Here is a 57,671-nt window from a genome sequence, read left to right as displayed (position 1 = left end):
GTTGTTACCCAACTTGCTTTTGGTTTGGCCTTCAAACTGTGGTTCCTGAACTTTTACCGATATAATGGCAGTTAACCCCTCGCGGAAGTCATCGCCACTGATTTCTACCTTTACGTTTTTCAGCAAGCCTTCTTTATCGGCATAAGCTTTCAGCGTACGGGTTAAACCACGGCGGAAACCCGCTACGTGGGTACCACCTTCAATGGTATTGATATTATTTACGTACGAAAAAACGTTTTCGCTGTAAGTGTCGTTGTATTGCAGGGCCAGTTCAACCGGGATACCGCCTTTGTTACCATCCACATAAATCGGTTCGGGGATAATTGATGTACGGGTGCCATCCAAAAACTTAACAAATTCGCGCAAACCGCCTTCTGAGAAAAACACCTCGCTACGGAAAGTACCGTCTTCCTGGGTTTCGCGTTCATCGGTTAAGCTCAAACGGATACCTTTGTTCAAAAATGAAAGCTCGCGCAAACGGGCAGCCAGCGTATCATATTTATATTCGGTAGTGGTAGTAAAAATCTCCGGGTCGGGCTGGAAAGTTTGGATAGTACCTGTTTTATCAGATACCCCTATCTCCTTAACATCAAACATAGGTTTACCACGCTCATACTCCTGTGTAAAGATCTTACCTTCACGATGTACAAGGGTCCTGACATGGGTTGACAGCGCGTTAACGCAACTTACACCCACACCGTGCAAACCACCCGATACCTTGTAGGTATCCTTGTCAAATTTACCACCGGCGTGTAAAACGGTCATTACAATTTCAAGCGCCGATTTACCTTCTTTTGTATTAATACCCGTAGGGATACCACGGCCGTTATCTGAAACGGTTATGGAATTGCCAACATGTATGGTAACTTTAATATCATCACAGTAACCGGCAAGAGCTTCGTCGATAGAGTTATCAACTACTTCATATACAAGGTGGTGCAAACCTTTAACGCCCGTATCACCAATGTACATCGACGGACGCTTGCGCACCGCCTCTAAACCTTCTAAAACCTGTATATTATCTGCTGAATAATTGGATTTGTCCTGAATTTCTTCGCTCATATTTATTTAATGAAACAATCTTCAAAATTACAAAAAATACCCCGGATTAACGATTTTTTGTGGATAAAAGTACAGTTGTGGAAAGGATTTGGGAGTGATAAAAAACAATATTATCTGAATCAAAATCAACAGAATACTTGGTCTGAACCCGAATTTATGGAATTAATAGAACAGGCAGAATTTTAAGAAATTTTAATAATGCCAATGGTGCAAGTCTTGAGCGAAGGCCATGGGTGACGCACTTGTGGCTTCCCGGTTTGTTTGGGCTTATTTTTGTATTCAAATCAAGGAGCCCTTAAATCTATAAATCGCGGTTCAGAATATGGGCGTTCCCGTTAGTTAACGGGGCGGGCTATACGCTCATACGCCTGCAGGCATTGCGCTCGTTGGCCGGTATTCCGCTCTATCCCTTTGTACACCATAAAATCTTTGAAGTAAAACAAACCTTTGCGGCTTAGCGTCTTTGCGTGAAAAAAAATCTTCGCCTTCAAACAACGACCTGTCGCAAGAAACATCATCTGCACATTTGCACATCTGAAATCTGCACATCTTATTATCTGCACATCCGATTAGGATACTTGCAATGAAAGATTATCTTTGTCAAAATTTTATAATATTTTCAGATTAGTATAATGAAAACCAGTGCTTCAACTTTAACCAAGCTTACGTTAGGATTAGCCATTGCAGGCAGCATTGCCGCTTGCAGCCAAAATAAAACTGCCGATAAACCGGCTGCTGCAACCACAGCAACTCCCGATAAAGAAACCATTGTTTATGTAAACTCCGATTCTTTATTAAGCAAGTACGATTACTTTAAGGATATGTCAAAACGCCTTGAAGACAAAGGCAAAGCATCACAAACCGATCTGCAAAACCGCGGCCAGGCTTTTCAGCGCCAGGTTGCCGAGTACCAGAAAAACCAGGCTACTATGCCGGCCGATCAGCGCCAGGCTACCGAGCAACAGTTACAGCGTAAACAACAGGAATTACAAGGCTACTCTCAAAATGCAGGTGCCGAATTCCAAAACGAGCAAGCCTCTGAAAATGCTAAACTGTATGATAAAATTGCCGATTTTGTAAAAGGTTATGCTAAAGAAAAAGGCTACAAACTGGTGTTAACCTATTCAAAAGCCAATCCAACCGTATTATATGGTGATCCATCTTTAGATGTTACCGTTGACGTTGCCAAACGCCTTAACGAAGCCTACGCTAAAGACAAAAAATAACACTTGATTTGAAAATTTGATGATGAGGCAATTTGAAAATTACTTATCATCATCAAATTTTCAAATTGACACATTTTCAAATTGGAAATTCGATAATGAGGTAACTTGAAAATTACCGACCATTTTCAAATATTCAAATTGACACATTTTCAAATTAAAACCTCAACTTCGGTTGAGGTTTTTTAATTTAGGGCAATATGGAGAATACGGCACACGAAAAATTTATGCGCATAGCCATTGAGTTGGCTGAAGACAATGTAAAGCGCGGAATAGGCGGCCCTTTTGGGGCTGTAATTGTTAAGGATGGCATGATCGTAGCCCGCAGTGCCAACCGTGTTGTGCCCACGAATGACCCTACCGCACATGCCGAAGTTTCGGTGATCCGCCTGGCCTGCCAGGAGCTGGAAACCTATAATTTAGCGGGCTGTGAAATTTATACCAGCTGCGAGCCCTGCCCTATGTGCCTTGGCGCCATTTACTGGGCCCGGATTGATAAAATTTATTACGCCAATACCAAAGCCGATGCCGCCGCGATAGGTTTCGACGATCATTTTATTTATGATGAACTGGGCTGCACGATGGAAAAACGCAAACTCCCTTTTGTGCAGATCCTCCGTAATGAAGCGTTAACCGCCTTTAAACTTTGGGAAACAAATGAGCATAAGGAGCATTATTGACCGGGATTGGGGGGGATTTGCCGGATTTATGGGATTTCAAGGAAACCGCATAAGTATAAATTTTTTCAGGACGAGACAGTGAAGCAAATCCTATAATCCTCGAAATCCGTATAATCCTGGTTCAGACTAATCCTGGTTCTCTTCCTTTTCCTCAAAAAAATTATCTTTCAGGTCATCAATCTCGCGCCTGTCGGCCTTGGTGGGGCGGCCAGTCCCACGATCCCTCTTAAGTATCGGGGCATGGAACATTGATTTAAAGGCCTGGGTTTGTTCAACCGGGGTTATATCTTCATAAAAATTCACAGCAGTTTTGGCATCCACCCGGTTTTCGAGCAAGCCGGTTACCTTTACTACCTTGCGTTCAATGCCTTTTGCTACCTGGTAAACATCACCAATTTTCACCTCGTACGATGGTTTGATGTTTTTACCATCCAGCTTTATACGCCCGGCTTTGCAGGCATCAGAAGCCAGCGTACGTGTTTTAAAAGCGCGGATGGCCCACAGGTATTTATCTATTCTCAGTTTCTCTTTTTCGGCCATAACATTCAATTTCTTTCATACCGATAAGCCGGTCGGTCGGCTAATTTACCAATATCATTTTTACGTAGAAGCAAAAACATCCAGTTCAGGGATGCTTTTATAACCGAAACGCAAACCTGCCCCCGGTTACCCCAGCGGTGGTATCAGTATCAAGTCTCAAATTTACAGCTTTTAATACGACTTGCCATAGATTGAAAGTTGGCAATTCCCGGACTTTTTGCGGTTTACTTGGGCAGGTCTTTTTTAATGAACTTATGATAAAGGTATTCGGCATAACCAACGCTGACATAATCAGGGAATTTCCAGTGTGGGTAATAGCGCTTTTGGATGTATTTGAGTAAGCTAAAAAACAAAACGCCAAGGATAAGCAGCAATGCTACCGAAAGCAAAATAACTGCAAATAGTACTAAAGGGGTCATACTCGGGAATAATTGGGTAAACAGTAATAAATTAAAAGGCTAATACAATTATATCAATCTTCATAAAGCTAATAGATTGATATAAACACTTGTACGATAAATAAAGTGTTAATGTTTACTGTTTTATAAACTTATTTACCAGGAAATATAAACACATGTCAATAGATTGAACTACTCTTAAAATCCAGTTATCCTCCAAAAATCCTTTTATGCCAACCCTCGAATTATACATATAAACACTCGTTGAAATAAAAAAAGTAAGCCTCCCCGACACTCGCTGTCCGGAAGGCTTTTGACACCTAATTAGTTTAAACGTTGGTTTTCGTTTATGTAAAATTAAAGTTTCCTTAACGCTTTTTAAAGCATATTAACTGGTTGTTCGGATTTTGTATACATGTGTAATATTAAACACATAAAGGCCCAAATACTATACGCAATTTGTTATTATACTCAGAGGTTTCTTAAAGAACCCATAATACTTTGTCAAGGCCTTTCCTGCACTTAGTTGTAATTAATCTTTTAACCGCTTCGCTGCTGCATGATATACAATCTTTTAAATATATTTCCTTAAAAATCCTTTAATTTGCCAAAAGTTTAATTTCACCAATGCAAGATCTTAAAAAACTGATTGAAGAGGCCTGGGAAGACAGGAACCTGCTGAACTATAATGAATACACCAACGCCATTGAAACCGTTATTGACCGTTTGGACAAAGGCGAGATCCGTGTGGCCGAGCCCATTGGCTCACGCTGGCATGTAAATGAGTGGATTAAAAAGGCGGTTGTTTTGTATTTTCCTACCAGGCAGATGGAAGAAATTAAAACCGGTCCTTTTGTTTTTCATGACAAAATGAAGCTCAAAACCGATTACAAACAAACCGGCGTTCGTGTGGTGCCTCATGGTATTGCCCGTTATGGTGCCCACCTTGCCAAAGGCGTTATCATGATGCCATCGTATGTAAACATTGGTGCTTATGTTGATGAAGGCACCATGGTTGATACCTGGGCTACCGTAGGCTCATGTGCGCAGATAGGCAAACACGTACACTTAAGCGGTGGCGTTGGCATTGGCGGTGTGTTGGAGCCTCTGCAAGCAGCACCCGTTATTATTGAAGATAATTGCTTCATTGGCTCACGTGCCATTGTTGTTGAAGGCGTACATGTTGAGCATGAGGCCGTATTAGGTGCAAACGTGGTATTAACCGCATCAACTAAAATTATCGACGTTACGCATAGCACCCCTGTTGAATATAAAGGCCGTGTACCTGCCCGTTCGGTAGTAATTCCGGGTTCATATACCAAAAAATTTGCCGCCGGCGAATACCAGGTGCCTTGCGCCCTGATTATCGGTACCCGCAAGGAATCAACCGATAAAAAAACGTCATTGAATGACGCCCTGCGTGAAAACAACGTAGCGGTATAGCTTAGATTTGAGATGTTAGATATGAGATTTGAGATAGCACAAAACAGCTGCTCCTAATCTCATATCTCACGTCTCATATCTCATATCTAAAACATGAAGATAGGATACGATGCTAAACGGGCTTTTTACAATAATACCGGCTTAGGTAATTACAGCCGCTGGTTAATTAAAGGCATAGCGTCGCTCAATCCATCCCACATCCTTTATTTATATACGCCAAAGGCAAAAGCCAATCCCCGGCTTAATTTTGTTGGCGATTTTCCCAACATCCGCACTGTTGCCCCAAAAAGCAAATGGTTCACTTCCTGGTGGCGCAGTAAAGGAATTATTAAAGATCTAAAACGCGATGGCATTGAACTGTACCATGGTTTAAGCCACGAGCTGCCTTCGGGTATCGAACAAACCGGCATTAAGTCGGTTGTTACCGTGCATGACCTTATCTTTATGCGTTACCCAAAACATTTTGGTGCAGTTAACTACCGCATTTACCTTGCTAAGGTTAAACATGCCTGCCGCGTTGCGGATCAAATTATCGCTATAAGCCAAAAAACAAAAAACGATTTGGTTGAACTGCTCGGCATTAACCCCAAAAAAATCGAGGTTATTTACCAGGGATGCGACCCTTCGTTTGCTATTGAGCAAACCGCCGCGCAAAAATCGGCAGTAAAAGAAAAATACAATTTGCCTAACCGCTTTATATTAAGTGTTGGCACTATCGAAGAACGCAAAAACCTGCTGCTAACCGTTAAGGCTTTAAAAAATATCGATGATATAACATTAGTAGTAGTTGGCAAGGAAACCCAATACACAGAACAAGTTAAAGCTTATTTAACAGTCCACCATTTAAACCACCGGGTAATGTTTTTAAAAGATGTTACCTTTGCAGAGTTACCTGCTGTTTACCAACTGGCATCGGTATTTGTTTATCCATCACGGTACGAAGGCTTCGGCATTCCGGTATTGGAAGCCTTAAACTCCGGCACCCCGGTTATAGCGGCAACAGGCTCCTGCCTTGAAGAAGCCGGCGGCCCGGACAGCCTATATGTTAACCCCGATGATGATGCCGGTCTTGCCGAAAAACTAAACAGCGTGCTTAACGATGAGGGCTTAAGGCAAAACATGATAATTAAAGGCCGCGCTTATGCAGCCAATTTTACTGATGATAAACTAAGCGAGCAATTAATGCAGCTTTACCAAAATATTTTGAACCATGCTTAGAGACGAAGTAGCCAGGGCTTTTAAAATAGTACAAGAGGGTGGCATTATCCTTTACCCTACTGATACTATTTGGGGAATAGGCTGTGATGCCACCAATACCGAAGCCATTCAAAAGATCTATCGCCTGAAACAGCGCGATGAGGCCAAAAGCATGATCATTTTGCTGGATACCGAAAACAAGCTGGAAAGTTATATCAGCGAAGTAAACCCGCTGGCCTTTGAACTGATTGAATACGCAGAAAACCCTTTAACACTGGTAATGCCGGGCGCCAAAAACATTTCACCGGCATTAATTGCCGCCGATGGCAGTGTGGGGATCAGGGTTGTAAAAGACACCCTTTTTTGCCAACAACTTATCCAGCGTTTACGCAAACCCTTGGTTTCAACTTCGGCCAATATCAGCGGCAAGCCCTCGCCGCAATATTTTTCGCAGATAGACCAGGAAATTATTGATGGCGTTGATTATGTGGTTGACCTTGAACAGCACAGCAAAGAGATCAAAACTCCCTCAACTATTATGAGGCTGGCTCCTGATGGCAGGTTTGAGTTTTTGAGGCGTTAACGAGAGATTAGAGGTTGGGGATTAGTGATTAGCTAAAAAGGCATTTTTGAAAATATCTTTTGACAGAAACATTTTTGAAAAATCTTTGGCGTAACCCCTATATATATTTAATATGTTGATTATCAATTATTTAAATTAAAATAATTTGAATTGTGTTAACCCTGTTAACCCCCTGTCGTGCAGAAAGTCGGAAGTCTGAGGTCCAAAGTCTGAAGTCTGAAAGTTTTGTTTATTAAGTAGGAAAATACTTAGGACTTTTGACTTTACCGGGGCATTTTACCAATTAATCTTACCTTTGTACCCTTATTAGCGTTTTTAAGCATCAAACTATGCAGCAACACCTCAGGCATCCCGTATTTTCTGTTATATCCCGTTTAGCGGGCGAACAAAATGTACAGGCCTATGCCATAGGTGGTTTTGTGCGCGATATTTTCCTGAACCGCCCGTCCAAGGATATCGATATTGTAATTATTGGTAACGGTATTGCTTTTGCAGAAACAGTGGCAGCTAATCTTAAAGTTAAGCTGGCAGTTTATAAAAACTTCGGTACGGCATCACTTAAATATCATGACCTGGAAGTAGAGTTTGTTGGCGCCCGTAAGGAATCATACCGTCGTGATTCGCGCAAGCCAATTGTGGAAAACGGCACTCTGGAAGATGATCAGAAACGCCGCGATTTTACGATTAACGCGCTGGCCATCTCGCTCCACCCGGATACTTTTGGTGAACTGCTTGATCCTTTCAACGGCATAGCCGACCTGGAAAACAAGCTGATCCGCACGCCGCTTAATCCTAACGAAACGTTTTCTGACGATCCGCTGCGCATGATGCGCGCCATCCGTTTTGCCACTCAGCTCAATTTCAGGATTGATGATATCGCTGTTGAAGCTATTAAAACCACTGCCGACAGGATCAGTATTATATCGCAGGAGCGGATTACCGATGAGCTAAATAAGATCATCCTATCGCCGGTACCGTCCATCGGCTTTAATTATTTGTTTGATACCGGGCTGCTGCACAAGATCTTCCCGCAAATGGTAGCCCTTTACGGGGTCGACTATGTAGATGGCAAAGGTCATAAAGATAATTTTTACCATACCCTGCAGGTACTTGATAACATTTGCGAAACCACCGATGACCTTTGGTTACGCTGGGCTGCCATATTGCACGATATAGCCAAACCGGCCACCAAACGTTTTGAACCCGGCCACGGCTGGACCTTTCATGGCCATGAAGACCGTGGCGCACGCATGGTGCCCAAGATCTTCGCCCAGCTTAAACTGCCGCTCAATGAAAAAATGAAGCAGGTTCAAAAACTGGTGCAGCTGCATTTAAGGCCGATAGTGCTTTCCCAATCCGTAGTTACCGATTCGGCAGTGCGGCGTTTGCTTTTTGAGGCAGGAGATGATATTGAAGCACTCATGTTGTTGTGTAAAGCAGACATCACCACTAAAAATGAATATAAGGTTAAAAAGTATCGTAACAATTTTGAGCTTGTTCAACAAAAATTAAAAGATGTTGAGGAGCGCGATAGCATCCGTAACTGGCAGCCGCCGGTTACAGGCAATGATATTATGACCATGTTTGGTATAAAAGAAGGCCGGGAGGTAGGAATAATCAAAAATCAGATCAGGGAAGCTATATTAGAAGGCGAAATTCCCAACAATCGCGAGGCCGCATTAACCTTTACAATTAGCAAAGGCATGGAAATTGGCTTAAAAGTTGTGACTGACCCAAATTAAATTAAAACATTATTATTTTTGTCCAAAATCTACAATAAGCAATGGCAGTATACAGGTTCAGGGTTACTTTTGAAGACTACGATGACGTTACGAGAGAAATTGATGTAAAATCAAATCAAACTTTCGAAGATCTTCACCGCGCAATTCATCAGTCAACCGGGTACAATCCGGAATTTTCTTCATCATTTTATATCAGCAATGATCAATGGACAAAGGGTGAAGAAATAACTTACCTGCCTAACCAAAGGCGTATTGACCGTGGTGTGTCATTAATGAATAAAGTAAAGCTGTTAAGTTTTATCGATGATCCGCATCAAAAATTTTACTACACATTCAATTTCGATCGTCCGTTTGATTTCCATGTTGAACTGATGAAGATCATTTTAGATGAAACACCGGGTACCACTTACCCTTCTGTTGTAAAATCAGTTGGCGAAGCCCCAAAACAATTCGGCAACGCATTTAACCCAACCGTTTTACCGCCTGTTACCGAAGATTTCGACTTTTTGAACGAAATGGCTTTTAACCCGGAGGATGCCGAAGATTTTTCGGAAGTTACGGATACCGATGATCTGCCGGAAGAAAAACACACCGCCGGTGAAGAAGAAGAGGAAGAAGATGAATTCGGTAACGAGTTTAGTGATGATGAAGGCTTTGATGACGACGAAAGGCCGAGCCGCGGCGGTAGCGACGATTATTAAGCCCTACCCAACCCTCCCCTAAAGGGAGAGGGCTTTAAAAATATAAACCTGATAAAAGTCTCCCCTTTAGGGGAGATTTAGAGGGGCTAATCTATGAACTCTCATTCTCCAACCCTTATTGTAGTTGCCGGGCCTACCGCGGTGGGTAAAACGGCGGCGGCCATTAAGCTGGCACAACACTTCAATACGGCTGTAGCTTCGGCCGATTCAAGGCAGTTTTTCAGGGAGATGAGCATTGGCACCGCTAAACCCGATGCTGAAGAGTTAGCCGCAGCCCAACATTACTTTATCAATTCGCATTCCATAACCGAAAGCTTTTCTGTTGGCGACTTTGAAAAGCAGGGGCTTACACTGTTAAATGAGCTTTTTAAAACACACGATAAAGTGATCCTGGCCGGGGGATCGGGCCTGTATATTAAAGCTATTTGCGAAGGCTTTGATGATTTACCTGTTGCCGATATTGCTGTACGCGATAAACTAAACCGGCAACTTGAAGAAGAAGGGATCACCCCATTACAGGAAAAGCTAAAACAAGCCGACCCTGATTATTATGCCCAGGTTGATATAAACAACCCTCAGCGAATTATAAGGGCATTAGAGGTTTTTGAAACAACGGGCAAACCTTTTTCATCTTACCGCAACGCTACCATTAACAAACGGCCTTTCAACATCATAAAACTGGCGCTTGATATGCAGCGGGCTAACTTGTATGACCGAATTAATCTTAGAGTTGATCTGATGGTTAAACAGGGCCTCATAGACGAAGTAAAATCTCTTCTGCCCTTCCGTGATTTAAATGCGTTAAATACGGTTGGCTATTCGGAGCTGTTTGATTGCTTTGACGGCAAAATCACCCTTGATGAAGCACTTTTACTTATAAAACAAAATACCAGGCGCTTTGCTAAAAGACAACTCACCTGGTTCAGAAAAGATAAAAGTTTTATTTGGTTTGATGCCGGGGCTCCCGACGTTATTGACCAGATGATCAAAACCATTGAAACCCTGACATAATTATCTTATTACGGCAGCAGGCTTTGCAAGTATTTGCCGTAACCACTTTTGATATACTTATTAACTAATAACTTCAGCTGGTCATCATCGATAAAACCACGGCGGTAAGCAACCTCCTCAATACACCCGATTTTTGTTGACTGGCGTTTTTCAATTACACGTACATATTCGGTAGCATCGCTCAATGAATCAAATGTACCGGTATCCAACCAGGCTGTACCTTTATCCATAACGCCAACATGCAGGTTACCCTGTTCAAGGTAAAACTTATTGACATCGGTAATTTCATACTCACCGCGCGGTGATGGTTCAAGATCCTTAGCTATTTGAATTACCGAGTTATCATAAAAATAAAGGCCGGGCACTGCGAATTTCGATTTTGGCTGCAAAGGTTTTTCCTCAATTGATAAGGCCGTGAATTCAGCATCAAACTCAACCACACCGTAACGTTCAGGATCGGCCACATGATAAGCGAAAATAGCAGCGCCTTCAACATCGTTAAAACTGCGGATCAATTCGTTAAATCCGGTACCATAAAATATGTTATCTCCCAATATCAAAGCTACTTTATCATCGCCTATAAATTGCTCGCCAATAACAAAAGCCTGGGCAAGTCCGTTAGGTTTTTCCTGTATAGCATATTCAAATTTACAGCCCAGTTCGGAGCCATCGCCCAACAACCGTTTAAAACCGGGATTATCTTCGGCTGTGGTAATGATCAGAATTTCTTTGATATCCGCCTGCATCAAAACCGATAATGGGTAATATATCATTGGCTTATCGTAAATAGGCATTAGTTGCTTACTAATTGCCCTGGTTATAGGATAAAGCCGGGTACCTGACCCTCCTGCTAAAATAATGCCTTTCATATTTGATTATACTAATTTTTAAAGTAAATATCCTGAAGCCAGTATATAATAATGCTACCGTGATATCAAGGCCCATTATTATACCTTTAAACAACGCTGTCAGGTATAAAGTTGGTATTTATTGTTCAATATGCAAACTTATATTTTATCTGATTATTTTGAACATGAAACCATACACTAAGCAACAAGCCTTTTTCAAAAGCAAAATCCATTTAATACCCTCAACATTAGCATAAAATTGTTATTATTGCAGTTTGAACGTTAAAAACTACTATTTAGGTGGATTTAGCGGATTTTCATTGTTAACATGCATAAATATTATCTTACTCATCTGCAGGAATTAGAATCGGAGGCCATTTACGTTATCAGGGAAGTGGTTGCACAATTTGATCGTCCTGCCATCCTGTTTTCGGGCGGGAAAGACTCTATTGTTGTAACACACCTGGCAAAAAAGGCATTCTGGCCCGCTAAAATCCCAATGCCCCTAATCCATATTGATACCGGCCATAACTTTCCTGAAACTATGGAGTTCAGGGATAAGCTGGTTGAAAACCTTGGCGTACAGCTTATTGTAGGCTCGGTTCAGGAATCAATTAACAAAGGCCGTGCAGTTGAGGAAAGCGGTATCAACGCCAGCCGCAACGAGTTACAGATAGTAACCCTGCTTGATACCATTGAAAGCAATAAAATAGATGCTGCTATTGGCGGCGCACGCCGTGACGAGGAAAAAGCCCGTGCTAAAGAGCGTTTCTTCAGTCACCGCGACGAATTTGGGCAGTGGGACCCCAAAAACCAGCGCCCCGAGCTCTGGAACATCTTTAACGGCCGCAAGCGCATGGGCGAACACTTCCGCGTGTTCCCGATCAGTAACTGGACCGAAATGGATATCTGGAACTATATCTTGCAAGAAAACATAGCTATACCTTCATTATACTTTGCACACCAGCGTAACGCCGTTTACCGCGACAATACCTGGTTGCCGGCTTCTGAGTTTTTACAGCTTCGCGAGGGTGAAACTATAGAAAACAAGCTGATGCGTTTTCGTACCCTGGGCGATATCACCATCACCGGCGGTATCGAATCAGACGCCGATACGCTGGAGAAGATAGTTGCCGAAGTATCAGCCACCCGCAGCACCGAACGAGGCAACCGAAGCGATGATAAGCGCTCGGATACTTCAATGGAAGACAGGAAAAAACAAGGTTATTTTTAAAATTTGATTCAATGAGCCTTCAGGCAGTCAAGCCCGGAGCAAAATATACCACCACAATGGAATTATTACGTTTTACTACAGCAGGTAGTGTTGACGATGGGAAAAGCACCCTTATAGGGCGCTTACTATACGATTCAAAATCCATCTTTGAAGACCAGATGGAAGCTGTAAAACAATCGAGCGAACGAAAAGGACTTCAGCATGTTGATTTGTCGTTATTAACCGATGGCCTACGTTCAGAACGCGAGCAGGGTATCACCATTGATGTAGCCTATCGCTATTTTGCCACTCCCAAACGCAAATTTATCATTGCCGATACTCCTGGTCATATCCAGTATACCCGCAACATGGTTACCGGCGCTTCAACCGCCAATCTTGCCCTGGTGCTTATTGATGCCCGCAAAGGCGTGGTTGAGCAAACCTGCCGCCACTCGTTCATTGCATCGCTTTTAAAAATTCCGCACATTATTGTTTGTGTAAATAAAATGGATTTGGTTGATTACAGCGAAGAAGCATTTAACAAAGTAGTTGAGCAATACGAAGCATTTGCAGCCAAAATTGATGTTACCGATATCCGTTTTGTGCCGATCAGTGCCCTGGCCGGTGATAATGTGGTTAACGACTCGGAAAATATGTCATGGTACAAAGGTGAAAGCCTGCTGCATACATTGGAAACTATCCATATTGCCAGCGATGAAAACCATTCAGATGCGCGTTTCCCGGTACAAACGGTGATCCGTCCGCATGCCGATGAATATCATGATTACCGTGGTTATGCCGGCCGGATAGCAGGCGGCATTTTCAGGCCCGGCGATAAGATCACCGTATTGCCATCAGGATTAACATCGGCCATAAAATCTATCGACACCTATTCGGGGCCGGTTGAGGAAGCTTTTGCACCAATGTCAGTTTCCATTACTTTGGAGGATGATATTGATGTAAGCCGCGGCGATATGATTGTAAAAGATGACAGCGAACCGCAGGTAAGCCAGGACCTTGATGCGATGATTTGCTGGATGGCAACCCGCAGCCCGCGCCCTGGTGCTAAATATCATCTCAAAACCACCACCCGCGAGGTAATGTCGATCATTAAAGAAGTTTATTATAAACTGGATATCAATACGCTTGAAAAACAGGAAGAAAATACTGATATTAAGATGAACGAAATGGTGAAGATCCGTTTACGCACTACCCAACCCGTAGTGTTTGACGAGTATCGCAAAAACCGTATTACCGGCTCATTGATCCTGGTTGATGAATCAACTAATGAAACAGTAGCAGCAGGGACATTCTTGTAAGCTACCCGGAAAAAAGCATAATAAAATGCCAGGCTCGTAAGAAAGCCTGGCATTTTATTTTTCTCTAAAAACCAACTGCTTATTGTGCAGTGGCCAATTTCTTAATACAAACTTTTAAGCTGTCGCGCCAGTAAGGGATCTCTATATCAAACGTGGCCTTGATCTTAGCTTTATCCATTACCGAATATGCAGGTCGTTGTGCCTTTGTAGGAAATTCGGATGTGCGTATCGGAAAAACTTTAACACCGGTACCTGAAATATCAAAGATGCCTTTGGCAAAGTCATACCATGAGGTTACACCCTCATTACTGTAATGATAAATACCATATGCTTTTTTACCAGCTGTTATGATAGCTAAAATTGCTTCTGCCAGGTCAATGGCATATGTTGGTGTGCCAACCTGGTCTGCAATGATCTTAAGCTCATCGCGCTCGGCACCAAGTTTCAACATGGTTTTTACAAAATTGTTGCCATACTCGGAGTATAGCCAGCTTGTGCGGATTGTATAGTATTCATCAAGAATTTCTGCAATCGCCTGCTCGCCTTCCAGTTTGGTGACACCGTATACGCTGATAGGCTCGGCAATGGCTTCTTCTGTGAGTGGTGATGCCACATCTCCCTTAAAAATAAAATCAGTTGAGATTTGCACAAGGGTGGCACCGTATGCTTTGCATTGCTTAGCAAGATTTGCGGCGCCGGTTTTATTGATAGCCCGGGCCAGGTCAACGTCGTCTTCCGCTTTGTCAACAGCGGTATAAGCAGCACAATTGATAGCAAAGGCAGGTCTGTATTTTTCAAAAACAATATTGAGCAAATCATTCCGCAGAATGTCAGCCTCATCTTCAGGCAGGAAATGAATGTAACTTATTTCTCTATCGCCGGCTACTTTTTTTAGACAGTTACCCAATTGTCCCGATGCTCCAAATACGATGATATTTTGCATTTTTAACAAGTATTATTTGATTAAAACAGGAAAAAAATCAGAACCCAAAATCAGGGGCATCTTTTAAAAACGGGAGTTCAAGGTCTTTATCAGACACCAGCACATCGCCCCCGCTAAGCTGCCAATCAATATTTAAGTCCGGGTCGGCATAGTGCAAACCACCTTCCGACTCTTTGTTATAGTAATTGTCGCACTTATATTGAAATACGGCCTCGTCGCTCAATACGATAAAACCATGGGCAAATCCACGTGGAATAAAAAATTGCTCGTTATTTTCTTCGGTTAAAAGCTCACCATGATACTGTCCATAAGTTGCAGATCCTTTGCGCAGGTCGACAGCCACATCCAATACCTGGCCCTTGGTTACCCTAACCAGCTTAGCCTGCGAAAACGGGCCTTTTTGCAGGTGCAGGCCACGTAATACACCTTTGGTTGAGTATGATTGATTATCCTGTACAAAATTAACATTGAAGCCTGTGGCATCAGCAAATCGCTGTTGGTTAAACGATTCAAAAAAGTAACCACGATCATCATTAAAAATGCGGGGTTTTATTAGTAAACATCCCTCAAGCGGGGTTGGTATTATGGTCATAGAATATATAAAAATAGTTAAAAGCGGGGCGCATACCGATTTGCATTAACGAAGATAAGGCAAAATATGTTACAGGGACCGATGGCGTGTTTTAAAAAATATCTTTTTTTTAAACCCTATTAATAGGTAGCAATTACAAATCACTGAGTGTTAATCACATAGAATTTAGACATTGAGCAATTGGAAGGAACACCATGACCGAACCTGCAAAATAATTATCTGCAGCCCCAAAAACGCCAAAAGCCGGTATTAACCGGCTTTTGATTACAATGACATATACTTTTATCGTTGCGCAACCAATGCGCCTTACTTAAAAAATCAGCTTATGCTAATGCAACGCAGTCTTCAAGTCTGGTGTGATATCTCCAGCCGGCTTTGCAACATCCATCAACTTTCTTGGTGCACCATCTGTTTTTGATATATCAAAAACAATTTCGCCCTCATTACCAATTTTCTTAATTAACAGGGAAAGTTCTTTGATAATGACGCCCTCCCCAATGCCTATATTATTAGCAAAGCCCTTCTTTTCCGGCTTTCGGAGAATTGCTGAACCAACCATTCCCCCCGATGGCCTGCTATATATATTTTGGCATATTTTCCATAAGGAAGACTATTCAAATTGATTTTTGATAGCGTAACCTGAATCCTTAAGCAGTTTTTCTCTTCTAAATAAGTCAACATCAGCTGCTACCATCTCCTGAACTAAGCCTTGAAGGTCATATTTAGGTTCCCAGCCCAGTTTGGTTTTTGATTTTGTTGGATCACCGATCAATAGGTCAACCTCTGTAGGGCGGAAATATTTTTCGTCAACAGCTACAATTTCTTTACCTGTTTCTACCTGGAAATCGGGGTTTGAGCAGCTTACCACATATCCTTTTTCAGATGCGCCTTCGCCTTTAAATTCAACTACAATGCCTACTTCGGCAAATGCAAGTCTTACAAATTCCCTTACCCTTGTGGTTACACCCGTGGCAATAACAAAATCCTCAGGAGTGTCCTGCTGTAATATCAGGTACATGGCTTCTACATAATCCTTGGCATGGCCCCAGTCGCGTTGCGCGTCAAGGTTGCCCAAAAATAATTTATCCTGTAAGCCCATAGCTATTTTAGCTACAGCCCTGGTAATTTTTCTGGTTACAAAGGTTTCGCCACGCAGCGGACTCTCATGATTAAACAAAATACCATTACAAGCAAAAATACCATAAGCCTCACGGTAGTTAACGGTTATCCAGTAGGCATACATTTTTGCCACTGCATAAGGCGAACGCGGATAGAACGGCGTAGTTTCTGACTGTGGAACGGCCTGTACCAAACCATAAAGTTCAGATGTTGATGCCTGGTATATTTTTGTTTTTTTCTCTAAACCTAAAATGCGGATAGCTTCAAGCAAACGCAGGGTACCAATACCATCGGCATTAGCGGTGTACTCAGGTGTATCAAAACTAACCTTTACGTGCGACATGGCACCCAGGTTATAGATCTCATCTGGTTGTACCTGCTGAATGATGCGGATAAGGTTGGTTGAATCGCTCAGATCGCCGTAGTGCAGTATCAGTTTTACCTCGGTATCATGAGGATCCTGGTACAGGTGATCTATCCTATCTGTATTAAACAATGAGCTACGGCGTTTTATACCGTGAACTTCATATCCCTTTTTAAGCAGCAACTCGGTTAAGTAGGCTCCGTCCTGGCCGGTTATACCGGTAAGTAAGGCTTTTTTCTTCATAAAGTATGGGGGTATTTTTCTTAATTAAATATCAATTTATAACCAGCTACTAAATACTTGTACCGATAGACCAAACCTGGAAACCAATAGCCTCTAATTTTTGTGCATCAAGCAGGTTACGGCCGTCAAATACTTTAGCTGGTTTTAACATGCTATCGTAAATTTTTTGCCAATCGTAAGTTTTAAACTCATCCCACTCGGTTAAAACCGCAATGGCGTGCGCACCTTTACAAGCCTCGTAAGGGTCTATAGCTACAGTAACTCCTTTTTTGTTTTCTTCGGAGCCGCGGGTATGCAGGTAGTCCAGATCGCTGTAGATTTGTTTTTCAGGCACTTTAGGGTCAAACACTGCAATATCTGCCTGCTCATTCAGTAAGTGGTCTGCTACGTAGATAGATGCGGCTTCGCGGGTATCATTAGTATCTTTTTTAAAGGCCCAGCCCAGGAAAGTGATCTTTTTACCGTTAACGGTATTGTACAGATTTTTGATGATCCTGTTTGCAAAGCGCCTTTTCTGGTGATCATTCATGATGATTACCTGCTCCCAATAATCGGCAACCTCATCCAAACCATAGCTTTTGGCAATGTAAACAAGGTTTAAAATATCTTTCTGAAAACATGAACCGCCAAAACCTACAGATGCCTTAAGGAATTTAGGACCAATACGGCTATCAGTTCCAATGGCTTTTGCTACTTCGTTGATGTTAGCTTCGGTTTTTTCGCAAAGCTCAGTTAATGAGTTTATTGATGATACACGTTGTGCGAGGAACGCGTTAGCGGTAAGTTTTGATAACTCAGACGACCACACGTTTGTAGTAAGGATCCGCTCTTTTGGAATCCAGTTGGCGTAAACGTCAACCAGGGCCTGAACAGCATTCTGGCCTTCCGGTGTGCTGTCGCCGCCAATAAGTACACGATCCGGGGCATCCAGATCTTCCATAGCGGTACCTTCGGCCAAAAACTCAGGATTTGACAGTATCTGGAATTGTGAACCATTACCTGTATGGGTAAGGATATCTTTTATAGCGCTTGCGGTACGTACCGGTAAGGTTGATTTTTCAACGATGATCTTATTATCTTTTGCAACACGGGCAATTTGCCTTGCGCAAAGTTCAATCCATTTCAAATCTGCTGCCTGACCTTTACCTGCACCATATGTTTTGGTTGGGGTATTTACAGAGATGAAGATCATTTCGGCCTCATCAATAGCGGTTTCAACATCTGTAGAAAAAAACAGGTTACGTCCTCTGGCTTCGGCAACAACCTCGCCCAAACCTGGCTCATAAACCGGGATGTTTGCTACATCCGGATCGTTCCAGGCGTCGATACGCTGTACGTTAAGGTCAACAACTGTAACTTTAATGTGGGGGCATTTTTTTGCTATTACCGCCATTGTAGGACCACCTACATAACCTGCTCCTATACAGCAAATCTTAGTAATGTTTTTCATATATAAAATTGAAATAGTGTTTTGAATCTCTCCCTTTTGTTCAATTAATGTTTTTATTATATAAAGCCAATTTGTTTTACGCTGATAACATTTTACCTTTCATGGAGCACCTTGCTTTGATCAAGGAAATCATGATAAGCGGCGGTTATGCCATCCTTCAATGTGGTGTGGTGGTGCCAGCCAAAGCTATGCAATTTGCTCACATCCATTAATTTGCGCGGGGTTCCATCAGGTTTTGTGGTATCAAAGGTCAATTCGCCTTCAAAACCAACAATATCCTTTATTAATAAGGCCAGATCCTTTATGGACATATCTTCGCCGGTACCCACGTTTACAAGTCCCGGCTCATTATAATTTTGCATTAAGTAATAACAAGCTTCGGCAAGGTCATCGGCAAATAAAAATTCGCGTTTTGGACTGCCCGTTCCCCATATGTTAACTTCGGCGGCATTGCTTTCCTTAGCTTCATGAAACTTGCGGATAAGCGCCGGCAACACGTGCGAATTTTGCGCATGGTAATTATCATTAAGGCCATACAGGTTGGTAGGCATTACCGATATATAATTACAACCATACTGATCGCGGTAGGCATCGCACATTTTTATCCCTGCAATTTTTGCAATGGCATAAGGCTCATTAGTAGGCTCAAGCAAGCCGGTAAGCAAATACTCTTCCTTTAACGGCTGCGGGGCCATTTTAGGATAAATACAGCTCGATCCAAGGAACATCAGCTTTTTAACACCGTTAAGGTATGAGTTATGGATGATATTGTTTTGGATGGCGAGATTTTCATACAAAAAATCGGCCCTGTAAGTATTGTTGGCTATAATGCCACCAACCTTAGCAGCTGCAAGAAACACGTAGTCCGGTTTTTCTTCGGCAAAAAAATCGGTTACCATTTGCTGGTTGCGTAAATCAAGCTGGGCAGAAGTGCGGGTTATAATGTTGGTAAAACCTTCACTTTGCAATTTGCGGTAAATGGCAGATCCCACCATACCACGATGCCCTGCAATATATATTTTGGCGTTTTTATCCATAAACAATTATTCGAATTGATTTTTAATTTTATAGCCCGAATCTTTTAACAATTTTTCTCTTTCAAACAGCTCTACATCGGCAGCCACCATCTCCTTAATTAATCCCTGCAGATCATATTTAGGTTTCCAGTTTAGTTTTTGCTGGCATTTGGTTGGGTCGCCAATTAACAGCTCCACCTCGGTAGGGCGAAAGTATTTAGGATCAACCGCTACAACCTCGGTACCGGCAGCTAACTGATATAAGGGGTTATCGCAACTTACTACGTAGCCACGCTCGGCAACACCTTCGCCTTTAAACTCAATGTTTATACCCACTTCGGCAAAAGCCAAACGAATAAAATCGCGCACGTAGGTGGTAATACCTGTGGCAATAACAAAATCCTCGGGGGTTTCCTGCTGTAGTATAAGGTACATAGCCTCTACATAATCTTTGGCGTGGCCCCAATCACGTTGCGCATCAAGGTTGCCCAGGTAAAGTTTATCCTGCAGGCCCATAGCAATTTTGGCAACGCCGCGGGTAATTTTACGGGTAACAAAAGTTTCGCCGCGTAATGGGCTTTCGTGGTTAAATAAAATACCATTGCAGGCAAACATGCCATAGGCTTCGCGGTAGTTTACGGTTATCCAGTAGGCGTATAGTTTAGCAACCGCGTATGGCGAGCGTGGATAGAATGGTGTAGTTTCTGACTGCGGAACAGCCTGTACCAACCCATAAAGCTCTGACGTGGATGCCTGGTATATTTTTGTTTTTTTTGTGAGATTAAGTATCCTGATAGCTTCAAGGATACGCAGGGTTCCTATACCATCGGCATTGGCCGTATACTCCGGCGTATCAAAACTCACCTTTACGTGCGACATGGCGCCCAGGTTATAGATCTCATCGGGCTGTACCTGCTGAATAATGCGGATAAGGTTGGTAGAGTCGCTCAAATCGCCATAATGCAGGATCAGTTTTGGCGATGGATCATGCGGATCCTGGTACAGGTGATCTATCCTATCGGTATTAAATAACGAGCTCCTTCTTTTTACACCATGCACTTCGTAGCCTTTTTTTAGCAGTAGCTCGGTTAAATAAGCGCCATCCTGGCCGGTGATCCCTGTTATTAAAGCAACTTTTTTCATATTTAAAATGCGGTAAATTAGCTTATCCTATAAAATCGTTCACAAAGGCATTCATTATATTATCCAGGTTAAGATATTTAAGCGAATAGTTACGCGCGTTTTCGCGTTTCTGCTCCATTACTTTATCCTGTTTAATGCTTAATATCTTTTCGGCAAGTAAATCAATATTCCCCGGCTCGGTAATGTAACCCAGGTCGTAATCATGTATTACGTTATATAATGATGTACCGGGCGATGCTGTAATAATGCTTGCGCCGCCTACTGCCAGTATAGTTGTTAGTTTAGATGGCATTACCAGATCGCTGGCGTTGGCTTTTTGCAATATCATGTGCAAATCGGCCATGTTCAGGAACTCGTTAAACACTTCTTTATCCTGTACCGGTAAAAAGTTAATATTTGTGAGGCCTTTTTTACCTGCAATATCAATCAGGTTTTCCTTATAAGGACCTGATCCGCAGATGATAAATTTCACCTGTTTATTGTCCTGCAGTTTTTCGGCAACCAGTATAATATCTTCCAGCCCTTGTTTTTCGCCTATGGCGCCCGAATACAGGTAAACTATGTCATCTGCCGCGTAACCCCACTTAAGCTTTAATTGACCCCGGTTTGGTAATGGCGAAAAAAAAGCGGTATCGGCCCAGTTAGGAAAAAAGTAAACTTCTTTTTTTGCCTTTGCCTTTATCTTACTTATCATCCCATCAGAAATGCTGCTTATAAAATCAGCCTTCTGCAGTATATTATATTCAATTTTATATAGCCTATCAAACAGCTTTTGGTTTGATATCATGTTAAGGTCCTGTGCGGCCTCAATTTGCATATCCTGTATATGGTAAAGCAATTTACCACCGGTGCGCTTTTTAAGCATCAGGCCCAGCTTGGCTAAATGGAACGGCGGCGCTATGGTGATTATCAGATCGAACTTTGCTCCCGTAAGCATCAGTTTAAAAACCGTCCAGAACATAGATGACCAAAACGACAAATCCTGGATCATTCTTCTTGAGCCGGTTGGGTTTTGCGGAACGTAAGAGGGGCAGCGGTATACAGTCAAAGAACCATTATCAAAGGCCGAAACCTCCTTTTTATACCAGCGGTTTTTGTATGGTTCCTGAACCTTCCAGTATGGATAGTAGGGATAGGTGGTTACAACGGTACAATCGTAGCCATTTTTAGCCAACCACATCATCATTTCTCCGTTATACTTTCCTATACCGGTAGGCTCAGGAAAAAAATTATGACTGATCAGTAAAATCCGTTTTTTCATTTTTTATTATTGCAGGTGTGGGTTTTGCCCGGTATAATATGCTTTGCAAAACTCATCTTAACCGCTGCATTATGTTAAGGTAGATAGATTAAACTCTTTGCTTTTTAATTATAAATCGTAAAAATACAATAATTTCACTATTGATAAAAAAATAATGAAAAAAATTTTAAATAGTCAAAAATAAAAGTCATTAATTATCAGTTTATCAAATTAACATCAATGAATATAATTAGTTTTGATTTAGCAATAATTAAAATAATATTATCAATTAAAATTTGTTTGCTTGATTTTTACGCTGTACATAAAAGCTCAATGCATAAAAACATGCTTATTTTATAAATTGATAATCAAACTAATTAAGCCGGATAAGCGTTATGCTACAATGAATAAGCACTTTTTAAATTTTTAAGCCGAATGAAAGTTATAAGATTAGTTTTTTTTTTGATTGCGGGTGCAAGCTTCAATGCGTTTAGCCAAACTGCTTTATATGTTTCGCCAACAGGTAAGGGCGCTACTTTTAGTAGTGCAGCGCCGGGTAATATTTATCTTTTGCAGCAAAAGCTACAGGACTTAAAAGCTGCGAATACTAAAGATGTAACCGTTTACCTTAAAGGGGGTACGTATAACATGGTAAAATCATTAATATTTACCAACGCCGAACTTGGCGGCAGTGATTCAAAGCTACTGATAACCAATGCCCCCGGAGAAAAACCCATACTTTCGGGCGGAAAAAAAATAACCGGATGGACACCGTATAAGGATGGTATTTATCAAGCGCCTGTACCGGCAAATTTTAATACCAGGCAATTGTATATAAACGGCAAAATAGCCGTGAGGGCACGCTATCCCAACCGCGATAACGATGACGACTACGGCCCATACTTTCTGGTTAAATCATTTGATACCAGCAACAAAAAGGTAATCATTAACGCTTCTGAAGCGGGCAAGTGGGGCAACCTGGCCAATGTAGAAATGGTAATAAACCAGCACTGGTATCAAAGCAGGATGCTCATTAACTCCATAACCAAGCAGGGTTCAACCGCGGCCGTTTCACTTTCGGGGCCACAGGCTGCTACGTTTTTTTCAACCGCAGCGTTCAGGTTACTTGATCCTAACAAGAGCTACTACTTTGAAAACGCTATGGAGTTTTTGGATAGCGAAAATGAGTGGTACCTTGATAATACCAAAAACATCATCTACTACAAACCAAAAGCAGGCACTGATCTTAACAGCGCTGAGGTGATCGCCCCTTTATTAAGTAACATTATTAAAATAAATGGAGCGATAGACTCAAGGGTAAAAAACATACAGATAAGCAATATTGAATTTGCTTACACTACCTGGCTTTTACCGGGCACCAGCAGCTTAATTATCGATTTGGCCGTAACAGCACAAAGGAAAACTAAAAAATTCCTTGCCCCTGGATTGATAGAGGTTAACTATGCCGATAATTTTACGCTTAGTAATTGTACACTCCACAGTTCGGGTGCCAATGGTTTAATTTTTGGACAGGGTGTAAGCCATAGCCTCATCAGCAAAAACCACATTTACGATATGTGCGGTAACGGGATTGTAATTGATACGTACAACAAACCAAATCCGCCAGCTACGATACAGTGTATTAAAAACGTAATTAGCGGTAACCTTATTGAAAATGTTGGGTTGAATTACACTAATGGTATGGGTATTATAGCCAATTGCGTGGCAAACCACCTGTTTGAGAATAATGAGATCCGCGAGGGCCGCTATACCGGTATTGAAGTTGGTAACGAATACGGCGATAAGCTTAGCGGTACACAATACAACCTCATCAGGAAAAACAACATCCACCATGTAATGCTATTGCATGATGATGGCGCCGCCATTTATACCCTGAGCAACCAACCAGGTACGCAGATATACGAAAACTGGGTACATGACATGACTAAAAGCAAATGGGCAGATGCATTCCCGATAAATGGTATTTACCTTGACGACAACAGCGCGTTTATAAAAGTGCAGAACAACACTCTTGAGAATTTTAACAACGCCATTAAGCTTAAACAACACTTTGGCAACTCAAGGGTTAATACGCATGATAATATTATCATGAATAACGATAAATCAGATAATTCAATAAAGGCTGCCAGCGGCGTGGCCAAGCAGTAATAACATATACATCTTGCTGAAAATTAAAAAAGACCCTCTTAGTTTAAGTTTAAGAGGGTCTTTTTTATTGCAGCCGAAAGTTTTTCGGCAATTACGGTGTGCCCTGTGGGGCTCGGGTGCATCCCATCTTTATAAACCAAGCTTGCAACAGCCAGCGTACGCCCGGTGTTAGCTGTAAATGATCCGCCTAAATCTATAAATTCAGCATTGGCAATGCCACTCATGGCCGCCCGTATAGCGTCTTTATAAGCAGCGGGGTAAGTAGTTGCTTTGGGCCAAAAAGGAGACACCACGATAATCTCGCATTTGGGCAGGGCTTTTCTTATCTCATTAAAAAACAATGATGCTTCATCGCCCACTTGTTTGGCAGAGGCAATTTTAAGGTCGTTCAACCCACCTGCAATAACAACGGCATCTGGATTTGCGCTGATGATATCATTTACACGCTGGCGAAATGTTTTACGGTTATTGCCTGCATTTAAATAACCTGTACCGCCCACTCCGGAGATGATGGTGTTATTCCAGCCCATCATTTTACCCAGTTCATAGGCATAAAAGTTTACAAACTCGTTACTGGCACCGGTACCTGCTGTATAACTGTCGCCAAATACAACCACCTTCGATTTATTTTCGGTAACGTAAGGCGCAATTGTGGCACCTCGCTCAGTAAGCAGGCCACCAAATGAACGGAAGCCCGAAAATATCAGCTTAACATGCCTGTTGATGGCGTTGCTTGCAAAATTCACGTTAATGGTATGTTCCTTTGCACCGCCTGCTGAAGTGGCAAATCCATCGGCGCTGGTAAGCTTACCGTCAACCTCAACATACATATTGAGTTGGGTAACGCTTGATCCCGTATCATAAAGCAAAAAATCAAACTGTTTGCCCGAAAATATAAAATCAACAGAGAGCACATTTGCCTGTTCAATATTGCGTCCGCCATTGCCAAAATCTGTAGATAGGCCTTTTACATAACCGGGTATTGTAGCTTTTTCAACGCTATTTACATTTAAATAAGTAAGGCGCGAATCCAGTGCCGCTACTTTTACAGGTAATGAATTTGCGTTTGCTTCGGTTATAGTAATGGGATTTGTGTCCCATACTTCGGGTGTTTGCGCGTATTTAAGGGCTTTAACCAGTGCCTCTTTGCCAGTTGGCAGAGATTGGACCATTTTAACCCCACCCGTGCTGCTGCTATTATTGTAAGTGGCACACCCAATTAAAAGCATTAAAAAAAAACCTGCATTCATAATGTATATTCTAAATATCAACGAGTTAAACTTCATAGTGAAATGTAAACAAATTTTTCACCAAATTGATTTCAATATATACGTAACGATGCCGTTGGAGTATTATTGGAGGGCTATGATAATTGAGGCCAGCGGGGTTTTACATAAACCGGCGGATTGCCTTTATAAATACCATTATCGCCCAGGTTTGATGTAACAACCGAGCCAGCCGTTACAACCGTATCTGTGCCTATAGTTACGCCGGGGCCTACAAAAACGCCTGCTCCAACCCATGAACCATCGGCCAGGGTAATGGGCCCGTTACGATATGGCATTGATGGCGTACGGAAATCATGATTACCGCCGCATAAAAAAGCACGCTGCGATACGCACACGTTATTGCCTATGTTAATCTTTTCAAAATTCAATATAAAGGCTTCTTCGCCTATCCAAACATCGCTGCCAACTTCAAGCTTCCATGGCATGTGTATATTAACGCGGGGTTTAATGACCACGCCTGTACCAACCCTGGCTCCAAAGCTGCGCAGCAGAAAGCATTTCAGCGAATTGGGGAATGGAAACGCGTTGAGGAAGAATACCATTTTCACCAGGTACCAGGTTATGTTTTTTAATTTACCAGCTCCCCTATCAAGCCCTACGCTGTTATCGAAATCCTTAAGCCTTACTTTTGATATCATGGTTGTACTATTGATTTTGGCAGATCAGTTTTTAAACAGGTGCATTATATCTTCCAGCTCTTTTTTGCTGGTTAATTCGGCCTTGCGCTTCGTGTCTGCCAGTTTAGCTTTCAGGGTCTCGTAATAAGCCTCATCATCATAACCAGTTAAAATAACATTGGCCGCACCGGCTGTAAAATCATCGGGCGAAAAGGTAAAGGCCTTGTTATTGTACTCGGGAATACAGGCAATATTTGTAGTAAGCGGGATTACACCTAATAAAATAGCTTCTACTATTACCAGTGGAAAGGTCTCGTTTTTATAAACCGATGGAAATACAAAAAAGTCAAGTGCCCGGTACCAATCGTTTTTCTGCTCGCCATAAAGCGATCCCCTGTATATAAAGTTTGCAGGAAATTTGGCTTGCAGTTCTGTGATCCTTGATGTTATGGCAGCATCACCGGCCGGCCCGGCAAGTTCAAACCTGATGTTCTTCCCGGTTGAGGCAAGTTTTTCAACCAGATCGCAAAAAATATAGAAACCTTTTTCGGCCGATAAGTTTGACAAGTGCCCTATCGTCAGCATTTTTTCAGCAGACGCAACAGGTAAAACGCCGCCTGCTGCAGCCGCTGCTTCCAATGTCATTTCATTGCCAATAATGTATACGTTATCGCTATTAATGGCATAGTTTTTTTTAAATGCCTCATAATGGCAATGGCATAAAAAAACGTTGTAAGTGTTCTTTTGATTAAACTTTTGCATCATCCCCATCATAAAACTCCTTTTGTAGCAATACTGAAAAGAGTGATGGTGCATAATGCTTTTCTTAAAGCTCAAGCCCGAAAAGATCCAGGGAAGCGCTTCAAATATCATCCCTGCCCCGCCTGATACGGGCATATAAAATATATCGTCCCTGCTTGAAAACAGGTGCTTTAAAACCAAAAGTGTAGCATATACAGCTTTTAGTATTCTTTTTAAATAAAATATGGCCGTGTTCTTACTGCTGCTTACAAATGAAAATCTCTTTACCTCCAGGCCGCCGGTAATAAGTTTATTATAGATAAACTGGTTTACGTTACTAAAGCCATGTACAGGGGGCGGAAAGTGGGAGAAAAAATATATTTTCCTTTTCATGTGCAGCAATTACAAATACAATTAATCTACTTTAAGGTTTACATCCTTAAGGATGGCTTCCCATTTGGCAACCCTGTCGGTGAGTTTACCAACAACCACCGCCGGGTTACCCACAACAATGGAATCGGCCGGGATCTCGCCCCTTAATACCGATCCTGCACCGATGATCACGTTTTCATTGATGGTAGTGCCGGGGAGTATAATGGTGTTCATACCCACAAAAACATTGTTCCTGATCTTTATAGGGCGGATGAATGCGATATCGGTTTTAGGCTCCTTATTTACGGCGATAAGCCCCGTGGTTAAGGAGTAATCGTGCGTTAAAAGGATAACATTTTCAGACATTACCACCCGTTCGCCAAGTTCAACCTGATCAAAATCATCAAACTTTACCTTTGTTGATATGTAGCGCGGCGTACCGGTAAATGTAATACCGTAAGCCTTTAACAGTTTCAGGTAATAAACCATATAAAGCCTTACATAAGTTGCCTCCAAAAAACGGAGAAAAAATCTGGATAAATGAAAAAATACCCTCGATAAAGCCCTTTTTATCTTTTTCAATTTAATGTTTGTTTAAATAGTTTTTTATAAGCGTTACCTACCTTCTCTGCCGACATTTGCTCCAGCTGTGTACGGCCGTATGCTAAATGATCTTCAATATTATTTTCAGTTAAGATGCGCTCAATCGCACCTGCAACTTCATTAATGTTATGAGGGTCGTTCACATAATAAGGATATGCAGCTCCGAGGATCTCCTCATGCTCGGGTATTTTTGAGGCCACTATTTTATTACCAAGTAATATATTCTCGATAATGGTATTCGGCATCCCCTCGTGCGCACTGATGTTCACAAAAACATCAGTCGCCGAAAAATAGGCGAGTATATTTTTTTGGTAAGAGATAAGGGATACATTATCTTCCTTGCCCTCTGCTTTTATAATCTCCTGCAATTGTCCATCTAAAATGCCTTCGCCAATTATCATGAATTTTGCTGCCTTATGCTTATCGGCCAATACACAAAAAGCATTTGCCAGGGTTATAACATTCTTTTGTACCTCAAGCCTGCCCGCATAAGTAATTACCGGTGATCCGCCCAGTTCCAGCGTTTTTTTCTTTACCGCAGGCAGCAGGATATTTTTTACTACTGCAACCTTGCCAGATTTAACACCCTTTTGCTCCCAATACGCCTTTCCCTTAACCGAGTTACAGATGATAAGATCGGCCCCCTTGCCTGCAAACCCGCGTAATTTATACCGCAGGTCAAACGGATAAAACGAGTCGCGCTCGGTCATTATCCATTTCATTTTGGATACAAACTTGCTTATAAAGTACGAGTAAACATCACTGGCATGCAGCCACGAAAATAAAATATCGGGGCCTATGCCTTTAATTAGCTTCACTAAATTTATAATGTTCTTAGGGTTATAAAAAGATGAAACCGCCAGCTGGTGTATCTTTAAATTCTCCTGTTTTAGTAAATCGAAGTTTATGCCCTCGTAGTAATGAATTAAATGCAGTTCCAGTTCGGGATCATTTTGTAATTCATTTAATAAGTATATGCATTGTTTTTGAGCGCCCCCAATGCCGAAACCGGCAATTAAAACACAGATCTTTAATTTAGCCATATTAAATTATTGATTGTATTTTTTGGTGTAATAAGCTTTTTTAGCCTCATAATCGAGGTTCTTTGTCTGATCAGAATTGGCCAAATGTCTTTCTTCATAGGCCGCAACATCTTTTAAAACCTTAGCTGGTATACCGGCAGCTACTGAATTAGATGGTACATCCCTTGAAACTACCGAATAGGCGCCGATAACAACATTATCGCCAATGGTTACGCCTGGTAAAATAACCGAGCCATACCCTATAAATACATTATTGCCAACCTTAATTGGTTTAACCACATCAACCAATGGGTGCCTGTCCCTAAAAACCCAAACACCACCGTCATGAGTTTCAAACCTGGTGGCAGTGGCGCTTACGTGATTTCCCAGGGTTATAAGGTAAGGTTCAGAACTGAAGTCAACATTTATAAGCCTGCAATCTTCTCCTACCTTAACCCCAATATGGCGGGCATATTTTATTGGATACAGCTTTTTGAAAATAAAATAATATAAAGCTTTCATGTTAATTAGTAATTGATCTGAGCATTAATTGACTAAACTTCGCCGCTGTAAAAATTATTTATATAACCCAAAGTGGCGGTTTCACTCGGGATGATCTTACATGGATTACCTAAGGCTATGCTGTTTGCAGGCACATCACAATTAACGTAGCTGTTAGGGGCTATCAGTACATTATCGCCAATAGTTATCCCGCCAACCAAAACCGCACCCGGTCCTACATATATGCTGTTACCCAATTTAGGGGCGCCGATAAATTTCCCTCTTTTAGTGTTACCCAAAGTAACATTATGTAATATGGTAACGTTGTCGCCTATTACTGATTGCGCGTTTATAACAATACCGCCCTGATGAAGCAATAAAAAGCCCTTACCTATTTTTACAGGTTTAGGGATCTGTATGCCATACTTAATGGTGTATCGCCTAAAAAGCTGGTGGTATAAAAATCCTAATGGCGAACGCTTGGATGTTTGCTGCGCTTTTCTGAAAAAGAACAAAAAACGAAAGCAGGGGTCCTTTAAAAGCCTCGCCAAAAAAGCCTTGTAGCTTACCTCGCCCGCCACCCGATATAGATCAGATTCAATTATTTTATTCACAATAGGGATGTTTTTGCCTTATTTAAAGCAGCGTATTAATTCTTTTTACCCAATGTAACTGTAAGAAGTTTCCTTTTGGGCGATGTAATTTTTTATTAACTACTTAATAAATTCAGTTTCTTCCGCAACCGGCGCTTTGCCCCGCGCCTTTACCAAAAATTCAAACAAAATGAAGATCAGCAAAGCCCAACCTATGTTTTTAATGATAAAGTCGAATGTATACCTTGATATTTCGGCATAGGTTCCTAAGGCTAATAAATATACCACACCCCACTTTATAGACAACCCGCTTTGCGCCTTGGCCTGCATATATTGGCCCAACCATCCAAGGATGTAAGGAAAAAACAGGATACCGACGAGACCAAACTCGATATAGGAATCCATTATTATGGATGAGCCAAGCCCGAAACCGGACCCGTTAACCCTGGTCATGTAAAAAGAACTACTTTGATCGGGGTCCCGGGGGTCAACAATGGCGCCCCTTGCGTACGGGATAAAACCGGCAAAACCTATTACCAGGAATTTACCATAAGTATGTTCATCCTTGCCAGGCACAAAGTAAAACGCGGCCCTGGTAACCAGGTTAGTAATTGAAAAAGAACCCTGATCCACGTTATCACCCACCTGCGTTGGTGCCGAACTTTGGGAAGTACCCGCTATAACCGCTACTATAGCACCAAAACTTCTGTCTTCGGCAGTGCGGCTAATCTCAATTACCTGGTATAGGGCCAGCGCCAAAAACAGGTAAATAACCAGCATCTTTTTACTGATGGATTTTATATATGAGTAATAAGCTCCTGCCGCGGCAATTGCCACAATAAAAAAGGTATTTCTATCACCACCCACAAGGGTTAAATAACTGTAAAATAAAAACACCAGTAAGGCCGGTGCCATGTAAAAATTTATCGACTTATATTTTTTGTAGTAAACTATAGTAAAACCGGCAAGTACCGATACAAATACCGATAGCAGCGTATATAAACCATCAATCATAGGATCCTTTGTTCTGGAGCCTAAGTATGATCCGGATAACATTACCATCCCGCCTTTTGCATAAAAAAGACCAACAAATGCCACTGTAACCAGCAATATTTTCATGTATAGTACTTTGTATTGGTACTGACTGTAGTCTTTTTTATAAACAGATATCTTTTTTATTTTGATCTTGCGGCTAAAGCCCATCATAAAGGTTACCAGGCCAATTGTGGATGCAATTATGGCCTTGTTTGAATATTCTACATAGCTTTTGGCTATCCATGTATTTTCTGTGATACTATGCGCGCCTAATACGTAGGTTTGATATGGATAGTACAACAATAAATAGTAAAACATAAGAAACAGCAGGTCCATCTTGAAATACGTTTCGATGCCTGGTACAATTGATATTGGATCTTTGAAAGATCTGAAGAAATACCAATAGAAAACACCTAAGCAGCCCCATAAAATCAGAGGGTCGGCCCCTAAGGGAACAACAAGAAACAGGCAAACTAAAATAACAAGTAAAATAATTTCCCGAAAAACCCGCTTAGATAGCATAATACCCCTTCTTACTCATTCAATAATATATAACCTTCATAATTTATTTATGAAACAGCATTAAAAACTTTAGCATCCCTTTTAAAACGTATAAATATGCTAATGTAAATATGCTGGTATTTATTGCTATTAATGCATTGATGTGCTTTAAAGACAACCCAAATCTTCCCCTGACAAGGTTGATCTGAAAATCCTTTAAAAAGATATGGTTACTGGTTGCCGGGTTAAACATTAAACCGGCTCTTTCGCCATATTTATCCAATGAATCATATCCATCCCTTATACGCTCTTTTATTAAAAAGGTGGCAAATTCCGAGATCAGCGACGGGATCAGGCTTTTTCCTGTTTCGGTTGAAATAGAAACCTCCTGCTTTGTCCAGGCATACAACCGATCAGGAATAAAGTATAGCTTGGTAATCAGGCTCATTCTGTACCACAGATCTTTGTCTTGCCGCTGGATAAAAAAGCTGCGGTATCCACCTGCTTTACGATGCTCATCCAGCTTATATAAGACAGCGCCGTGATTTATACGGTTTTTGCCCAAAAGGTCTTTTAAAGTGATTTCCTTAACCGTATCTGAAAAATTATCATGCGCGCGATTTGCAACACCTACGGTAACAACACCGGCTTCGGGATGGGCTTCCAGAAACTCCACCTGCTTTTCAATACGGGTGGGTAACGATATATCTCCCGAACCGTGAATAGCCACATATTTGCAATCAAGCCCGCTGATAACATCTATCAGCGATTTTGTAAAGCCTTTGTTTGGTTTGTTTTGTATAATTTTAACACGAGGATCGTTATTACATACTTCCTCAATTATTGATACAGTATTATCGGTCGACTTATCATCAACTATATAAATATCAAGATTTTTATAGGTTTGATTCAGTAAACTTTGCACCGACTCTTTAGCGGTAGTTTCCCTATTATGGAAAACAGTAATAATTGAAACCTTAGGCAATGTATCCATGTTAAATTATCCTTTGCTCAACTTCCAGATCTAAATTATATTTCTCCATCACGCGCCTTTTTACTTCGGCTATGATCTCTATTATATCTCCGCCCTTTGCATTATCAAAATTGATAATGAAACCGCCGTGTTTTTCTGAAACACGGGCGCCGCCATGTGCAAATCCCTTGAGCTTTAATTCATCCATTATAGCACCAACGTAATATCCCGGCGGTCTTTTAAATACACTGCCGGCGTTAGGGTAATCGCGGGGTTGTTTGCTCCAGCGGGCATCCCTCAATGTATCCATCTTTTGCTTAATGGCTTCCGGATCGCCGGGGGTAAGTTTCAACAGGGCCTTGCAAATTATCATACCCGGATTCTTTTGAAAGAAACTGTTACGATATTCAAAGCCTATATCTTCCTTGCTAATTTCTTCAACTGTATTGGTATTAGGATTATAATACCAAACCTTTACCAGCAGGCCTTTAATATCTTCGCCAGATGCGCCCGCGTTCATTACAACCGCGCCACCTAATGAACTTGGAATATCATAAAATATCTCTAAACCAGCCAGGTTATGCTGTAGTGCAAACTCGCTTAGCTTTTTCATGTCACAACCGGCTTCACATATTATACTGTCGTTACCAACCAGTTCCATATGCTCATAGTTGCCAGAGAAAAGTACAAAATCAGCGTCGTAATGATCTTTTGATAGCAGGATGTTATAACCGGCACCTATTAATATCCTGTTTGGATCTTTATCCTTAAATAGTTCAATTATATCTTCGGTACTCTCTGGAAAATATGCTTTACGACAGGTAGCCTTTATCCTGTACGAATTAAAGCCTGTTAAGTCAAAATTTTCAAATACTCTCATGCGGCAGTTTTGTTTGGCTTTTTCTTAAATCTTTGCACTAAACCACCTATAAAATCAAAGTCGCTTTTTGAGTAGGCAAATATTTCCTTTATACTAATTTTTACGTGGTTTGAATACATTACTAAAAATACAATAGCGCTTATTGAATAGCTGATGGTTGACGCCCATGCAGCTCCGTTACCGCCATATTTGGAATCCCACAAGCAGTTTAAGACTGCATTGATAACCAAGGCAGGGATCATAGCTATAGTTGATAACCAAGGCTTACCACGGCCGGCCAGATCCATGTTTAATATTTTGAACACAGTTAACAGTAAGATACCCGGTAATAATATTTTTTGAACCATTGAACTTGGTCTGAAAGTTTCAGAATACATGGTAACCATGATAAAGGTTGACAGGAAATAGAACGCAACCGAACATAGCGATATTACTATGAAACAAATACGTAACAGCTGGCAAACCTTATATGAAAACGCCTTTGGATCATTGGAGGTGGCACTACGTGCAAAAATAATGGTACTGAGTACAGTAGGGATTTCCCACAGGTACTCTACAATTGATACCCCCTTGGTATATATCCCTACCTGGTATTCGCCGGCAAAATGTTCAAGCAAAGCAACATCAACACGGTAATTTAGGTTGATGATCATTAATGATAAAGCATAAACGGAACCTAAGCTGAGCATCTTTTTGGTGATCTCCCAATTTGGTGTCCATCTGAACTTAATCATCTTTTTAAGCTTGGCCCACACAAAAAATGTGAGTAAAATATACCCAAGGGCAATACCTATTAAAGCGCCGTAAACGTCCCAGGGCAGTATCATTATCACCAGTACATAGGCAATAAGCTTTACTACGTTTGGCACCCAATTTACCGTATTAAAATCTTTAATAGCGTTTTTACCCAAAAACAAGCCCGAAACATAGGTTGTTAATAAAGCGAACGGCACAGGTAAAAGGGTAAGGAAAAGGAGGGTGTTACTAAATTTGGTATTGGTAAAATACTTTAACAATATATAGCATATGGCAACCCCTATTATACTGGTAAATAACCAAACATTAATAACCGAGGCCAGTATATCGCTTTCATCATACTTCTTTTGCCCCATATAATAGGCAGCAGATTGCCTGATACCAAGCGAGCCAACGATCATAAATAAATTTGGATATACTATAAGCGTAGCAACAACACCATTACCCTCGGGGCCCAAATAACGGGCAGTAATAACGCTTGTTAAAAGGCCTGTCACAATAACAGTCCCTCTGCTTTTTAAAACCGCAAGTAAATCACTTGTGAACGAACTCATTTTGACTTTTGTTTTATGCTTACTGCCGGTATTCCGGCAACAGTATCATTGGGTAGAACACTTTTATTAACAACAGCGTTTGCGGCAATAATGGCGTTACTGCCGATAGTTATATTCCCGAATATCTTGGCGCCGGCAAATACTTTTACGTTTTCTTCAACCGTTGGATACGACATGGTTTCGTTGTTTTTACCATGACTGCCAAAGGTTACCTGTTGCCAGATCTTTACATTATCCTTAATTACCACACCATCCCCTATCACTATACCAATAGGATGAGGGAAACGTACGTTTTTGCCGATAAATGATTTATAGGATATATCACAATTTCGTTTTGTTATAAGCCTTACTTTATAATAGTTGGCAATTTGCCTGAATAAAATAAACTTACTGTGATATAAATATTTACCAATACGGTGATTTAGTAAAACCCTAAACCCCGTATTGTAAAAATATGATTGTACAGCGCTTTTGAATGATTTAGAAGGAAGATCATTTTTTATGGCAGAAATGGTCTCTTTTAAAGTAATCATCTATTATTGCGTTTACTTTTCTAAACTCCTAAGCCTTTTAGTTTCTGATCAATGTTTTCGTAACCTCTTTGTATTTGCCAGGCGCTTTCAATTATGGTTTCGCCATCAGCTGTTAATCCGGCTAATAAAAGTGCAATACCGGCGCGCAGGTCAAGGGCTTTAACAGTTGTACCTGTAAATTTGGTTCCACCGTCAATTACCAGTAAATCGCCCTGTACGGTGTATTTCATACCCATTTTGGCAAGTTCTTCGGCATAACCGTAACGGCCCGGGAAACGAAGGTCAACAACCTTTGATTCGCCCTGGCTCATGGCACCGTAAACCGCGAAAAGTGGCTGCATATCTGAGTTGATACCGGGATATGGGCCTGTACTAATTTCAACAGGATAAGGCACACCACCGTGTACAATAACTGAATCCTTTCCCTGGTAAATTTTCATACCGCTTTCTTTTAAGAAAATAAGCGGAACTTCTAAATGCTCAAGCGGGAAATTCAATATCTCCACATCGCCATTAGTAATAACCGAACCTATGGCCCATGTAAGCGCTTCCATGTTATCAGGAATAACAGAATGCTTAACACTGCCTAATTTTTCAACGCCTTCAATAACGATGCATTTTTGACCATACACCTTAATTTTAGCGCCCATTTTATTGAGCATATCAATTAAATCCATGATCTCGGGACGGATATGCGGATTCCATACCGTAGTTGTGCCAGAGGCTAATGAACCAGATATGATGCTGTTTTCGGTGGCACCTGTTGAACGCATTGATAAAAACACGTCATTACCTACCAAACGCCCCTTGGTTGCTTTAGCACACAGGTAATCACCTTCTTCCCATACTGTAGCGCCAAGGGCTTCCAGCATTTCAACGTGAAGATCGTATTTCCTTTCGCCTAACTTACATCCGCCTGGCAATGGCACTTTACCTTCACCAAAACGGGTGGTAAGGGCGCCTAATATCAACAGGGTGTTTCTTATAGAACGCTCCTCCCATTTTAGCACTGTAGATAGGTTTTCGTTAACTTCGGTAATTTTAACATAATCACCTGCTGCGCTATACTCTTTGCCTAATACCTTAAGCATTTCCAGGTGCACCTGAACATCTAACAAGCCGTTAGGAAAGTTAAATAGCTCAATATTTTCATCAGTTAATAATGATGCTGCTAAAAGCCTTAACGAACTGTTTTTGGCTCCGCTTACTTTAACACTTCCCTCAAGACGTGCTTTGTTTACTTTAAATGTGCTGTTGTCCATAAAAATTACTTTTTCAGATAGATGTTTCTCAAGAGGGGAAATTAATTTTTGTAATATTGTTTAAACCAGGTAACAAACTTACCTATGCCTTCTGATACCGGGGTATCGGGCTTATAATCAAATGAATTGATCAGGTCATCAACATTAGCCCAGGTAGCTGTAACATCGCCAGCCTGCATTTCCTGAAATTCAATTACCGCTTTTACACCAATGGCATCCTGAATGGTTTCAATGAAACTCATCAGCTCAACCGGATTGTTATTGCCTATGTTAAATATGCGGTAAGGCGCTGTTGAACGTGCCGGGTTTGGATTTTTACCACTCCATGTACTATCCGGAGCAGCCGGCTGATCCATTACGTTGATAATACCGTTAACGATATCATCAATGTAAGTGAAATCGCGTTTCATTTTACCATGGTTGAAAACCTTAATAGGTTTTCCTTTCAGTATCGAGTCGGTAAACATAAAATATGCCATATCGGGCCTGCCCCATGGTCCGTAAACTGTAAAGAACCTTAAACCCGATGTTGGTATTTTATATAAATGACTGTATGTATGCGCTATCAGTTCGTTTGCTTTTTTGCTTGCCGCGTAAAGCGATACCGGGTGATCAACATTATGCTCAACCGAAAACGGCATAGTTTCATTTAAACCGTAAACGCTTGATGAACTGGCGTAAACAAAATGGCCAACTTTAAAATGCCTGCAGGCTTCTATTACATTAAGATAGCCTACCAGGTTTGATTGCATGTAAGCACCAGGGTTTTCGATAGAATATCTTACACCAGCCTGTGCTGCCAGGTTTACTATAACATCAAACCGCTCTTTCTCGCAAAGGGCCATTAAATGGTCCTTGTCTTCCAGCTGCATACGCACAAACTTGTAGTTTGCATTTTTTGTGCTTACAACTTCCTGGTTCCAGTTATCGGCTTCAGCGCCTATACCGCTTTCTAATAAGCGGTCAAATTTCAATTTAGGGTCATAGTAATCATTGATGCTATCAATACCTACCACAACATCATTTCTTTTTAGCAGGCTTTCAATTAAATGAAAACCAACAAAACCCGCAGCGCCTGTAACTAAAATTTTCAAAGCCATTATTTCTTTTTAAATTAATATTTAACAATTTACTTTTAAAGTGAACCAGGGGTTAAACACCTAATAATAAATAATACAGAATACTATTTTTTAAAAAGGGACTTAAACCATGATTTACTTTGGGTTTTGCCATCTCCATACTCTCCATACCCATAACCATAGCCGTAACCGTAACCATAGCCGTAACCATATTTGGTTGTAGAAGTTTCAATATCATTTACAATGATGCCCATCTTCTTCATTTTGCCGTTCACATACAAATCTTCCACAATGTTTAACTGGGTTTTGTAAGTGAATTTTTGCCTTACCAGGTACAGCGTCATATCTGAGTATTGGTTTAGCAACTGCGCATCGGTAACCAAACCAATTGGCGGCGCATCCATAATTATATAATCAAACTGCTTCCTTAATTCCATCATTAACTCGGGCACCCTTTCGCCGATTAAGGTTTCGGCTGGGTTTGGAGGGAGCGGACCGGAACTTATCAGGAACAGGTTTTTATTTATCCAGCTTTCGTAAACTATTTCAGATGCATTCATTGTGGATGAAATAACATAGTTACTAAAGCCCAGCGGGTTTTCGATACCAAGTTTTGAAGATATACCCGGCTTTCTTAAGTCAAGCTCCATCAATAAAACCTTTTTACCTGAAATGGCCAGCATTAATGCCAAATTGATACCTGTAAATGATTTACCCTCGCCAGACATACTTGAGGTTAACAGCATCACCTTCTCGTCCTTATTTTGAAGATAGAACTGCAAATTGGTACGCATTGCCCTAAACTGTTCGGCAATAGGCGACCGGCTGTTATCACTTACCACAATGTTTTGTTCAGATTCGTTGTGGCTAATCTCGCCTACAACCGGTACATCAGTTATTTTGCTTATATCCTCGCGGGTTAATACCTTGTTGTTTAACAGATCTTTAACATACACTCTTAAAACGGGTATTAACAAACCAAATAAAAGCGCAATTGCCAGCGTGATTGGCTTTTGAGGCATATACGGCAGATAATCTGACTTGGGAGGATCAATAACCCTTGCGTTGGATATGGTTGATGTTTTTGATATAGCAGTTTCCTCACGTTTTTGAAGCAGGAATATATACAACTGCTGTTTAATTTGCTGTTGTCTTGACAGATCAAGATACTTACGCTCCGTAGCAGGCGCCTTTTGCATCTGACCGTTTATCTGTCCGTTATTTTTCTTTAAATCATTTTTGCTTATAATTAAACTGCTTTTAGTGCTGTTTAAGTTTGTAAGCATATCATTCCTCAAAGACTCAACACGGTCATCCAGATTTTTTATAAAAGGGTTATTTTCGGTTACAGTTAGCAACTGTCGTTCGCGCTCCTGTAAAAGCTCATTATATTTTTGAACAACTACCGCAAAAACCGGATCTTCCGGAAATATAGAACCTGGAACTACACGCTTATTTTTAGTTTTATCCTTCAGGTAATCAATCAGTGAATTTACTACGCTTATTTTGGTATCAATGTCTGCAGCTTTGTTCAGGTAGTCGCCGGCATTGGCAATAAGCACTTTTGATTGTGCCTCAATATCAACAATATTGTTGCCCTGTTTAAATGACTGAATATCTTCTTCAACATTACCTAATTGCTTACCTATGAATACCAGCTCATGATCAATAAAGGTTATGGTGCTATCAGCAATCCTGTTTTTATCGTCGATATTTTGCTGAATATATTTCTCAATCAGCCTGTTTAAAATATCCTCCCCTTTTCTCGGGATCGGGTAATTTAAGGAAAGATCAATTGTACTTACCTGCTTATTTGGAACTGCAACGTTAATTGCTGCCTGAAAAGCTGTGACTGTTTGATTGATTGAAGCGATGATAAAGGTATACTCGCCGTTATCTATAAACTGACGGCCATTTCTCCTGATATCAAGCTGCCCTATACCCGGAACATCAAATACTTCATCAAACTTTAATTTTTTACTTACGTACTCGCCCGTAACCGCCGTTTTGTAATTTAACGAATATTCGTTTTTGTTAAGGATGGTTAAATCAAAAGCCGTTGTTTTTAACGTATCATTTGAATTTATCTGTTCAACAACAAATGGCGCGCTGTAAAGCTGTACATCGGTAACTTTTCCTTTTAAAAAGTAGGTGATGTAAAGTTTCATATCAACTACCGTTTGCTCCATAAGGTAGCGGGTTTTTAATATCTCTGCTTCGTTATCAACACTGCTTTTAGCACCTAAAAGGCTTCCGAGGTCTTCTCCTAAAAACTGTGAAGGATCCATCCCTCCGCCTTTTTTATCATCCTCAACCATAATACTCGCGTTAATATGGTACATCGGGGTTTTATATCTTAAATATAAAACGGCAACGGCAATACAAAATACAACGCAAATCAATATAATCCACCAATCGTTCAGAAGCTTACCTATAAAACCTAAAAAGTTTATTTGATCCCCTTTTTCTTCCCTGTTTGCGGAAGAAGCGGCATTCGAATTATTCATATGGCGAAGTAAATTATAATAATCTTGAGATGATAACAACCATTAGTGACAAAGCGGCGGCGGTTACAGTTATAACGCGGTTCCTTGATGCATCTGTAGAGGCAACTTTTGCCTTGTTAGGCTCCACATATACTACATCGTTTTGTTTTAAATAGTAATAAGGAGAATTGAATAACTCGGTTGAATTAAGATTAAGCCTTACCAACTGTTGTTTTCCATCATCAGTTGATCTGGTTATAAGGATATTTTCTCTTTTACCAAAAATGGTTAAGTCTCCTGCCATGCCTAATGCATCGAGGATGGTAACTTTTTCATTTGGCATTATATAAGTAGCCGGTTTAGCTACCTCACCAATAACGGTGATCTTAAAATTCACATATCTAACCTGCACAGATGGATTTTTATAAAACTCGCTAACCTTTGTTCTGATCAGGTCTCTTGCCTTATAAGTTGTCAAGCCTGCAACCTTTACAAGGCCCAGTATAGGTAATTCAACATTACCATCCCTATCTACCAGGTAACCGTTACCCACCGCCGGGAATAAAGTATTAATAGGTGGTGCACTGGGAGTTGTTACGGATTGATTTATGGTTTCTGAGGTTTGACGGTCAATTGTTTCAATTACAATTGATAAAATATCGTCTGATTGGATCAAGGGATCTGAGAAAGTTGCTCTTGAAACTGCTGAATATTTAGTGGAATCTGAGAGGTCTTCGAAATACTTTACATTTTTAGGTGTTGAGCATGATGATATGATTAAAGACATTAAGATTGCGAATATTCCGATGTAAGAATTAAGCAAATATTTATTCCTCATAAATAGTGATTTCATGGTATATAGAAACATGTTCTAAATCTGTGCAAGATATACACACTTTTCGAAAAAAACAACTGAAAATTATTATTTTTTTTAAAATAAAGCTTAAACGGTAATCATTTATTAATCAAAAGTGTATTTTAATATCATAATTAAAATTTAAGCCTGTCCCATTGTGCCGCCAAAATTCATTGGGAAGCCTGGATGATCGGGCTGTACTTTGATGCGGCCGTTAATAGCTTCATACTTTTCAATATTATCTTCCAATGCCGAAAGAAGGCGTTTGGCATGCTCCGGGGTTAATATAATCCGCGATTTTACCCTGGCTTTGGGTACGCCGGGCATTACCCGGATAAAATCCAAAACAAACTCAGAGTTTGAATGGGTAATGATAGCCAGGTTTGAGTAGATTCCTTCTGCAATTTCTTCTGAAAGCTCGATGTTGAGCTGATTTTCATTCTGTTCTTCCATGCTACTAAAATAACAAAAAGACGTTCTCCATAAACAGTGTTTTTTTGAGGTAAGTATTGAGCCTTGTTTTGTTTTTAATAACACGGATCAGCCCCATATTGACCTTCCACAAGGCCGAACGTAGAACAGAGATGTTTTACTTTTGTTTTAACAATTTTAAAAAAAGCATAAAAAAAGCCTCCCGGAAAACCGGGAGGCTTAATAAAATATTCAAACAGCTGAGAATTAAGCTTCCAGCTCTTCTGCTTTTGAAGCCATCAGGCGGTCAAATTCTTCCTGTGAGCCTACACGGATATTTTCATACTCGCGTAAACCGGTACCTGAAGGTATTAAGTGACCTACGATAACGTTTTCTTTAAGGCCAAGCATGTTGTCTTTTTTACCTGCGATAGCTGCTTCGTTCAGTACTTTGGTAGTTTCCTGGAACGACGCTGCCGAGATAAACGACTTGGTACCTAACGATGCCCTGGTGATACCTTGCAGTATCGGGCTTGATGTTGCCGGGATAGCGTCACGCACTTCAACCAGTTTAAGGTCGCGGCGTTTCAATACCGAGTTTTCATCGCGTAAGCGGCGTAATGAAACTATCTGACCAGATTTTAATGTAGTTGAATCACCTGGTTCGGTAACAACTTTCTTGTCATAAATTTCATCATTCTCGGTCATGAAATCCCATCCGTCAACAGCTTCACGTTCCAAGAAACGGGTATCGCCCGCATCTTCGATCTGAACTTTCTGCATCATCTGGTGAACGATAACCTCAAAGTGCTTATCGTTGATCTTCACACCCTGTAAACGGTAAACTTCCTGGATACCATTAACAAGGTATTCCTGCACCGCTGCAGGGCCCTTGATGGCAAGAATATCTGCAGGAGATATTGAACCATCTGACAGTGGCATACCAGCTTTAACAAAGTCATTATCCTGTACAAGGATGTGTTTTGAAAGCGGTACAAGGTATTTTTTAACCTGGCCGTCTTTTGATTCAATGGTGATCTCGCGGTTACCACGTTTAACACCACCTAAAGTTACCACACCGTCAATTTCGGTTACTACAGCAGGGTTTGATGGGTTACGTGCTTCAAATAGCTCGGTTACACGTGGTAAACCACCTGTAATATCCCGGGTTTTACCGGTTGAACGAGGAATTTTAGCAATAACCTGGCCTGTTTGCAGTTTGTCGCCTTCATCAACAGCGATGTGGGCGCCCACCGGGATGTTGTATCCTTTAATGATATTACCTTTTGTATCAGCAATCTGGATAGCAGGGTTTTTAGTTTTATCCCTTGTATCGATGATCACTTTTTCGCGGTGACCTGTTTGCTCGTCACTTTCTTCACGGAAAGTGATACCTTCCAATACAGCGTCAAACTGGGCAATACCTGCAAACTCAGAAATAATTACCGCGTTATACGGATCCCATGAACAGATACGGTCGCCTTTGGTGATCTTGCTGCCATCTTTTACATACAGGTATGAACCGTATGGAATGTTATTGGTAACAATCACTTTATTGCTTCCGGCTTCAATGATGCGGAACTCGCCCGAACGGCCTAATACAACATCAACAGCGCCGTCTTCGGCAGTTTCATAAGTAACGGTACGTACGTTCTCAAATTCAATGATACCATCAAACTTAGCGTTGATCTGTGATTCAGCCGCGATGTTTGACGCGGTACCACCCACGTGGAATGTACGAAGTGTTAACTGTGTACCCGGCTCACCTATCGACTGCGCAGCAATTACACCAACAGCCTCACCCTTTTGCACGCGTTTACCGCTTGCAAGGTTACGGCCGTAGCACAATGCGCACACGCCACGTTTGCTTTCGCAGGTTAATACCGAACGGATCTCGATACCTTCCAGTGGTGAGTTTTCGATCTTTTTAGCTACTTCTTCAGTAATATCCTGACCTGCTGTGGCTAACAATTCGTTAGTGATAGGGTCATGAACATCATGAAGCGTAGTACGACCTAAAATACGATCATATAATGGCTCAACAATATCCTCGTTATCTTTCAGTGCTGTTGTGTAGATACCCCTTAAAGTACCGCAATCAACCTCACCAACAATCATGTCTTGAGCAACGTCATGCAGCCTACGTGTTAAGTAACCAGCATCCGCTGTTTTTAACGCTGTATCCGCCAAACCTTTACGGGCACCGTGAGTTGAGATAAAGTACTCCAATACCGACAAACCTTCTTTAAAGTTTGAAAGGATCGGGTTTTCGATGATCTCACCACCTGAACCTGATTTTTGAGGCTTAGCCATCAAACCACGCATACCTGCAAGCTGACGGATCTGCTCTTTTGAACCACGGGCACCTGAGTCAAGCATCATGTAAACAGAGTTGAAACCCTGGTTATCGTTGCTCAGAATGTCCATCACGTTAGCAGTTAAGCGGTTGTTGATACGTGTCCAGATATCGATGATCTGGTTATAACGCTCATTGTTAGTGATGAAACCCATGTTGTAGTTACCCATAACCTCGTCAACTTGTTTAGAAGCTGTTTCGATCAAAGTAACTTTTTCAGCAGGGATATTAATATCCTTCAGGTTAAATGATAAACCACCCTGGAATGCCATTTTAAAGCCTAACTCCTTAATATCATCAAGGAACTGGGCGGCACGCGCCATACCGGTGATTTTTACTACTTCACCAATGATATCACGCAGTGATTTTTTGGTAAGCAGCTCATTAATATAACCTACTTCAACCGGTACGTGTTGGTTAAACAATACGCGACCTACAGTAGTATCAATAATTTTGCTTACAATTTTGCCATCGCGCTCTTTAACTAAAGCTTTAACCTTAATGAAAGCATGCAGGTCAAGTTTCTTTTCGTTATAAGCGATGATTACTTCTTCGGCAGAGTAAAAAGTTAAACCCTGGCCTTTAACCACGCGCGTTTCATCAGTTTTACGGCCTTTGGTTATGTAATACAAACCAAGTACCATGTCCTGAGATGGTACAGTGATTGGCGTACCGTTGGCTGGGTTAAGAATGTTGTGCGAAGCAAGCATCAGGATCTGGGCTTCCAAAATTGCCGCGTTACCAAGTGGTACGTGAACGGCCATCTGGTCACCGTCAAAATCCGCGTTGAATGCCGTACAGGTTAATGGGTGCAATTGAATTGCTTTACCCTCAACCAGTTTTGGCTGGAACGACTGGATACCCAACCTGTGCAACGTAGGCGCACGGTTTAGTAATACAGGGTGCCCTTTCAATACGTTTTCCAAAATATCCCAAACTAATGGGTCTTTACGGTCAACTATCTTTTTGGCAGATTTTACTGTTTTAACCACACCGCGCTCAATCATTTTGCGGATGATAAATGGTTTAAACAACTCGGCAGCCATATCTTTTGGTAAACCGCACTCGTGTAATTTAAGGTTAGGGCCTACAACAATTACCGAACGGGCAGAGTAATCCACACGTTTACCTAATAAGTTTTGACGGAAACGGCCTTGTTTACCTTTCAGGATATCTGAAAGTGATTTCAAAGCACGGTTACCTTCAGTTTTTACCGCATTAACTTTACGTGAGTTGTCGAACAACGAATCCACAGCTTCCTGTAACATACGTTTTTCGTTACGTAAAATTACCTCTGGTGCTTTGATCTCGATCAAACGTTTTAAACGGTTGTTACGGATAATAACACGACGGTAAAGGTCATTTAAATCTGAAGTAGCGAAACGGCCACCTTCCAGTGGTACTAACGGACGCAGTTCAGGCGGGATAACCGGAACGATCTTAACGATCATCCACTCGGGGTTATTTTCGATCCTGGTTTTTGCATCACGGAAAGCCTCAACAACCTGTAAACGTTTTAAAGCTTCGTTTTTACGTTGTTGTGAAGTTTCGTTTGCTGCCTGGTGACGCAGGCTGAATGATAATTCATCAAGGTCAAGGCGTTTTAATAATTCTTCCAAAGCCTCGGCACCCATTTTGGCAACAAATTTCTGAGGATCTTTGTCGTCAAGGTACTGGTTTTCTTTTGGAAGGGTATCTAACACGTCAAGGTATTCTTCTTCAGTAAGGAAATCCATTTTGTTGATTCCGTCTGCTTCTTTAATACCCGGTTGGATAACTACGTAACGCTCGTAGTATATAATAAGGTCGAGCCTTTTAGTAGGCAGGCCTAATAAATAACCAATTTTGTTTGGTAATGAACGGAAGTACCAGATATGCGCAACAGGCACCACCAGGTTGATGTGGCCCATACGCTCACGACGTACTTTCTTTTCGGTTACTTCAACACCACAACGGTCGCACACGATCCCTTTGTAACGGATGCGTTTGTATTTACCGCAATGGCACTCATAATCCTTAACCGGGCCAAAAATACGCTCGCAAAACAAACCATCACGCTCAGGTTTGTAGGTACGGTAGTTAATGGTTTCCGGCTTTAAAACTTCACCGCTTGAACGCTCAAGAATAGACTCAGGAGAGGCTAAACTGATGGTAATGGTGGTAAAGTTACTTTTGATTTTATTATCCTTTTTGTAAGACATAGTCTCCTTTATTTTTAATTATTGAAGGACTGAATTATTGAATTATTGATTACTCGAAAATTACTGAAGGACTGAATTATTCAATAATTCAATCCCTCAATAATTCAATAATTACTCTAAGGTTATATCCAAACCTAAGCCGCGTAACTCGTGAACCAATACGTTGAATGATTCAGGAACCGATGGGGTTGGCAGGTTTTCACCTTTAACAATAGCCTCATATGTTTTGGCACGGCCGATAACATCATCTGATTTAACGGTCAATATCTCCTGCAGAATGTTTGATGCACCAAATGCTTCCAGTGCCCAAACCTCCATCTCACCAAAACGCTGACCACCAAATTGCGCTTTACCGCCCAATGGCTGTTGAGTGATGAGGGAGTACGGTCCGATTGAACGCGCGTGCATCTTATCATCAACCATGTGACCTAATTTCAGCATGTAGATAATACCTACAGTAGTTTGCTGATCAAAGCGATCACCTGTTAAGCCATTGTATAAATAGGTACGGCCTGATTCAGGTAAGTTAGCTTTCTTGATCCACTCTTCCACTTCTTCATGGCTTGCACCATCGAAGATAGGAGTAGCGAATTTTAAACCAAGCTCTTTACCGGCCCAACCCAATACGGTTTCATAGATCTGACCAAGGTTCATACGTGAAGGTACACCCAGCGGGTTCAACACAATATCAACCGGTGTTCCGTCTTCAAGGAAAGGCATATCCTCGTCACGTACAATACGTGCAACAATACCTTTGTTACCGTGACGGCCTGCCATTTTATCACCTACTTTAAGCTTACGCTTTTTAGCGATGTAAACTTTAGCCATTTGCACGATACCTGATGGAAGCTCATCACCCACACTGATAGCGAATTTATCACGACGGTAAGCACCCAACTCTTCATTGTACTTAATGTTGAAGTTATGAAGAAGGATCTTGATCTGATCGTTTTTATCGTCATCAGTAGTCCATTTAGTTGGGTTAATGTTATCGTAATTAAGCTCAACTAATATTTTCTGGGTGAATTTAACACCTTTAGGAACCTGTAACTCTTTGTAAACGTTATAAACGCCTTGTGAAGTTTTACCGTTAACGATCTCAAATAACTTTTCAATCAAAGTGTTTTTCAGATCTTTTACAGCTTTATCATGCTTGTTGTCCAATTTTTCCAATTGTGCTTTTTCTTCAGCTTTTGAAGTTTTCTTAGCACGTGAAAATAATTTGGTATCGATAACAACACCGGCAATTGACGGCGGGGTTTTCAATGAAGCATCTTTAACGTCACCTGCTTTATCACCGAAGATAGCGCGTAACAATTTTTCTTCCGGTGAAGGGTCTGATTCACCTTTAGGGGTGATCTTACCAATCAGGATGTCGCCTTCTTTAACCTCAGCACCAACACGGATGATACCGTCTTCGTCAAGGTCTTTAGTAGCTTCTTCTGATACGTTAGGGATATCCGGTGTTAATTCTTCCTCACCGCGTTTAGTATCACGAACTTCAAGCTCGAACTCTTCAACGTGGATTGAAGTGAATATATCCTGCGATACAACACGCTCAGAGATCACGATCGCATCCTCAAAGTTATATCCCTGCCAAGGCATGAACGCTACTTTAAGGTTACGGCCTAATGCAAGCTCGCCATTTTGGGTAGCGTAACCTTCGCAAAGTACTTCACCTTTTTCAACCCTCTGGCCTTTTTTAACAATTGGCTTAAGGTTCATGGTGGTGCTTTGGTTGGTTTTCTTAAACTTGGTTAAGCGGTAGCTTTTGCTATCTCCTTCAAACGAGATCAAACGATCAAGTTCGTTGCGGTCATATTTAATACGGATTTCGTTGGCATCAACATACTCAACCACACCATCGCCTTCGGCGTTGATCAGGGTACGGGAGTCTTTTGCTACACGGCCTTCCAAACCTGTACCAACAATTGGCGCTTCAGGGCGCAACAATGGTACGGCCTGGCGTTGCATGTTTGAACCCATCAATGCACGGTTAGCGTCATCATGTTCTAAGAACGGAATCAACGAAGCCGCGATTGAAGTGATCTGGTTTGGCGCGATGTCCATCAAATCCAGGCGCTCTGGCTCGATAACCGGGAAGTCACCTTCGAAACGTGCTTTTACACGTGGCAATTCAAACTCACCTTTGTCATCATAAACCGCGTTTGCCTGGCCAATGGTTTTACCGTCTTCATCCTCAGCAGATAAATAGATAACCGGCTCATCAACCATTACTTTACCTTCAACCACGCGTTTGTACGGTGTTTCGATAAAGCCTAAGTTGTTGATCTTGGCATGTACGCAAAGTGACGAGATCAAACCAATGTTCGGACCTTCGGGAGTTTCGATAGTACACAACCTGCCGTAGTGGGTGTAGTGAACGTCACGAACCTCGAAACCTGCACGCTCACGCGACAGACCACCGGGGCCTAAGGCTGACAGACGACGCTTGTGCGTGATCTCTGCCAGTGGATTGGTTTGGTCCATGAACTGTGATAACTGGTTTGTTCCGAAGAACGAGTTGATCACAGATGATAATGTACGCGCGTTGATCAGGTCGGTTGGTGTGAACACCTCGTTGTCACGAATGTTCATACGCTCACGGATGGTACGGGCCATACGTGCCAAACCTACGCCAAACTGGGCGTAAAGCTGCTCACCAACGGTACGTACACGACGGTTTGACAAGTGATCGATATCATCCACCTCAGCTTTTGAGTTGATTAATTTGATCAGGTATTTAACAATCGCTATGATATCCTGCTTGGTTAAAACTTTAGTTTCTTCCGAAGTGCTCAGTTTTAATTTACGGTTGATGCGGTAGCGGCCCACATCGCCCAGGTCATATCTTTTATCTGAAAAGAATAAACGATCGATGATACCACGTGCTGTTTCTTCATCAGGTGGTTCAGCGTTACGTAACTGACGGTAGATATGCTCAACCGCTTCCTTCTCAGAGTTGGAAGTATCTTTCTGTAAGGTATTGTATATAATAGTATAATCACCGCTGGTTGAAGCATCTTCCTTGTTAAGAATGATGGTTTTAACACCAGAGTCGATGATCATATCAATATGGTCGTCTTCCAGTAAGGTTTCACGCTCAAGGATGATCTCATTACGAGGGATAGAAACTACCTCACCGGTATCTTCATCCACAAAGTCTTCGATCCATGTTTTAAGTACCCTTGCAGCAAGCTTACGGCCAATATATTTCTTAAGGCCTGATTTGCTTACTTTAACCTCGTCGGCCAGTTCAAATAACTCTAATATATCCTTATCAGAGTCATAACCAATGGCACGAAGTAACGTAGTAACCGGGAATTTCTTTTTACGGTCAATGTAAGCGTACATCACGTTGTTAACGTCTGTAGCAAACTCAATCCATGAACCTTTGAAAGGAATAACACGGGCCGAGTATAATTTTGTACCGTTGGTATGGCGGCTCTGACCAAAGAACACACCTGGCGAACGGTGTAACTGTGATACAATTACACGCTCGGCACCATTAATAACAAATGTACCTTTTGGCGTCATGTATGGGATAGTACCCAGGTATACGTCCTGTACAATTGTCTCAAAATCTTCGTGCTCCTCATCATTACATGACAGGCGAAGCTTGGCTTTTAATGGTACGCTGTAAGTTAATCCGCGTTCAATACACTCTTGTATATCATAACGTGGCGGATCAATAAAGTAGTCAAGAAACTCCAGGACAAAGATGTTTCTTGAATCTGAAATAGGAAAGTTTTCGGCAAACACTTTAAACAGCCCTTCTTTGTAACGGTTGTCGGAAGTGGTTTCCAATTGAAAAAATTCCTGGAAAGATTGTAACTGAACATCCAGAAAATCAGGGTAATCAAGTACCTTTCTGCTGGTTGCAAAGTTTACTCTTTGATTATTATTGTTTGCCAAGGTATTTAAATTTTAGTTTATTAATAAACTTTGATAGATGTGAGATTTAGGATTTTGAGACATGAGCATTGGATTTGAGAACAGAAATACGATTCAGACAGATACCGCTAACGCAAGCGGCAAAAATCTCATATCTTAAATCTCATATCTACCATCTCCTATCGGATATCTACACTCCAAACCTTTATAAACAGCAATAGACCCCGACCGTTTATGGTCGGAGTCTTGATGCTATATTTCAGTAGGTTAAATTACTTAACCTCAACTACTGCTCCGGCTTCTTCTAATTGTTTTTTCAAAGATTCAGCTTCTTCTTTAGTTACACCAGTTTTAAGTTCTTTTGGTGCACCGTCAACAAGATCTTTAGCTTCTTTCAAACCAAGGCCAGTTAAGTCTTTTACTAATTTAACAACTGCTAATTTAGCGCCACCAGCTTCTTTCAGGATAACGTCAAATGCAGTTTGCTCAGCAGCAGCTGGAGCAGCATCGCCACCGTCAGCAGCAGGAGCAGCAACTGCTACAGCAGCAGCAGCAGGCTCAATACCATACTCATCTTTTAATATTTGAGCTAATTCGTTTACTTCTTTTACTGTTAAGTTTACCAACTGTTCAGCAAACGCTTTTAAATCCGCCATTTTATTTAAATTTTTACTTTTAATGCTTTTTGTTTGTTATTGTCGAACCTTTGTGAGGCGTTCGTTAACCTCTTTCCTGTAATGTTTTTACAAGGCCTGCAATTGTAGTTCCGCCTGATTGTAGTGCAGAAAGTACGTTTTTGGCAGGTGATTGTAGTAAGCCAACTATCTCGCCGATCAGTTGTTCTTTTGATTTCAGTTTGGTTAAAGTATCTAACTGGTTATCACCGATAAATACTGCCGAATCAATATAAGCTGCTTTTAAAATTGGTTTTTCACCTGTTTTTCTCAATTGTTTAATCAACTTTGCCGGAGCAGTTGCTGATTTTGAGAAAAGGATTGATGATGAACCTTTTAATACATCATATATCGGGCTAAAATCGCCGCCTGCAGCTTCCATAGCTTTTTTGATCAAGCTATTTTTGGTTACCTGCATCGTAATGTCGTTTTCGAAACATTTACGGCGGATGTTGTTGATCTTGGCTACAGTTAAATCAGAGGTATCAGTGATATAAAAATTACCATACTCTTTGATTTGCTCAGTTAGGGCTACAACAAGGTCGTATTTTTCTTCTTTATTCATGATTAGATCCCCGCTACTGATTTAGTTTCAACTGTAATTCCAGGCGACATAGTTGAAGAGATATGAATACTCTTGAAATATGTTCCTTTTGCTGCAGAAGGTTTTAATTTAGAGATTGTTTGCAATACTTCTAATGCATTCTCATAAATTTTATCTGCAGAGAAAGATGCTTTTCCTATTGAAGTGTGGATGATACCGGTTTTATCAACCTTGAAATCGATTTTACCACCTTTTACCTCAGTTACAGCTTTACCAACTTCTGGGGTAACTGTACCTGATTTAGGGTTTGGCATCAAGTTACGCGGGCCTAAAATACGACCCAAACGACCAACTTTAGCCATCACACTTGGCATAGTGATGATAATATCAACATCAGTCCATCCGCCTTCAATCTTGGCAATATAATCATCCAAACCTACGTAATCTGCACCTGCATCTTTAGCTTCTTGTTCCTTATCAGGAGTACAAAGCACTAATACACGCACAGTTTTACCGGTTCCATGAGGTAATGTTGCAATACCACGTACCATTTGATTGGCTTTACGCGGGTCAACACCTAAACGAACGTCTATATCAACTGATGAATCAAACTTAGTAAGGGTTAATTCCTTTACCAAAGCCGATGCAGCTTCTAATGTGTACGATTTGTTTGCCTCAATTTTGGAGAGTGCCACTTTTTGATTTTTTGTTAATCTTGCCACTGTCTTTAAACTGATTTGTATAAATTAATTAATTCCAGGGAGCTGTACCTGATACGGTAATTCCCATGCTGCGGGCAGTACCTGCCACCATTTTCATGGCCGATTCAACTGTGAATGCATTCAAGTCAACCATTTTATCTTTTGCTATAGTCTCAACCTGGTCCCAGTTAACACTGGCAACTTTTTTACGGTTAGGCTCAGCAGAACCACTCTTTAAACCGGTAGCTTCCAATAACTGGATAGCAACGGGAGGGGTTTTGATGATAAATTCGAATGATTTGTCAACATAAACAGTAATCAAAACAGGCAATACTTTTCCAGCTTTGTCCTGGGTGCGTGCATTAAATTGTTTGCAAAACTCCATGATGTTCACACCTTTTGCACCCAATGCCGGGCCAATTGGTGGTGATGGGTTTGCGGCGCCGCCTTTAACTTGCAGCTTAACCATTGCACCGATCTCTTTTGCCATTTTAATTTACTTTAATTATAAACTCAATGTTAGTAAGTGGAAGCTAAGTAACATTTAAGGTTTTAGTGAGTGGTTGATTTTGTGATTGGTGAGTAGCTGCCTCATTTACACATTTCAATACTCTATTATATTTTATTAATGTTTGGATTAATGCCGGCAGTTAACTAATTACTTAATCAACCACTCACCATCTACCAAACTACTCTTTTTCTACCTGCATGTAATTCAACTCAAGCGGCGTACGGCGCCCGAATATCTTTACCATTACTTTCAGTTTCTTTTTTTCTTCGTTAACTTCTTCGATAACGCCGCTGAAACCGTTGAAAGGCCCGTCCATAACTTTAACGGCCTCGCCAACATAATAAGGTACGTTCATGGTTTCGCCCTGCGTACTCATTTCGTCAACCTTACCTAAAATACGGTTAACTTCTGCCTGGCGAAGCGGGATAGCATTTCCGGCCTTATCACCCAGGAAACCTATAACGCTGTTTATATTTTTTATGATGTGCTCGGTTTCACCATCTAAAACGGCCTCCATAAGCACATAGCCCGGAAAGTAGTTACGCTCTTTAGCTATCTTCTTTCCATCGCGCATCTGGTAATACTTTTCGGTAGGTATTAATACCTGTGGTACCAAATGACTAATGCCCAAACGGCTAATTTCGGCATCTATATATTGTTTAACTTTTTTTTCCTTACCACTAATAGCCCTAACTACATACCATTTCAATTGATCACTCATCTCCGTCTCCCTGATATTATGTTAGTGATGTGTAAAACAGTTTAAGCAAATAATTAATGATCTGGTCCATACCTAAGATAACCAGCGCAATAATTATAGCGGCAACCAATACCAAAACAGCGCTGCTTTGCAGCTCGCGCCATGTAGGCCAGGTAACCTTTTCGGTTAACTCGATGTATGACTCTTTAATATATTCAGCTACGCCTGCCATTTTTATATTGTGCTTAAGCACGGGAACAAGGATTCGAACCCTGATCAAAGGTTTTGGAGACCTCTATTCTACCGTTGAACTATTCCCGTGTGTTATTTATAATAAGAAAACATAAGTTTGCCGTTGAAGGCTAAACTTATGTTTTCAAATTAACCTTTTTATTGAAATATTATTATTTCAAGATTTCAGTTACCTGACCAGCACCTACGGTACGACCACCTTCACGGATAGCGAAACGTAAGCCTTTTTCCATTGCGATAGCGTTGATCAACTTTACAGTGATTGTAACGTTATCACCCGGCATAACCATTTCTACACCTGGTTCTAATGAAATCTCACCAGTAACGTCAGTGGTACGGAAATAGAATTGTGGACGGTATTTGTTGAAGAATGGAGTGTGACGGCCACCTTCTGCTTTTGATAATACGTAAACTTCTGCTTTGAAATCGGTGTGAGGAGTTACTGAACCTGGTTTGCAGATAACCATACCACGACGGATATCAGTTTTCTCAATACCACGTAACAATAAACCTACGTTGTCACCAGCTTCACCGCGATCAAGGATCTTACGGAACATCTCAACACCAGTTACAGTTGATTTCAAGTTTTCAGCACCCATACCAAGGATGTCAACTTGCTCACCTGAGTTGATTACACCACGCTCAATACGACCGGTAGCAACAGTACCACGACCAGTGATTGAGAATACGTCTTCAACAGGCATTAAGAAAGGAAGATCTGTTAAACGTGGAGGGATAGGGATGTAGCTATCTACAGCATCCATCAACTCCATGATTTTACCAACCCAGGTAGGATCGCCGTTAAGACCACCTAATGCAGAACCCTGGATAACTGGGATATCATCACCTGGGAATTCGTAGAATGACAATAATTCACGAACTTCCATTTCTACTAATTCTAATAATTCCGGATCATCAACCATGTCAACTTTGTTCATGAAAACAACAAGTGCAGGTACACCTACCTGACGAGCTAACAGGATGTGTTCGCGGGTTTGTGGCATCGGACCATCAGTTGCAGCAACTACAATGATTGCACCGTCCATCTGAGCAGCACCAGTAACCATGTTCTTCACATAATCCGCGTGACCTGGACAGTCAACGTGTGCATAGTGACGGTTAGCTGTTGAATATTCAACGTGGGCAGTGTTGATGGTAATACCACGTTCTTTTTCTTCAGGAGCCGAGTCAATTGAATCAAATGAACGAGCTTCTGATAAACCTGCATCAGCCAAAACTTTAGTAATAGCTGCGGTAAGGGTTGTTTTACCGTGGTCAACGTGACCGATTGTACCGATGTTTAAGTGCGGCTTACTGCGGTCAAACTTTTCTTTTGCCATGATCTATAAATTATTTTTGTAGGTTAATTTTAACTTTAATGTATGTTTTATAACACTGAGCCAACAATGGGATTTGAACCCATGACCTCTTCCTTACCAAGGAAGTGCTCTACCCCTGAGCTACGTCGGCTAATTTTTTGTTCATTGGTTCACCCGTTTATTAGTTCATTGGTCTTTGCAGCTGCCACTAATGAACAAGTGAACTAACCGACTAATGAACCAACCGAGCGGAAGACGAGGTTCGAACTCGCGACCTATAGCTTGGAAGGCTATCGCTCTACCAACTGAGCTACTTCCGCTTATTAATTAATGAATGAGTGATTTAGTGAATTGGTGATTTTAGCATTCACTAAATCACTAACTCATCAAATCACTCATTCAAATAAGTGGGGGGAGAAGGATTCGAACCTTCGTAGCCGAAGCAACGGATTTACAGTCCGTCCCATTTGACCGCTCTGGTATCCCCCCGGTAGTTGTTTCCGGATTTGCGATATCCAAAATTGAAGCTAAATACCTCAATCCGAAAAAAACTGAGCCTCCTATCGGGATCGAACCAATGACCTACTGATTACAAGTCAGTTGCTCTACCAGCTGAGCTAAGGAGGCTTATATTTATCTTGCCTTTACATTACCTAAACCTTAAGTGGCTTTCGATAACGGAGCGCAAAAGTAATAAGCTTTTTGATATTTTAAAGAACTATTTCAACTTTTTTTCGAGGCGTTAAATACCTCCCCGAAAGGGACTGCAAATCTACAAAAAATAACGCCACGTCAAAATTTTTTATCAAAAAAAATCGGCAGGCTAAAAACCTGCCGATTTGGGCTTAAAATAAGCCTTTTTATAATATTAAAAACCCTCCTCTGCTGCCGTTAAAACAGCTTTTTTGGCTGTAGCATCAGCAAGGGCTTTCTTTTGTTTATGCTTTTCAATTTGCTTCCTCAGGCTTTCAACAGCCAGGTCGGTAGCTTCCTCAAAACTCTTACACTTCTCTTTGGCAAATATCTGGTTGCCGGGTAATAACAATTTGATCTCCGTTATCTTATTACATTCATCTTCCACATTCTCAAGCTTTAAGTAAACTTCACCGCTAATAATATGGTCATAAAACGTATCAAGCTTATCCGTTTTCTTCTGAATAAAATCTAAAAGTTTCTTGTCTGCGGTGAAATGAATTGACTGCACTGTAATTTTCATGTTTCCTCCTTTTTAAGCCTTTGGATGGGCGAGTTTATAAATAGATTTTAGTCTTTCAACTGAATTGTGCGTGTAAATTTGGGTTGCGCTGAGGTTAGCGTGGCCCAAAAGTTCTTTAATTGAATTTAAATCGGCCCCGTTATTTAGCATGGTGGTTGCAAACGTGTGCCTGAGCACATGAGGGCTCCGTTTATTTTGAGTTGATATGTTGGAGAGGTATTTCTGCACTATTAAATAAATCAATTTCGGATAAGCATCGGCTCCTTTATTTGTAACGATTAATGTGAAGGAATTGTTATCAAAATTTTGATTTTTCTTTAACTCCAGATATTCGGGCAGCAGGATCTTCAGTTCATTATTAATAGGGATGATGCGTTCCTTGTTGCGCTTGCCCAATACTTTTACCACTCCCCTGTCAAAGCTAATATCCTGTTCTTTAATACCTAACAGTTCGGCAAGGCGTATACCCGTACCGAACAACAGCTCAATAACAAGCTTATCGCGCCGGCCCGGAAAATCGTTTGTAAAAATGTCATCACTATCTAACATTTTTGTGAGGCGCGCATCTTCAACTACTACTGGCAGCGTTTTAGCAACTTTTTGCGACCGCACCCTGGATACCGGGTTAGTTTCAACAATACCTTCCTGCAATAAGAATTTAAAGTATTTGCGCAGCGTGGCCATTTTGCGATTAACCGAACGGCCTGTAAGTTTTTGGTTAATAAGCTCAACCATCCAGTTACGGATGTCATGATAGCTTACCTGCGATGGATGGGTAATAACCGGCTCGGGTGCGGGATCGGCACCGCCGGGGTTGTTTAAAAAGCGCATGAACTGATCCAGATCAGACTGATATGCGGAAACAGTGTGGACTGAATACCGCTTTTCGTACTTGATGTATTGGATAAAACGCGCTAAAAACATAAAAAACTATTTATACATCCGGGATGATGAATGTACAAATAGTTTTAATATAGTGTCAAGAAATTAATTAATTCTTTTCAACAAAAAAAGAATTAAACAGTTTCCTGGTTCAAAGTCTGTTTGTAGATAGCATGTTTAACAACATGACGACGGGTTACAGATTTTTTTTCGAAAGCCTGACGACTGCGTAGTTCTCTTAAAACACCTGTTTTTTCGAATTTCTTTTTGAAGCGTTTCAATGCTTTGTCTAATGATTCGCCGTCTTTTACGTTAATAATGATCATAATTCCTAAAATACCTCCTTTCAAGGGAGGGCAAAGATAATCACAATGTTTTGAATATCAAAGAGAGAGCGTGGAATTATTTTTGTTTTTGAGGACCGTACTGATTGGGTAGCAATTACATCAACGTTCAGAACAATTTACTTGTAGGGACAATGACTTCCCTAAAACTATCCGATTTTTATTGAGAAGGAATAGTTGACTTGTAATCCAGAATTACTTTCTGGCCATTCCTTTTATACATCTCTAATAAAAAAGATCCTTTCGCTTTAAATAATGAATCACCCATTTCAATTTTATTCTCCCATTCAGATTCAATTTGATACTTTGTTTTATTTGTTAAAATAGCTGTTCTTATATTGTGATTAGCTTTATCATTATATAAGGTATCCACCACACCGTTAATCGTTTCCAATAAATCCCTTTGAATAATACTCTCCCTAACGGAAGGCCCAAACATAATGTTATAACTAACAAATAATACAAGACACAATGGTACAGAACCAAAAATTCAATAAATAATGATTTTATCAATTCTTATCATCGCATCAAAGCTTAACGACGTTATCTGCATTTGAAGATATGGATTATAGGGCAACAATGTCATCACTCCATAAAATAATATCCTTTTCCCGCCGAAGTGTTAGCCCCAATATATCGAAAGGAAACTGTGTCCCTTCAATATATTTGAATAAACTCATTCCTATTTTAAAAGCTTTTGATACAAACAACTTGTTTTTACCCATATCAGTTAAAAAATACACCGGTATAAAAAACGTTATCCGTTGATGAGGA

54 protein-coding genes and 5 tRNA genes (2 of these 59 cut by a window edge) are annotated in these 57,671 nt (G+C 41.0%); 11 read left to right on the top strand and 48 right to left on the bottom strand.

Translation table 11 applies throughout. The features are described from left to right. Positions 1-1,062, bottom strand: partial view of a DNA topoisomerase (ATP-hydrolyzing) subunit B gene (gyrB, locus tag SNE26_RS00565; protein ID WP_321557458.1) — the 5' portion only. It extends 897 nt beyond the left edge of the window; the window shows 1,062 of its 1,959 coding nt (coding positions 1-1,062); the start codon lies at positions 1,060-1,062; its stop codon lies beyond the left edge, outside the window. A gap of 632 nt (positions 1,063-1,694) precedes the next feature. Here gyrB and SNE26_RS00560 point away from each other — a divergent pair. Further along, entirely contained in the window at positions 1,695-2,288 is a 594-nt protein-coding gene (locus tag SNE26_RS00560; RefSeq protein WP_321557457.1) for an OmpH family outer membrane protein, read from the top strand. A 197-nt stretch (positions 2,289-2,485) separates the two neighbouring features. Further along, complete coding sequence (locus SNE26_RS00555) at positions 2,486-2,965, top strand: nucleoside deaminase (RefSeq protein WP_321557456.1); 480 nt, start codon at positions 2,486-2,488, stop codon at positions 2,963-2,965. 126 nt (positions 2,966-3,091) lie between these two features. On the opposite strand, the gene SNE26_RS00550 is transcribed toward SNE26_RS00555, so the two are convergent. Beyond that, the gene (locus SNE26_RS00550) at positions 3,092-3,505 is read right to left on the bottom strand and encodes an RNA-binding S4 domain-containing protein (protein ID WP_321557455.1); all 414 of its coding nucleotides are present in this window, start codon (positions 3,503-3,505) and stop codon (positions 3,092-3,094) included. Positions 3,506-3,729: 224 nt separating this feature from the next. Then, complete coding sequence (locus SNE26_RS00545; RefSeq protein WP_321557454.1) at positions 3,730-3,924, bottom strand: hypothetical protein; 195 nt, start codon at positions 3,922-3,924, stop codon at positions 3,730-3,732. Between the two features lie 606 nt (positions 3,925-4,530). Between SNE26_RS00545 and SNE26_RS00540 the strand changes: the two genes are divergently transcribed. From SNE26_RS00540 to miaA, 6 genes are all read left to right on the top strand, one after another. Further along, on the top strand, positions 4,531-5,346 hold the full coding sequence (locus tag SNE26_RS00540) for a 2,3,4,5-tetrahydropyridine-2,6-dicarboxylate N-succinyltransferase (protein WP_110587267.1): 816 nt from the start codon (positions 4,531-4,533) through the stop codon (positions 5,344-5,346). Between the two features lie 93 nt (positions 5,347-5,439). After that, the gene (locus SNE26_RS00535) at positions 5,440-6,564 is read left to right on the top strand and encodes a glycosyltransferase family 1 protein (protein ID WP_321557453.1); all 1,125 of its coding nucleotides are present in this window, start codon (positions 5,440-5,442) and stop codon (positions 6,562-6,564) included. After that, positions 6,557-7,126, top strand: coding sequence for an L-threonylcarbamoyladenylate synthase (locus tag SNE26_RS00530; RefSeq protein WP_321557452.1), 570 nt, complete (start codon positions 6,557-6,559; stop codon positions 7,124-7,126). Before SNE26_RS00535 ends, SNE26_RS00530 begins: the two co-directional genes overlap by 8 nt. A 329-nt stretch (positions 7,127-7,455) precedes the next feature. Beyond that, a complete protein-coding gene (locus tag SNE26_RS00525; RefSeq protein ID WP_321557451.1) occupies positions 7,456-8,868 on the top strand; it encodes an HD domain-containing protein in 1,413 nt (470 codons plus the stop codon). Between the two features lie 41 nt (positions 8,869-8,909). Next, on the top strand, positions 8,910-9,569 hold the full coding sequence (locus SNE26_RS00520; protein ID WP_321557450.1) for a hypothetical protein: 660 nt from the start codon (positions 8,910-8,912) through the stop codon (positions 9,567-9,569). Between the two features lie 93 nt (positions 9,570-9,662). Continuing rightward, entirely contained in the window at positions 9,663-10,580 is a 918-nt protein-coding gene (miaA, locus tag SNE26_RS00515) for a tRNA (adenosine(37)-N6)-dimethylallyltransferase MiaA (protein ID WP_321557449.1), read from the top strand. An 8-nt stretch (positions 10,581-10,588) separates the two neighbouring features. Here the strand turns inward: miaA and rfbA are convergent, their stop codons facing one another. Further along, complete coding sequence (gene rfbA, locus SNE26_RS00510) at positions 10,589-11,449, bottom strand: glucose-1-phosphate thymidylyltransferase RfbA (protein ID WP_321557448.1); 861 nt, start codon at positions 11,447-11,449, stop codon at positions 10,589-10,591. Between the two features lie 307 nt (positions 11,450-11,756). On the opposite strand from rfbA, the gene cysD reads away from it, so the two are divergent. Both cysD and cysN read left to right on the top strand, forming a co-directional pair. Next, on the top strand, positions 11,757-12,662 hold the full coding sequence (cysD, locus tag SNE26_RS00505) for a sulfate adenylyltransferase subunit CysD (RefSeq protein ID WP_090528572.1): 906 nt from the start codon (positions 11,757-11,759) through the stop codon (positions 12,660-12,662). A gap of 11 nt (positions 12,663-12,673) precedes the next feature. Beyond that, positions 12,674-13,960 (top strand): sulfate adenylyltransferase subunit CysN, encoded by a 1,287-nt coding sequence (gene cysN, locus SNE26_RS00500; protein ID WP_321557447.1) that lies wholly within the window; start codon positions 12,674-12,676, stop codon positions 13,958-13,960. Between the two features lie 79 nt (positions 13,961-14,039). On the opposite strand, the gene rfbD is transcribed toward cysN, so the two are convergent. The 8 genes from rfbD to SNE26_RS00460 all read right to left on the bottom strand — a co-directional run bounded on the left by rfbD (position 14,040) and on the right by SNE26_RS00460 (position 22,091). Then, entirely contained in the window at positions 14,040-14,903 is an 864-nt protein-coding gene (gene rfbD / locus SNE26_RS00495) for a dTDP-4-dehydrorhamnose reductase (RefSeq protein ID WP_321557446.1), read from the bottom strand. A 37-nt stretch (positions 14,904-14,940) separates the two neighbouring features. After that, positions 14,941-15,495: a dTDP-4-dehydrorhamnose 3,5-epimerase gene (gene rfbC / locus SNE26_RS00490; RefSeq protein WP_321557445.1), complete on the bottom strand. Its 555-nt coding sequence runs from the start codon at positions 15,493-15,495 to the stop codon at positions 14,941-14,943. Positions 15,496-15,823: 328 nt separating this feature from the next. Beyond that, positions 15,824-16,054: a hypothetical protein gene (locus tag SNE26_RS00485; RefSeq protein ID WP_321557444.1), complete on the bottom strand. Its 231-nt coding sequence runs from the start codon at positions 16,052-16,054 to the stop codon at positions 15,824-15,826. Positions 16,055-16,105: 51 nt separating this feature from the next. Continuing rightward, on the bottom strand, positions 16,106-17,221 hold the full coding sequence (gene gmd / locus SNE26_RS00480) for a GDP-mannose 4,6-dehydratase (RefSeq protein WP_321557443.1): 1,116 nt from the start codon (positions 17,219-17,221) through the stop codon (positions 16,106-16,108). Between the two features lie 49 nt (positions 17,222-17,270). Next, complete coding sequence (locus SNE26_RS00475; protein ID WP_321557442.1) at positions 17,271-18,671, bottom strand: UDP-glucose 6-dehydrogenase; 1,401 nt, start codon at positions 18,669-18,671, stop codon at positions 17,271-17,273. Positions 18,672-18,763: 92 nt separating this feature from the next. Then, positions 18,764-19,708, bottom strand: coding sequence for a GDP-L-fucose synthase (locus SNE26_RS00470; protein WP_321557441.1), 945 nt, complete (start codon positions 19,706-19,708; stop codon positions 18,764-18,766). Positions 19,709-19,714: 6 nt separating this feature from the next. Next, positions 19,715-20,830 (bottom strand): GDP-mannose 4,6-dehydratase, encoded by a 1,116-nt coding sequence (gmd, locus tag SNE26_RS00465; protein ID WP_321557440.1) that lies wholly within the window; start codon positions 20,828-20,830, stop codon positions 19,715-19,717. A gap of 22 nt (positions 20,831-20,852) precedes the next feature. Then, a complete protein-coding gene (locus SNE26_RS00460) occupies positions 20,853-22,091 on the bottom strand; it encodes a WcaI family glycosyltransferase (RefSeq protein ID WP_321557439.1) in 1,239 nt (412 codons plus the stop codon). Positions 22,092-22,505: 414 nt separating this feature from the next. Here SNE26_RS00460 and SNE26_RS00455 point away from each other — a divergent pair, with 414 nt between their 5' ends. After that, positions 22,506-24,239, top strand: coding sequence for a right-handed parallel beta-helix repeat-containing protein (locus tag SNE26_RS00455; RefSeq protein WP_321557438.1), 1,734 nt, complete (start codon positions 22,506-22,508; stop codon positions 24,237-24,239). 38 nt (positions 24,240-24,277) lie between these two features. On the opposite strand, the gene SNE26_RS00450 is transcribed toward SNE26_RS00455, so the two are convergent. The 36 genes from SNE26_RS00450 to SNE26_RS00275 all read right to left on the bottom strand — a co-directional run. Continuing rightward, a complete protein-coding gene (locus SNE26_RS00450; protein ID WP_321557437.1) occupies positions 24,278-25,411 on the bottom strand; it encodes an SGNH/GDSL hydrolase family protein in 1,134 nt (377 codons plus the stop codon). A 191-nt stretch (positions 25,412-25,602) separates the two neighbouring features. Next, positions 25,603-26,166, bottom strand: coding sequence for a WcaF family extracellular polysaccharide biosynthesis acetyltransferase (locus SNE26_RS00445; RefSeq protein WP_321557436.1), 564 nt, complete (start codon positions 26,164-26,166; stop codon positions 25,603-25,605). Between the two features lie 24 nt (positions 26,167-26,190). After that, positions 26,191-27,279: a glycosyltransferase family 4 protein gene (locus SNE26_RS00440; protein ID WP_321557435.1), complete on the bottom strand. Its 1,089-nt coding sequence runs from the start codon at positions 27,277-27,279 to the stop codon at positions 26,191-26,193. 21 nt (positions 27,280-27,300) lie between these two features. Further along, positions 27,301-27,840, bottom strand: a complete 540-nt coding sequence (locus SNE26_RS00435; RefSeq protein ID WP_321557434.1) for an acyltransferase — start codon at positions 27,838-27,840, stop codon at positions 27,301-27,303. Continuing rightward, complete coding sequence (locus tag SNE26_RS00430; RefSeq protein ID WP_321557433.1) at positions 27,837-28,904, bottom strand: glycosyltransferase; 1,068 nt, start codon at positions 28,902-28,904, stop codon at positions 27,837-27,839. The genes SNE26_RS00435 and SNE26_RS00430 overlap by 4 nt, the downstream gene beginning before the upstream one ends. A 6-nt stretch (positions 28,905-28,910) precedes the next feature. Continuing rightward, positions 28,911-29,405: an acyltransferase gene (locus tag SNE26_RS00425; protein ID WP_321557432.1), complete on the bottom strand. Its 495-nt coding sequence runs from the start codon at positions 29,403-29,405 to the stop codon at positions 28,911-28,913. Positions 29,406-29,437: 32 nt separating this feature from the next. After that, the gene (locus SNE26_RS00420; RefSeq protein WP_321557431.1) at positions 29,438-29,998 is read right to left on the bottom strand and encodes a serine acetyltransferase; all 561 of its coding nucleotides are present in this window, start codon (positions 29,996-29,998) and stop codon (positions 29,438-29,440) included. 99 nt (positions 29,999-30,097) lie between these two features. Beyond that, positions 30,098-31,348: an O-antigen polysaccharide polymerase Wzy gene (wzy, locus tag SNE26_RS00415; protein WP_321557430.1), complete on the bottom strand. Its 1,251-nt coding sequence runs from the start codon at positions 31,346-31,348 to the stop codon at positions 30,098-30,100. 229 nt (positions 31,349-31,577) lie between these two features. Then, positions 31,578-32,507, bottom strand: coding sequence for a glycosyltransferase family 2 protein (locus tag SNE26_RS00410; protein WP_321557429.1), 930 nt, complete (start codon positions 32,505-32,507; stop codon positions 31,578-31,580). A 1-nt stretch (position 32,508) separates the two neighbouring features. Further along, complete coding sequence (gene murB, locus SNE26_RS00405) at positions 32,509-33,366, bottom strand: UDP-N-acetylmuramate dehydrogenase (protein ID WP_321557428.1); 858 nt, start codon at positions 33,364-33,366, stop codon at positions 32,509-32,511. Continuing rightward, positions 33,363-34,676 (bottom strand): flippase, encoded by a 1,314-nt coding sequence (locus SNE26_RS00400; RefSeq protein WP_321557427.1) that lies wholly within the window; start codon positions 34,674-34,676, stop codon positions 33,363-33,365. The genes murB and SNE26_RS00400 overlap by 4 nt, the downstream gene beginning before the upstream one ends. Beyond that, on the bottom strand, positions 34,673-35,209 hold the full coding sequence (locus SNE26_RS00395) for a hypothetical protein (RefSeq protein WP_321557426.1): 537 nt from the start codon (positions 35,207-35,209) through the stop codon (positions 34,673-34,675). The genes SNE26_RS00400 and SNE26_RS00395 overlap by 4 nt, the downstream gene beginning before the upstream one ends. A 20-nt stretch (positions 35,210-35,229) precedes the next feature. Then, complete coding sequence (locus SNE26_RS00390; RefSeq protein ID WP_321557425.1) at positions 35,230-36,471, bottom strand: UDP-N-acetylglucosamine 1-carboxyvinyltransferase; 1,242 nt, start codon at positions 36,469-36,471, stop codon at positions 35,230-35,232. A gap of 41 nt (positions 36,472-36,512) precedes the next feature. Further along, positions 36,513-37,571 (bottom strand): NAD-dependent epimerase, encoded by a 1,059-nt coding sequence (locus tag SNE26_RS00385; RefSeq protein ID WP_321557424.1) that lies wholly within the window; start codon positions 37,569-37,571, stop codon positions 36,513-36,515. 83 nt (positions 37,572-37,654) lie between these two features. Further along, on the bottom strand, positions 37,655-40,057 hold the full coding sequence (locus tag SNE26_RS00380; protein WP_321557423.1) for a polysaccharide biosynthesis tyrosine autokinase: 2,403 nt from the start codon (positions 40,055-40,057) through the stop codon (positions 37,655-37,657). A 13-nt stretch (positions 40,058-40,070) separates the two neighbouring features. After that, positions 40,071-40,889, bottom strand: a complete 819-nt coding sequence (locus tag SNE26_RS00375; protein WP_321557422.1) for a polysaccharide biosynthesis/export family protein — start codon at positions 40,887-40,889, stop codon at positions 40,071-40,073. Positions 40,890-41,033: 144 nt separating this feature from the next. After that, the gene (locus SNE26_RS00370; protein WP_090528662.1) at positions 41,034-41,345 is read right to left on the bottom strand and encodes a DUF3467 domain-containing protein; all 312 of its coding nucleotides are present in this window, start codon (positions 41,343-41,345) and stop codon (positions 41,034-41,036) included. Between the two features lie 225 nt (positions 41,346-41,570). Continuing rightward, positions 41,571-45,860, bottom strand: a complete 4,290-nt coding sequence (gene rpoC, locus SNE26_RS00365; protein ID WP_321557421.1) for a DNA-directed RNA polymerase subunit beta' — start codon at positions 45,858-45,860, stop codon at positions 41,571-41,573. 111 nt (positions 45,861-45,971) lie between these two features. Beyond that, positions 45,972-49,775, bottom strand: coding sequence for a DNA-directed RNA polymerase subunit beta (gene rpoB, locus SNE26_RS00360; protein ID WP_321557420.1), 3,804 nt, complete (start codon positions 49,773-49,775; stop codon positions 45,972-45,974). A gap of 251 nt (positions 49,776-50,026) precedes the next feature. Further along, on the bottom strand, positions 50,027-50,410 hold the full coding sequence (gene rplL, locus SNE26_RS00355; protein ID WP_022833154.1) for a 50S ribosomal protein L7/L12: 384 nt from the start codon (positions 50,408-50,410) through the stop codon (positions 50,027-50,029). A 64-nt stretch (positions 50,411-50,474) separates the two neighbouring features. Continuing rightward, a complete protein-coding gene (gene rplJ, locus SNE26_RS00350) occupies positions 50,475-50,993 on the bottom strand; it encodes a 50S ribosomal protein L10 (protein WP_090528670.1) in 519 nt (172 codons plus the stop codon). A gap of 2 nt (positions 50,994-50,995) precedes the next feature. Next, entirely contained in the window at positions 50,996-51,694 is a 699-nt protein-coding gene (gene rplA / locus SNE26_RS00345; RefSeq protein WP_091213558.1) for a 50S ribosomal protein L1, read from the bottom strand. Between the two features lie 28 nt (positions 51,695-51,722). Further along, positions 51,723-52,163, bottom strand: a complete 441-nt coding sequence (gene rplK / locus SNE26_RS00340; protein ID WP_321557419.1) for a 50S ribosomal protein L11 — start codon at positions 52,161-52,163, stop codon at positions 51,723-51,725. 199 nt (positions 52,164-52,362) lie between these two features. Continuing rightward, positions 52,363-52,905 carry a transcription termination/antitermination protein NusG gene (gene nusG, locus SNE26_RS00335; RefSeq protein ID WP_121231625.1) on the bottom strand — a complete coding sequence of 181 codons (543 nt, stop codon included), beginning with the start codon at positions 52,903-52,905 and terminating at the stop codon, positions 52,363-52,365. Between the two features lie 16 nt (positions 52,906-52,921). Then, the gene (secE, locus tag SNE26_RS00330) at positions 52,922-53,116 is read right to left on the bottom strand and encodes a preprotein translocase subunit SecE (protein WP_090529653.1); all 195 of its coding nucleotides are present in this window, start codon (positions 53,114-53,116) and stop codon (positions 52,922-52,924) included. Between the two features lie 18 nt (positions 53,117-53,134). Beyond that, positions 53,135-53,205, bottom strand: a tRNA-Trp gene (locus tag SNE26_RS00325). A gap of 83 nt (positions 53,206-53,288) precedes the next feature. Then, entirely contained in the window at positions 53,289-54,476 is a 1,188-nt protein-coding gene (tuf, locus tag SNE26_RS00320) for an elongation factor Tu (RefSeq protein ID WP_091166595.1), read from the bottom strand. 58 nt (positions 54,477-54,534) lie between these two features. After that, positions 54,535-54,606, bottom strand: a tRNA-Thr gene (locus SNE26_RS00315). 96 nt (positions 54,607-54,702) lie between these two features. After that, positions 54,703-54,775: transfer RNA gene (locus SNE26_RS00310), tRNA-Gly, on the bottom strand. A gap of 88 nt (positions 54,776-54,863) precedes the next feature. Beyond that, positions 54,864-54,944, bottom strand: a tRNA-Tyr gene (locus SNE26_RS00305). Positions 54,945-55,009: 65 nt separating this feature from the next. Beyond that, a tRNA-Thr gene (locus SNE26_RS00300) sits at positions 55,010-55,082 on the bottom strand. Between the two features lie 241 nt (positions 55,083-55,323). Then, positions 55,324-55,671 carry a ribosome hibernation-promoting factor, HPF/YfiA family gene (gene hpf / locus SNE26_RS00295; protein ID WP_110585434.1) on the bottom strand — a complete coding sequence of 116 codons (348 nt, stop codon included), beginning with the start codon at positions 55,669-55,671 and terminating at the stop codon, positions 55,324-55,326. Positions 55,672-55,683: 12 nt separating this feature from the next. Next, positions 55,684-56,595, bottom strand: a complete 912-nt coding sequence (locus SNE26_RS00290) for a tyrosine-type recombinase/integrase (protein ID WP_321557418.1) — start codon at positions 56,593-56,595, stop codon at positions 55,684-55,686. A gap of 92 nt (positions 56,596-56,687) precedes the next feature. Continuing rightward, a complete protein-coding gene (gene rpsU, locus SNE26_RS00285) occupies positions 56,688-56,879 on the bottom strand; it encodes a 30S ribosomal protein S21 (protein WP_090528691.1) in 192 nt (63 codons plus the stop codon). A gap of 178 nt (positions 56,880-57,057) precedes the next feature. Next, positions 57,058-57,291 (bottom strand): hypothetical protein, encoded by a 234-nt coding sequence (locus tag SNE26_RS00280; RefSeq protein WP_321557417.1) that lies wholly within the window; start codon positions 57,289-57,291, stop codon positions 57,058-57,060. 172 nt (positions 57,292-57,463) lie between these two features. Next, positions 57,464-57,671: the end of a hypothetical protein gene (locus tag SNE26_RS00275; protein WP_321557416.1), read on the bottom strand. Its footprint extends 632 nt past the window's final position; only the last 208 of its 840 coding nucleotides appear in the window; its start codon lies beyond the right edge, outside the window — the gene reads right to left on this strand; the stop codon is at positions 57,464-57,466.

Source organism: Mucilaginibacter sp. cycad4 (assembly GCF_034263275.1).
GTDB lineage: Bacteria > Bacteroidota > Bacteroidia > Sphingobacteriales > Sphingobacteriaceae > Mucilaginibacter.
This window is presented reverse-complemented; position numbering and strand designations above follow the sequence as displayed.

Excerpts from the sequence above, each read along its gene's own strand:
- SNE26_RS00560 (WP_321557457.1), top strand. The coding sequence starts at position 1,695 with ATGAAAACCAGTGCTTCAACTTTAACCAAGCTTACGTTAGGATTAGCC.
- SNE26_RS00555 (WP_321557456.1), top strand. The coding sequence starts at position 2,486 with ATGGAGAATACGGCACACGAAAAATTTATGCGCATAGCCATTGAGTTG.
- SNE26_RS00550 (WP_321557455.1), bottom strand. The coding sequence starts at position 3,505 with ATGGCCGAAAAAGAGAAACTGAGAATAGATAAATACCTGTGGGCCATC.
- SNE26_RS00545 (WP_321557454.1), bottom strand. The coding sequence starts at position 3,924 with ATGACCCCTTTAGTACTATTTGCAGTTATTTTGCTTTCGGTAGCATTG.
- SNE26_RS00540 (WP_110587267.1), top strand. The coding sequence starts at position 4,531 with ATGCAAGATCTTAAAAAACTGATTGAAGAGGCCTGGGAAGACAGGAAC.
- SNE26_RS00535 (WP_321557453.1), top strand. The coding sequence starts at position 5,440 with ATGAAGATAGGATACGATGCTAAACGGGCTTTTTACAATAATACCGGC.
- SNE26_RS00530 (WP_321557452.1), top strand. The coding sequence starts at position 6,557 with ATGCTTAGAGACGAAGTAGCCAGGGCTTTTAAAATAGTACAAGAGGGT.
- SNE26_RS00525 (WP_321557451.1), top strand. The coding sequence starts at position 7,456 with ATGCAGCAACACCTCAGGCATCCCGTATTTTCTGTTATATCCCGTTTA.
- SNE26_RS00520 (WP_321557450.1), top strand. The coding sequence starts at position 8,910 with ATGGCAGTATACAGGTTCAGGGTTACTTTTGAAGACTACGATGACGTT.
- miaA (WP_321557449.1), top strand. The coding sequence starts at position 9,663 with ATGAACTCTCATTCTCCAACCCTTATTGTAGTTGCCGGGCCTACCGCG.
- rfbA (WP_321557448.1), bottom strand. The coding sequence starts at position 11,449 with ATGAAAGGCATTATTTTAGCAGGAGGGTCAGGTACCCGGCTTTATCCT.
- cysD (WP_090528572.1), top strand. The coding sequence starts at position 11,757 with ATGCATAAATATTATCTTACTCATCTGCAGGAATTAGAATCGGAGGCC.
- cysN (WP_321557447.1), top strand. The coding sequence starts at position 12,674 with ATGAGCCTTCAGGCAGTCAAGCCCGGAGCAAAATATACCACCACAATG.
- rfbD (WP_321557446.1), bottom strand. The coding sequence starts at position 14,903 with ATGCAAAATATCATCGTATTTGGAGCATCGGGACAATTGGGTAACTGT.
- rfbC (WP_321557445.1), bottom strand. The coding sequence starts at position 15,495 with ATGACCATAATACCAACCCCGCTTGAGGGATGTTTACTAATAAAACCC.
- SNE26_RS00485 (WP_321557444.1), bottom strand. The coding sequence starts at position 16,054 with ATGGTTGGTTCAGCAATTCTCCGAAAGCCGGAAAAGAAGGGCTTTGCT.
- gmd (WP_321557443.1), bottom strand. The coding sequence starts at position 17,221 with ATGAAGAAAAAAGCCTTACTTACCGGTATAACCGGCCAGGACGGAGCC.
- SNE26_RS00475 (WP_321557442.1), bottom strand. The coding sequence starts at position 18,671 with ATGAAAAACATTACTAAGATTTGCTGTATAGGAGCAGGTTATGTAGGT.
- SNE26_RS00470 (WP_321557441.1), bottom strand. The coding sequence starts at position 19,708 with ATGGATAAAAACGCCAAAATATATATTGCAGGGCATCGTGGTATGGTG.
- gmd (WP_321557440.1), bottom strand. The coding sequence starts at position 20,830 with ATGAAAAAAGTTGCTTTAATAACAGGGATCACCGGCCAGGATGGCGCT.
- SNE26_RS00460 (WP_321557439.1), bottom strand. The coding sequence starts at position 22,091 with ATGAAAAAACGGATTTTACTGATCAGTCATAATTTTTTTCCTGAGCCT.
- SNE26_RS00455 (WP_321557438.1), top strand. The coding sequence starts at position 22,506 with ATGAAAGTTATAAGATTAGTTTTTTTTTTGATTGCGGGTGCAAGCTTC.
- SNE26_RS00450 (WP_321557437.1), bottom strand. The coding sequence starts at position 25,411 with ATGGTCCAATCTCTGCCAACTGGCAAAGAGGCACTGGTTAAAGCCCTT.
- SNE26_RS00445 (WP_321557436.1), bottom strand. The coding sequence starts at position 26,166 with ATGATATCAAAAGTAAGGCTTAAGGATTTCGATAACAGCGTAGGGCTT.
- SNE26_RS00440 (WP_321557435.1), bottom strand. The coding sequence starts at position 27,279 with ATGAAAAGGAAAATATATTTTTTCTCCCACTTTCCGCCCCCTGTACAT.
- SNE26_RS00430 (WP_321557433.1), bottom strand. The coding sequence starts at position 28,904 with ATGGCTAAATTAAAGATCTGTGTTTTAATTGCCGGTTTCGGCATTGGG.
- SNE26_RS00425 (WP_321557432.1), bottom strand. The coding sequence starts at position 29,405 with ATGAAAGCTTTATATTATTTTATTTTCAAAAAGCTGTATCCAATAAAA.
- wzy (WP_321557430.1), bottom strand. The coding sequence starts at position 31,348 with ATGGACCTGCTGTTTCTTATGTTTTACTATTTATTGTTGTACTATCCA.
- SNE26_RS00410 (WP_321557429.1), bottom strand. The coding sequence starts at position 32,507 with ATGGATACATTGCCTAAGGTTTCAATTATTACTGTTTTCCATAATAGG.
- murB (WP_321557428.1), bottom strand. The coding sequence starts at position 33,366 with ATGAGAGTATTTGAAAATTTTGACTTAACAGGCTTTAATTCGTACAGG.
- SNE26_RS00400 (WP_321557427.1), bottom strand. The coding sequence starts at position 34,676 with ATGAGTTCGTTCACAAGTGATTTACTTGCGGTTTTAAAAAGCAGAGGG.
- SNE26_RS00395 (WP_321557426.1), bottom strand. The coding sequence starts at position 35,209 with ATGATTACTTTAAAAGAGACCATTTCTGCCATAAAAAATGATCTTCCT.
- SNE26_RS00390 (WP_321557425.1), bottom strand. The coding sequence starts at position 36,471 with ATGGACAACAGCACATTTAAAGTAAACAAAGCACGTCTTGAGGGAAGT.
- SNE26_RS00385 (WP_321557424.1), bottom strand. The coding sequence starts at position 37,571 with ATGGCTTTGAAAATTTTAGTTACAGGCGCTGCGGGTTTTGTTGGTTTT.
- SNE26_RS00380 (WP_321557423.1), bottom strand. The coding sequence starts at position 40,057 with ATGAATAATTCGAATGCCGCTTCTTCCGCAAACAGGGAAGAAAAAGGG.
- SNE26_RS00375 (WP_321557422.1), bottom strand. The coding sequence starts at position 40,889 with ATGAAATCACTATTTATGAGGAATAAATATTTGCTTAATTCTTACATC.
- SNE26_RS00370 (WP_090528662.1), bottom strand. The coding sequence starts at position 41,345 with ATGGAAGAACAGAATGAAAATCAGCTCAACATCGAGCTTTCAGAAGAA.
- rpoC (WP_321557421.1), bottom strand. The coding sequence starts at position 45,860 with ATGTCTTACAAAAAGGATAATAAAATCAAAAGTAACTTTACCACCATT.
- rplL (WP_022833154.1), bottom strand. The coding sequence starts at position 50,410 with ATGGCGGATTTAAAAGCGTTTGCTGAACAGTTGGTAAACTTAACAGTA.
- rplJ (WP_090528670.1), bottom strand. The coding sequence starts at position 50,993 with ATGAATAAAGAAGAAAAATACGACCTTGTTGTAGCCCTAACTGAGCAA.
- rplK (WP_321557419.1), bottom strand. The coding sequence starts at position 52,163 with ATGGCAAAAGAGATCGGTGCAATGGTTAAGCTGCAAGTTAAAGGCGGC.
- nusG (WP_121231625.1), bottom strand. The coding sequence starts at position 52,905 with ATGAGTGATCAATTGAAATGGTATGTAGTTAGGGCTATTAGTGGTAAG.
- secE (WP_090529653.1), bottom strand. The coding sequence starts at position 53,116 with ATGGCAGGCGTAGCTGAATATATTAAAGAGTCATACATCGAGTTAACC.
- tuf (WP_091166595.1), bottom strand. The coding sequence starts at position 54,476 with ATGGCAAAAGAAAAGTTTGACCGCAGTAAGCCGCACTTAAACATCGGT.
- hpf (WP_110585434.1), bottom strand. The coding sequence starts at position 55,671 with ATGAAAATTACAGTGCAGTCAATTCATTTCACCGCAGACAAGAAACTT.
- SNE26_RS00290 (WP_321557418.1), bottom strand. The coding sequence starts at position 56,595 with ATGTTTTTAGCGCGTTTTATCCAATACATCAAGTACGAAAAGCGGTAT.
- rpsU (WP_090528691.1), bottom strand. The coding sequence starts at position 56,879 with ATGATCATTATTAACGTAAAAGACGGCGAATCATTAGACAAAGCATTG.